General features: G+C 67.3%; 57 protein-coding genes. 23 read left to right on the forward strand and 34 right to left on the reverse strand.

All coding sequences use genetic code 11. The annotated features are described in order from the left end of the window. The 5 genes from GPA27_RS15190 to GPA27_RS15210 form a co-directional block, all read left to right on the forward strand. Positions 1-505, forward strand: a 505-nt coding sequence (locus GPA27_RS15190) for a c(7)-type cytochrome triheme domain-containing protein (RefSeq protein WP_169141421.1), incomplete at its 5' end; no start/stop codon positions are given. Between the two features lie 42 nt (positions 506-547). Then, positions 548-1,480: a hypothetical protein gene (locus tag GPA27_RS15195; protein ID WP_246261145.1), complete on the forward strand. Its 933-nt coding sequence runs from the start codon at positions 548-550 to the stop codon at positions 1,478-1,480. Between the two features lie 226 nt (positions 1,481-1,706). After that, positions 1,707-2,480, forward strand: a complete 774-nt coding sequence (gene ccsA / locus GPA27_RS15200) for a cytochrome c biogenesis protein CcsA (RefSeq protein WP_211165020.1) — start codon at positions 1,707-1,709, stop codon at positions 2,478-2,480. Continuing rightward, positions 2,477-2,683 (forward strand): heme exporter protein CcmD, encoded by a 207-nt coding sequence (gene ccmD / locus GPA27_RS15205; RefSeq protein WP_050414227.1) that lies wholly within the window; start codon positions 2,477-2,479, stop codon positions 2,681-2,683. Before ccsA ends, ccmD (GPA27_RS15205) begins: the two co-directional genes overlap by 4 nt. Beyond that, the gene (locus tag GPA27_RS15210) at positions 2,664-3,254 is read left to right on the forward strand and encodes a TlpA family protein disulfide reductase (RefSeq protein WP_246261147.1); all 591 of its coding nucleotides are present in this window, start codon (positions 2,664-2,666) and stop codon (positions 3,252-3,254) included. Before ccmD (GPA27_RS15205) ends, GPA27_RS15210 begins: the two co-directional genes overlap by 20 nt. A gap of 31 nt (positions 3,255-3,285) precedes the next feature. Here GPA27_RS15210 and GPA27_RS15215 read toward each other — a convergent pair whose 3' ends face one another. From GPA27_RS15215 to GPA27_RS15230, 4 genes are all read right to left on the reverse strand, one after another. After that, a complete protein-coding gene (locus tag GPA27_RS15215; RefSeq protein ID WP_169141422.1) occupies positions 3,286-4,707 on the reverse strand; it encodes a multicopper oxidase family protein in 1,422 nt (473 codons plus the stop codon). 35 nt (positions 4,708-4,742) lie between these two features. Next, the gene (locus GPA27_RS15220; protein WP_169141423.1) at positions 4,743-5,522 is read right to left on the reverse strand and encodes a type IV pili methyl-accepting chemotaxis transducer N-terminal domain-containing protein; all 780 of its coding nucleotides are present in this window, start codon (positions 5,520-5,522) and stop codon (positions 4,743-4,745) included. 15 nt (positions 5,523-5,537) lie between these two features. Beyond that, entirely contained in the window at positions 5,538-6,413 is an 876-nt protein-coding gene (locus GPA27_RS15225; protein ID WP_246261149.1) for a hypothetical protein, read from the reverse strand. 94 nt (positions 6,414-6,507) lie between these two features. After that, positions 6,508-7,035, reverse strand: a complete 528-nt coding sequence (locus GPA27_RS15230; protein WP_256222972.1) for a tetratricopeptide repeat protein — start codon at positions 7,033-7,035, stop codon at positions 6,508-6,510. Between the two features lie 259 nt (positions 7,036-7,294). Here GPA27_RS15230 and GPA27_RS15235 point away from each other — a divergent pair, with 259 nt between their 5' ends. The 6 genes from GPA27_RS15235 to GPA27_RS15260 all read left to right on the forward strand — a co-directional run bounded on the left by GPA27_RS15235 (position 7,295) and on the right by GPA27_RS15260 (position 13,636). Further along, a complete protein-coding gene (locus tag GPA27_RS15235; RefSeq protein ID WP_169141424.1) occupies positions 7,295-8,845 on the forward strand; it encodes a sensor histidine kinase in 1,551 nt (516 codons plus the stop codon). A 39-nt stretch (positions 8,846-8,884) separates the two neighbouring features. Next, a complete protein-coding gene (locus GPA27_RS15240) occupies positions 8,885-10,309 on the forward strand; it encodes a sigma-54-dependent transcriptional regulator (RefSeq protein ID WP_169141425.1) in 1,425 nt (474 codons plus the stop codon). 1 nt (position 10,310) lies between these two features. Beyond that, positions 10,311-10,964 (forward strand): tetratricopeptide repeat protein, encoded by a 654-nt coding sequence (locus GPA27_RS15245; protein ID WP_169141426.1) that lies wholly within the window; start codon positions 10,311-10,313, stop codon positions 10,962-10,964. Continuing rightward, positions 10,961-11,275, forward strand: a complete 315-nt coding sequence (locus tag GPA27_RS15250) for a c-type cytochrome (RefSeq protein ID WP_169141427.1) — start codon at positions 10,961-10,963, stop codon at positions 11,273-11,275. The genes GPA27_RS15245 and GPA27_RS15250 overlap by 4 nt, the downstream gene beginning before the upstream one ends. Continuing rightward, positions 11,272-12,351, forward strand: coding sequence for a ligand-binding sensor domain-containing protein (locus GPA27_RS15255; RefSeq protein ID WP_169141428.1), 1,080 nt, complete (start codon positions 11,272-11,274; stop codon positions 12,349-12,351). Before GPA27_RS15250 ends, GPA27_RS15255 begins: the two co-directional genes overlap by 4 nt. An 88-nt stretch (positions 12,352-12,439) precedes the next feature. Continuing rightward, positions 12,440-13,636: a ligand-binding sensor domain-containing protein gene (locus tag GPA27_RS15260; protein ID WP_169141429.1), complete on the forward strand. Its 1,197-nt coding sequence runs from the start codon at positions 12,440-12,442 to the stop codon at positions 13,634-13,636. A gap of 385 nt (positions 13,637-14,021) precedes the next feature. Here GPA27_RS15260 and ccmI read toward each other — a convergent pair whose 3' ends face one another. The 18 genes from ccmI to GPA27_RS15350 all read right to left on the reverse strand — a co-directional run bounded on the left by ccmI (position 14,022) and on the right by GPA27_RS15350 (position 30,179). Beyond that, positions 14,022-15,293 (reverse strand): c-type cytochrome biogenesis protein CcmI, encoded by a 1,272-nt coding sequence (gene ccmI, locus GPA27_RS15265; protein ID WP_169141430.1) that lies wholly within the window; start codon positions 15,291-15,293, stop codon positions 14,022-14,024. Next, positions 15,290-15,766 carry a cytochrome c-type biogenesis protein gene (locus GPA27_RS15270; RefSeq protein WP_169141478.1) on the reverse strand — a complete coding sequence of 159 codons (477 nt, stop codon included), beginning with the start codon at positions 15,764-15,766 and terminating at the stop codon, positions 15,290-15,292. The genes ccmI and GPA27_RS15270 overlap by 4 nt, the downstream gene beginning before the upstream one ends. A gap of 4 nt (positions 15,767-15,770) precedes the next feature. Beyond that, complete coding sequence (locus tag GPA27_RS15275) at positions 15,771-16,367, reverse strand: DsbE family thiol:disulfide interchange protein (protein WP_169141431.1); 597 nt, start codon at positions 16,365-16,367, stop codon at positions 15,771-15,773. A gap of 8 nt (positions 16,368-16,375) precedes the next feature. Continuing rightward, the gene (locus GPA27_RS15280) at positions 16,376-18,349 is read right to left on the reverse strand and encodes a heme lyase CcmF/NrfE family subunit (protein ID WP_169141432.1); all 1,974 of its coding nucleotides are present in this window, start codon (positions 18,347-18,349) and stop codon (positions 16,376-16,378) included. Continuing rightward, complete coding sequence (gene ccmE / locus GPA27_RS15285) at positions 18,346-18,792, reverse strand: cytochrome c maturation protein CcmE (protein ID WP_050414213.1); 447 nt, start codon at positions 18,790-18,792, stop codon at positions 18,346-18,348. Before ccmE ends, GPA27_RS15280 begins: the two co-directional genes overlap by 4 nt. Further along, positions 18,789-19,001 (reverse strand): heme exporter protein CcmD, encoded by a 213-nt coding sequence (gene ccmD, locus GPA27_RS15290; protein WP_169141433.1) that lies wholly within the window; start codon positions 18,999-19,001, stop codon positions 18,789-18,791. The genes ccmE and ccmD (GPA27_RS15290) overlap by 4 nt, the downstream gene beginning before the upstream one ends. Continuing rightward, positions 19,001-19,765: a heme ABC transporter permease CcmC gene (ccmC, locus tag GPA27_RS15295; RefSeq protein WP_169141434.1), complete on the reverse strand. Its 765-nt coding sequence runs from the start codon at positions 19,763-19,765 to the stop codon at positions 19,001-19,003. Before ccmC ends, ccmD (GPA27_RS15290) begins: the two co-directional genes overlap by 1 nt. An 8-nt stretch (positions 19,766-19,773) precedes the next feature. After that, a complete protein-coding gene (gene ccmB, locus GPA27_RS15300) occupies positions 19,774-20,451 on the reverse strand; it encodes a heme exporter protein CcmB (RefSeq protein WP_076603331.1) in 678 nt (225 codons plus the stop codon). After that, the gene (gene ccmA, locus GPA27_RS15305) at positions 20,448-21,074 is read right to left on the reverse strand and encodes a cytochrome c biogenesis heme-transporting ATPase CcmA (RefSeq protein ID WP_169141435.1); all 627 of its coding nucleotides are present in this window, start codon (positions 21,072-21,074) and stop codon (positions 20,448-20,450) included. The genes ccmB and ccmA overlap by 4 nt, the downstream gene beginning before the upstream one ends. A 113-nt stretch (positions 21,075-21,187) precedes the next feature. Beyond that, the gene (locus GPA27_RS15310; RefSeq protein ID WP_169141436.1) at positions 21,188-21,826 is read right to left on the reverse strand and encodes a NapC/NirT family cytochrome c; all 639 of its coding nucleotides are present in this window, start codon (positions 21,824-21,826) and stop codon (positions 21,188-21,190) included. A 30-nt stretch (positions 21,827-21,856) separates the two neighbouring features. Continuing rightward, positions 21,857-22,309: a nitrate reductase cytochrome c-type subunit gene (locus tag GPA27_RS15315; RefSeq protein WP_169141437.1), complete on the reverse strand. Its 453-nt coding sequence runs from the start codon at positions 22,307-22,309 to the stop codon at positions 21,857-21,859. Then, positions 22,306-23,190, reverse strand: a complete 885-nt coding sequence (gene napH, locus GPA27_RS15320) for a quinol dehydrogenase ferredoxin subunit NapH (RefSeq protein WP_169141438.1) — start codon at positions 23,188-23,190, stop codon at positions 22,306-22,308. The genes GPA27_RS15315 and napH overlap by 4 nt, the downstream gene beginning before the upstream one ends. Next, entirely contained in the window at positions 23,187-24,056 is an 870-nt protein-coding gene (gene napG, locus GPA27_RS15325) for a ferredoxin-type protein NapG (protein WP_169141439.1), read from the reverse strand. Before napG ends, napH begins: the two co-directional genes overlap by 4 nt. 28 nt (positions 24,057-24,084) lie before the next feature. Continuing rightward, entirely contained in the window at positions 24,085-26,637 is a 2,553-nt protein-coding gene (napA, locus tag GPA27_RS15330) for a nitrate reductase catalytic subunit NapA (RefSeq protein WP_169141440.1), read from the reverse strand. Between the two features lies 1 nt (position 26,638). Next, positions 26,639-26,962 (reverse strand): chaperone NapD, encoded by a 324-nt coding sequence (locus GPA27_RS15335; RefSeq protein ID WP_169141441.1) that lies wholly within the window; start codon positions 26,960-26,962, stop codon positions 26,639-26,641. Next, positions 26,959-27,459, reverse strand: a complete 501-nt coding sequence (napF, locus tag GPA27_RS15340) for a ferredoxin-type protein NapF (protein ID WP_169141442.1) — start codon at positions 27,457-27,459, stop codon at positions 26,959-26,961. Before napF ends, GPA27_RS15335 begins: the two co-directional genes overlap by 4 nt. Before the next feature lie 120 nt (positions 27,460-27,579). Beyond that, complete coding sequence (gene narL / locus GPA27_RS15345) at positions 27,580-28,233, reverse strand: two-component system response regulator NarL (protein ID WP_169141443.1); 654 nt, start codon at positions 28,231-28,233, stop codon at positions 27,580-27,582. Further along, positions 28,230-30,179 (reverse strand): ATP-binding protein, encoded by a 1,950-nt coding sequence (locus tag GPA27_RS15350; protein WP_169141444.1) that lies wholly within the window; start codon positions 30,177-30,179, stop codon positions 28,230-28,232. Before GPA27_RS15350 ends, narL begins: the two co-directional genes overlap by 4 nt. Before the next feature lie 219 nt (positions 30,180-30,398). On the opposite strand from GPA27_RS15350, the gene GPA27_RS15355 reads away from it, so the two are divergent. Next, positions 30,399-31,079 carry a Crp/Fnr family transcriptional regulator gene (locus tag GPA27_RS15355; RefSeq protein WP_169141445.1) on the forward strand — a complete coding sequence of 227 codons (681 nt, stop codon included), beginning with the start codon at positions 30,399-30,401 and terminating at the stop codon, positions 31,077-31,079. Between the two features lie 16 nt (positions 31,080-31,095). Here GPA27_RS15355 and GPA27_RS15360 read toward each other — a convergent pair whose 3' ends face one another. The 3 genes from GPA27_RS15360 to GPA27_RS15370 all read right to left on the reverse strand — a co-directional run bounded on the left by GPA27_RS15360 (position 31,096) and on the right by GPA27_RS15370 (position 33,450). Continuing rightward, positions 31,096-32,499 (reverse strand): exonuclease domain-containing protein, encoded by a 1,404-nt coding sequence (locus tag GPA27_RS15360; protein WP_169141479.1) that lies wholly within the window; start codon positions 32,497-32,499, stop codon positions 31,096-31,098. A 75-nt stretch (positions 32,500-32,574) separates the two neighbouring features. Then, positions 32,575-32,763 carry a DUF3460 family protein gene (locus GPA27_RS15365; protein WP_169141446.1) on the reverse strand — a complete coding sequence of 63 codons (189 nt, stop codon included), beginning with the start codon at positions 32,761-32,763 and terminating at the stop codon, positions 32,575-32,577. 87 nt (positions 32,764-32,850) lie between these two features. Next, complete coding sequence (locus tag GPA27_RS15370) at positions 32,851-33,450, reverse strand: LysE family translocator (protein WP_169141447.1); 600 nt, start codon at positions 33,448-33,450, stop codon at positions 32,851-32,853. 162 nt (positions 33,451-33,612) lie between these two features. Here GPA27_RS15370 and GPA27_RS15375 point away from each other — a divergent pair, with 162 nt between their 5' ends. Further along, the gene (locus GPA27_RS15375) at positions 33,613-35,046 is read left to right on the forward strand and encodes an aminotransferase-like domain-containing protein (RefSeq protein ID WP_169141448.1); all 1,434 of its coding nucleotides are present in this window, start codon (positions 33,613-33,615) and stop codon (positions 35,044-35,046) included. A 16-nt stretch (positions 35,047-35,062) separates the two neighbouring features. On the opposite strand, the gene GPA27_RS15380 is transcribed toward GPA27_RS15375, so the two are convergent. From GPA27_RS15380 to gmk, 4 genes are read right to left on the reverse strand one after another with little or no spacing between them, the layout of a single operon-like run. Then, positions 35,063-36,169 carry a CobW family GTP-binding protein gene (locus tag GPA27_RS15380; protein WP_169141449.1) on the reverse strand — a complete coding sequence of 369 codons (1,107 nt, stop codon included), beginning with the start codon at positions 36,167-36,169 and terminating at the stop codon, positions 35,063-35,065. Between the two features lie 7 nt (positions 36,170-36,176). Then, on the reverse strand, positions 36,177-38,381 hold the full coding sequence (locus GPA27_RS15385; protein WP_169141450.1) for a RelA/SpoT family protein: 2,205 nt from the start codon (positions 38,379-38,381) through the stop codon (positions 36,177-36,179). Between the two features lie 32 nt (positions 38,382-38,413). Further along, positions 38,414-38,629, reverse strand: coding sequence for a DNA-directed RNA polymerase subunit omega (gene rpoZ / locus GPA27_RS15390; protein ID WP_169141451.1), 216 nt, complete (start codon positions 38,627-38,629; stop codon positions 38,414-38,416). A 4-nt stretch (positions 38,630-38,633) separates the two neighbouring features. Next, complete coding sequence (gmk, locus tag GPA27_RS15395; protein WP_169141452.1) at positions 38,634-39,248, reverse strand: guanylate kinase; 615 nt, start codon at positions 39,246-39,248, stop codon at positions 38,634-38,636. Between the two features lie 224 nt (positions 39,249-39,472). Here gmk and GPA27_RS15400 point away from each other — a divergent pair, with 224 nt between their 5' ends. From GPA27_RS15400 to GPA27_RS15425, 6 genes are all read left to right on the forward strand, one after another. Continuing rightward, the gene (locus tag GPA27_RS15400; RefSeq protein ID WP_169141453.1) at positions 39,473-40,450 is read left to right on the forward strand and encodes a DUF2157 domain-containing protein; all 978 of its coding nucleotides are present in this window, start codon (positions 39,473-39,475) and stop codon (positions 40,448-40,450) included. Continuing rightward, the gene (locus tag GPA27_RS15405) at positions 40,447-41,508 is read left to right on the forward strand and encodes a DUF4401 domain-containing protein (protein ID WP_169141454.1); all 1,062 of its coding nucleotides are present in this window, start codon (positions 40,447-40,449) and stop codon (positions 41,506-41,508) included. The genes GPA27_RS15400 and GPA27_RS15405 overlap by 4 nt, the downstream gene beginning before the upstream one ends. Next, the gene (locus GPA27_RS15410; protein ID WP_169141455.1) at positions 41,505-41,999 is read left to right on the forward strand and encodes a GDYXXLXY domain-containing protein; all 495 of its coding nucleotides are present in this window, start codon (positions 41,505-41,507) and stop codon (positions 41,997-41,999) included. The genes GPA27_RS15405 and GPA27_RS15410 overlap by 4 nt, the downstream gene beginning before the upstream one ends. 27 nt (positions 42,000-42,026) lie before the next feature. Next, on the forward strand, positions 42,027-43,106 hold the full coding sequence (locus GPA27_RS15415; protein ID WP_169141456.1) for an extracellular catalytic domain type 2 short-chain-length polyhydroxyalkanoate depolymerase: 1,080 nt from the start codon (positions 42,027-42,029) through the stop codon (positions 43,104-43,106). A gap of 5 nt (positions 43,107-43,111) precedes the next feature. Further along, a complete protein-coding gene (locus GPA27_RS15420; protein ID WP_169141457.1) occupies positions 43,112-44,128 on the forward strand; it encodes a DnaJ C-terminal domain-containing protein in 1,017 nt (338 codons plus the stop codon). A 74-nt stretch (positions 44,129-44,202) separates the two neighbouring features. Next, entirely contained in the window at positions 44,203-44,865 is a 663-nt protein-coding gene (locus tag GPA27_RS15425) for a DsbA family oxidoreductase (protein WP_169141458.1), read from the forward strand. 17 nt (positions 44,866-44,882) lie between these two features. On the opposite strand, the gene GPA27_RS15430 is transcribed toward GPA27_RS15425, so the two are convergent. After that, a complete protein-coding gene (locus GPA27_RS15430) occupies positions 44,883-45,545 on the reverse strand; it encodes a c(7)-type cytochrome triheme domain-containing protein (protein WP_211165021.1) in 663 nt (220 codons plus the stop codon). Between the two features lie 334 nt (positions 45,546-45,879). On the opposite strand from GPA27_RS15430, the gene GPA27_RS15435 reads away from it, so the two are divergent. Beyond that, positions 45,880-46,365: a CreA family protein gene (locus GPA27_RS15435; protein WP_169141459.1), complete on the forward strand. Its 486-nt coding sequence runs from the start codon at positions 45,880-45,882 to the stop codon at positions 46,363-46,365. 78 nt (positions 46,366-46,443) lie between these two features. Here GPA27_RS15435 and GPA27_RS15440 read toward each other — a convergent pair whose 3' ends face one another. After that, positions 46,444-47,154 carry a hypothetical protein gene (locus GPA27_RS15440; protein WP_256222975.1) on the reverse strand — a complete coding sequence of 237 codons (711 nt, stop codon included), beginning with the start codon at positions 47,152-47,154 and terminating at the stop codon, positions 46,444-46,446. Positions 47,155-47,516: 362 nt separating this feature from the next. Between GPA27_RS15440 and GPA27_RS15445 the strand changes: the two genes are divergently transcribed. The 3 genes from GPA27_RS15445 to GPA27_RS15455 are packed head-to-tail and all read left to right on the forward strand — an operon-like array spanning position 47,517 to position 50,131. After that, positions 47,517-48,074, forward strand: a complete 558-nt coding sequence (locus GPA27_RS15445; RefSeq protein ID WP_169141460.1) for a TlpA family protein disulfide reductase — start codon at positions 47,517-47,519, stop codon at positions 48,072-48,074. Between the two features lie 19 nt (positions 48,075-48,093). After that, on the forward strand, positions 48,094-49,203 hold the full coding sequence (locus GPA27_RS15450) for a transglutaminase-like domain-containing protein (protein ID WP_169141461.1): 1,110 nt from the start codon (positions 48,094-48,096) through the stop codon (positions 49,201-49,203). 58 nt (positions 49,204-49,261) lie between these two features. After that, positions 49,262-50,131, forward strand: a complete 870-nt coding sequence (locus tag GPA27_RS15455; RefSeq protein WP_169141462.1) for an alpha/beta fold hydrolase — start codon at positions 49,262-49,264, stop codon at positions 50,129-50,131. Here the strand turns inward: GPA27_RS15455 and GPA27_RS15460 are convergent, their stop codons facing one another. From GPA27_RS15460 to GPA27_RS15470, 3 genes are all read right to left on the reverse strand, one after another. Beyond that, positions 50,132-52,012 carry an MFS transporter gene (locus GPA27_RS15460; protein WP_169141463.1) on the reverse strand — a complete coding sequence of 627 codons (1,881 nt, stop codon included), beginning with the start codon at positions 52,010-52,012 and terminating at the stop codon, positions 50,132-50,134. 44 nt (positions 52,013-52,056) lie between these two features. Beyond that, a complete protein-coding gene (aas, locus tag GPA27_RS15465; protein ID WP_169141464.1) occupies positions 52,057-54,210 on the reverse strand; it encodes a bifunctional acyl-ACP--phospholipid O-acyltransferase/long-chain-fatty-acid--ACP ligase in 2,154 nt (717 codons plus the stop codon). Positions 54,211-54,275: 65 nt separating this feature from the next. Beyond that, positions 54,276-55,043 (reverse strand): helix-turn-helix domain-containing protein, encoded by a 768-nt coding sequence (locus tag GPA27_RS15470; RefSeq protein WP_169141465.1) that lies wholly within the window; start codon positions 55,041-55,043, stop codon positions 54,276-54,278. Between the last annotated feature and the right edge of the window lie 380 nt (positions 55,044-55,423).

Raw genomic sequence — 55,423 nt, forward strand, 5'->3', positions numbered from 1 at the left:
CGTCAACCGCTTCAACCGCCTGCTCAAGCCGGCCAATCAGCGCAACCTGCCGCCGTCGCAGGACGGCATCCACGACCCCGCCAGCGAAGGCACCGCAGCGCTGATGCCGCCGCTGTCCGCCTTTGAGACGCTTCCCCGCAGCAACGCGGGCAACCGTGTCAATTGGGTCAAGGCCCTCGAAGACCGCGCGATCAATCCGCGCTGGGACCGTGTGGATGCAAACGCAGTGCCGGTCGTGATGGATCTGAACATCGTCCGCGAAGTCAAAGGATCGATGCCGGACGTCGTCTACCCGCACAAGCAGCACACCGAGTGGCTTGACTGCTCCAACTGCCACCCCGCAATCTTCATCCCGCAAAAGGGCGCCAACCAGATCAGCATGGCGGCCATCCTTCTCGGGCAGAAGTGCGGCGTGTGCCATGGCAAGGTAGCGTTCCCGGTGTCCGAGTGCCGTCTGTGCCACTCGAAGAAGAAGGACGGCCCGGTCGCCCGCACGGGTCAGTAAGTCGTATTTGCAGTCAACAACATGCATGCCCTGGAGTCCGCAATGATGAAACCAAACTTCCGTAATGCGATTCCTGGGCATGCTGCGCTTGCACTGGTACTGACGCTCGCCTCCGGCGGCGCGCCGATGGCGCAGACCGAGCCCGTACCGCCGGGCAGCGCTTCGACCCGACTCCAGGCCAACGAGCCCGACCGAGCCCAACTCGAGCGTCGCTTCGAATCGGTTGGCACGCTGATCGAGAAATCCACTGCTGCGCGCCAGATCGAATCCAGCGGTGAGGCCGCCGCCATCGAGAAGCGCCAAGCGGCGAAGGATCAGTACTCGCAAGCGAAGGGCGCCTTCGACGCGGGCGATCTCACAAAGGCTTCCAGCCTGCTCTCGGCGGCGAGCAAGACGATGTTTGAAGCGGCACGGCTTGCCGCGCCGGAAAGCGTCACCGGAAAGAAAGTCGAAACGGATTACAAGAACAAGCTCGAGAGTGTCCGCGCCCTGCTTTCCGCGCAGCAGCGAATTGCGTCGGAAAAGGGTAACAAGGAATCGCAGGAAAGCAGCCGCCAAGTCGAGGCCCTCATCGCCGACGCGGAGCGCAAGGCCGCAGCCGGCCAATATGCGAGCGGCCGGACGATTCTTGAACAGGCATACCTCCTTGCGAAGGCATCGGTCAGCTCGATGCGATCCGGCGACACACTGGTACGTTCGCTCAACTTCGCATCAAAGGAAGAGGAATACCACTACGAGATCGACCGCAACGAGACGCACAAGATGCTCGTAAAGGTATTGCTCGAGGAAAAGCTGGCCGGAGCCCCGATGAGCCCGCGCGTCACGGAATTCCTCACGAGCGCCGGATCGCTCCGCGGCGAGGCCGAAGCGGCCGCATCGCGCAAGGACTTCGAGGCAGGCATCAAGTTGCTCGAACAATCGACCAGCGAACTCGTCAAAGCGATCCGCAGCGCCGGCATCTATATCCCCGGCTAAGCCTTTCCTTGCCGCGCTCAAGCATGTTTCCGGAGCCGGCACGCCCCTGATGCGGTCCCGAAAGGGCGGAATTCCTGAAATCAGGAACGCCGTCCGCCCACCGCCCTGACTCCGCACCTTGGAACGCAGCAGCTTGCGGGCCTGCACCCGACTTCCCGCGACTGCAGGCCGGCATGCCGATTGCTAGCTCACTAATACAACCCCGCCAGCGACCACGCACGACAAGATGCCCGCACTCAGCAGCACCCTCAACTCGGACGAATCGCCGCCTTTGGCCGCATGGTCGGAAGCGACCCCGCAGCGCGGGTACGTTCATGCGGGACGGCTATTCCCTTGGTTTGCCTGCGCTGCGGCAGTGCTCTGCTCGATTGGCCTGTTCGTCGGTCTGGCCGTCGCCCAGACGGATCCTCATCAGCACGAGCATTACCGCATCGCTTTCATACATACCCCATCACTCTGGCTGTCCGTCGCGATCTACTTCGTTACCGCGGGCACGGCGGGCTATGGTCTCTTTCGCCGCCAGCGCTTCGTCTCGATGATCGCTTCGGCACTCGCTCCGACGGGAGCGCTATTCGCGTTCCTCGCGCTATGGACTGGATCCCTCTGGGGCAAACCGATCTGGGGTGCGTGGTGGGTATGGGAGGCGCGCCTGACTGCGGAACTGCTGGTGCTCTTCCTCTTTCTCGGCTACGTTGCGTTGCAGGAGGGCATCGATGACACACGCCGCGCCGACCGCGCCAGCGGCCTCCTGGCCTTGGTCGGAGCATTCGGAATGCCCCTGCTCTACTTCGCCGTCTTTCGCTGGAGCGCAATGTACGGCAACGCGCCGCAAGGCCTTGCGGCGCCGGATAGTCCGGCCATCGCAGCGGGCATACTCCTGATGACCCTGGGACTGCTCGCGTACGCCGTTGCGGCGACGCTCGCCCGCCTGCGCAATGTGATACTCAAGCGCGAACGCAACAGCGAGTGGGTTGTACAGAACTTCGGGGCGCAACCATGAACTGGGGCAGCTGGAGCGAATTCTGGGCGATGGGCGGCGACGGCCTGTACGTCTGGAGCGCCTATCTTGTCGCGGTCGTTGTCATCTTCACGGAAATTGCAGTCATCGCATTGACGCGTCGTTCCATCCTTGAGCATCTTGGCCGTTATGCCAAAATTGCGAGAAAGGAAAGGAAACCACGCAATGAGGACTCGAGATTCTGATCAAGCATCGCCGCCCGCCAACACCGCTGCGACGGCACGGCAAGCACTCTTTCGCTGCATCTTCGCTGCCCTTGCAGGCATTGCGCTTCTGATTCAGCCTGCGGCACCTGGATGGGCCGGGGAAACGCCGACCTCCATGCCGGCGCTGCAACTCACCGGCCTCGAAGGTGGAACCATTAGCAGTCAGGATTGGCTGAAAGGCCGTCCAGCCGTGGTTAACCTGTGGGCGACCTGGTGCGCGCCCTGCCGCACCGAAATGCCCTCGCTGCAGCGACTCGAAGCCCTTCTCGCCCCCGATGGCATTCGTGTTCTCGCGCTGTCCGTCGATAGCGACCACAACCTCGTGCGCGAGTTTATCCTCAAGTACGGCATCACCCTGCCGGTGAGCATTGCGAATTCACCGAGCCAGGCGATGGCCGCAGTGGGGGCTGTTGCGCTCCCCCAGACCCTGTACGTCGGGGCAGACGGCCGCATCCTGGGTAGTCACCTCGGACAGCGGGACTGGGCCGATCCGATGACTGTGCGCGACGTGCGCAGCCGCTTCGCCGTGAAGACGCCAACCAAACCCTAGCCCGCGCACTCTGCCGACCACCACGCGTGCATTACGCGACCCGGATCGTCCCCATCATGCCGCCTGCGGCATGATCGAGAATGTGGCAGTGGTACATCCAGTCGCCCGGATTGTCAGCGACAAACGCGACGTCGAGCGTCTGGCGCGGCCCCATGATGACCGTATCGCGCCAGACCGGCCGGGCTTCCTTGTGACCGTCGACGGCCACGACGCGGAAAAAATGACCGTGCAGGTGCATGGGGTGAACGAAGTCGGTCTCGTTGATCATGCGCAGAACAACGTGCTCGCCCCGCTGCAGATGCAGAAACGGCTCGTGCATCAGCGCGTGTTCATGCTGGGCCGTGTAATTCATCGTCCACGCCAGTCCATGCCGCTCCATCAGCTCATGGGTGCGGACCGGCTTGCCATCGACGATACCCATCGTCGGGACGCCCCGCATCCCGCCCTGGAACATGATGTAGTGCTCGGTCGCCTTCGCGAGGTCGGGTTCCGGCAAGCGATTGGGCGCCAGCCGCATCGGGGCGCCCAGCGGCTGGCGGCGCAAGGGGCGCGCATCGCCATAGACCAGCGACGCGATCGGCCCCGCGCTGCGGCGGTGGGTATCGTTCATGAGGAAGCGGCTACCGGGGGCCTGCATGCAATCGACCACCAGATCTGCCCGCATTCCCGGTCCGAGGACCAGACGCTCGACCGCATGCGGCTCGACCGCCTGCCCGTCATAGGCGATCACGTTCATTGCGTGACCGTGCAATTCGAGCTGGAAGATCCGGGCCGCTGCCGCATTGATCAGCCGCAGGCGAATGCGCTCGCCGCTTCTGACTTCGAGCACATTTCCAGCTCCGGCCGCCCTGCCATTGAGCAGAACCTCGTTGCCGACCCTCCCATCGTTTGCGATATCCAGGACGCGGCCGAAATCCTCGATCTGCAGACCATCGTCGCCGATCCGCACGTCCGACAGCAGCCAGACGAGTTCGCGATCGACCTCGATCGGCCGCTCCTCCTCGACGATCAACGCGCCGTAGAGTCCGCGCGGCACCTGTTCAAAGCTTGACTGATGCGGGTGGTACCAGAAGGTGCCTGAATCCGGGAGCGCGAACTCGTAGACGAATTCCTCGCCCGGCTTCACCGGATTTTGCGTGACATAGGGAACACCATCCATGGCGTTCGGGACGCGGATTCCATGCCAGTGCACTGCGGATTCGGCCTCCAGCGCGTTCTGGAAGGTCAGGCGCACCGTCTCGCCCTTGCGATACCGCAGCAGTGGCCCGGGCACGCTTCCGTTGAAGCCCCAGAAATTCGTCCGCGGCGCACCCGCGCGGATCGGCTGATCCACCGGCACGGCACGCAACATCGCGGTTCGCTGAGCGGCAGCCATGCCACGCCGTGGCGCAAGTGCGATTACGCCGAGCGACGATGCGGCGGCTTTGATGAATTGGCGGCGCGAAATACCCATCGAGTCCCCCACGGACGAAATTGATCAGGTGCGGGTCAGCGCGATTCCGTGTGCTCGTACAGGCGAACGAGACGATCCGTCGCCGCGAGTATGGAGTCTGCCGCCTCCGCAACAACCAGCCGATAGGAGCCGGCCCCCTCCACCGACAGGGCGGTGCGCAGCCACTCCCATTGCAGGGCGATTTCCGAGAGTTCGGCACGCATGTCCGCGGTATTGTCCGGCAGCGCAGCGAGAGTGGTCAGGCCGCGCGCGAACTCGTCGGCGGCAGAATCCATCTCGCGGCGGCTTGCCGCCGTATCCGCTCCCCACGAGTACAGCATGTAGGCCTTCACGACACGTTGCGAGAGCATGCGCAGGCGTCCCGCCTGATTGACCCTGCGCGCCCCTGCGCTGTCGGACGCCGCTTCCAGGGTACGGACAAGCTGGTCCGCGCTCTCAAGGACATCAAGGCTGCGCCGGGATGCGAGCAGCGCGCGCGTCCTGTCGGCGGGATCGACGACCGCGGCACGCAGCGCCGACCAGTCCCGTCTCACGCGCTCTATCGACGACGCAGTCGGCGGGACGACGGCCGCAAGCGACTGCATGCGCTCCAGATTGCGCTCAAAGCGCGTGATCGAATCCTGCAGCTGCTCCAGCGCAACGGCGGGCACGACTTCGAGGCCCAGCTGCACGTAGGACTTGGCCAGGCGTTGCGACAGCATCCGGAGCTCGCCGGCGGCGTTGATGTCGCCCGAGGATACAACCGACTGCCCAGCGGCGTGCGCGGCCCCAAATGTCATCAACGCCCAGAGGAGAACGAACAGTTTCCGCATCATTCAGCGCTCCTCGCGTCAGAACACCGGTACGCCCATCGATTGCAAGGCTCGAATCAACTGGGCGGAGGCCTGCTCCATGAGCTTGACCGCTTCCGCGTGCTGACCTGCCTTCGCCTGTTCGTCGGCCTGTGCGCCGAGCCTGCGCCCTTCCTCGACAAAGCCATCGACCAGACGCCGCTTGTCGCCGGCGGCCCGCCCCTCGGCAACCATCATGTCGACCATGATCTCGTTGCTTGCGAAGCGCTTTTTCTCGTATGCATACTCATCGGCAGGCGTGTCGAACTTCAGCGACAGCAAGACCTCCTGGCCCGCCCGCAGGCGCGACAACTCCTCGACGGCAAGCTTGTAGGCTTCGGCCATCTTCTTCCCGGCCTCGCCGACGCGCCCCGCTTCGGCGAGTTTCTTCGACTCGGTCGTCAGGCCATCGACGCGCCCGAGCAATGCCTTGGCGGCAGCTCCTTTCTGGGCGTCCTTGGACAGCTCCTCGATCGAGCTACGGTACATCCCGACCTGGTCGCCGAGATCCTGCAGGTTCTTGCGCTGCGCGCTCTCGGGCAAGGCGCCTTCGCCCGGTGACATCCGGCGCGAGGCGCTCGACACGGATCGCAAGGCCTCGTCCGCCAGCTTGGCGGCGTCGTCGAAGCGGGTGTCGGCCAGCGCCTTGCGCGCCTCGTCGATCGCGCGCTTCCCCTGTTCGATGAGCCCCCGGGAGTCCGCTTCGCGCCCTTCCGCCGCGCCTTTCGCCGCCGGAGAGTTGATCAGCGTCTCGACCAGGCGGATCTTCTGCTCGACCAGCCGCCTCTTCTGATCGCTGCCGTCAGCCGGCGCCTGCGCCCCCACCGTCACGGCAAACACTGCGGCAACGACACCCGTCATCCAGCGCAATCTCATCGACCTCTCCGGTTCATGTGCGATGAAATCAATCGAAACCTTGCTCCACCTAGAACCGAAGCCCCCGGGATGTTCGCCGCCTGGAGCACCCAGCTCAGTGCCCCGCCCCCTTTGATCCGCCGAGGAAAGATCGCGCACCGGCGTGACCATGATCGGCTGCCGAGCGGATCCAGCGCATCGCCTCCTCCTGATCCTGAACCACGCCCTTGCCCGCGAGGAACAGCAGCCCCAGACCGTACTCCGCGTCGGCATGCCCCTTGCGTGCAGCTTCGAAGTACCAGCGCGCAGCCTCCTGGTCAGGATCTTGCACGGACTTGGGGAGTCTGTCACCGAACACGTACATGTTGCCGATGAAGTACATTGCATCGAGATTGCCCTGGTCCGCGCTGCGCCGGGCCCACAGCAGCGCCTTGTCCTCGTCCTCCGGCACACCGCGTCCGTAGAAGTACATGACGGCGAGCCTTTCCTGGGCTACGGCATTCCCGCCCTCGGCAAGCGGCGCGAGCTGTCCGGCGGCAACCTCGAACTGGCCGCCATCGTACTGGCGAAGAGCATCGTCGATGGGGGCGGCATGCACGGCTCCGGCCAGCAAAAACATGCAAAAGGAAAGACGACGCAACATGAAAAACCTTCTCCCTATCAAGTCAGTTCTGTTTCCGGGAGCCGCCACGGCATGGTCCCGGCGCATTTGCGAACCCGCACGCAATAACCGTACCGTCCCGGGCCATTGCGAACGTATCATCGATCCTGCGCTCTTATTTTTCGCTTCTCCCGCGTGGCGCGATCGTGCGGGCAATCGCGCCATCTGAGAAAATGCATGAGTGCGCGTCTAGTGTAGCCCGACAGTTCCGACGGAAGCGGTACGCGCCCAGAGAAATGAGATGAACACGACCTTCAGCACGGCCGACGGTCTCTACGAGATGCCCGACGACGAAACACGACCGCAAGATCACCTCGGGCGGCAGCCGCGCTCGCTCTCGCTCCGGGCGAAGGGAATCATCGCCTTCATCCTCATGGTCGCCTACTCGCTGCTGATCGGCGTATCGACCGAAACGCAGCGCCAGGGCCTGCTGCACGTAGTAGACGAACTCGAGATGGCCCACCGCACCGAAGCACAGCTCCTCGAGATCAACACCTCGATGGCGCGTACGCTGTTCTCCGTGAACATGTCCTTCTCGGACGACGACCTGGCATCGTCGGCAATACGCTCGATGATCGAGGTCGAAGCCAGCCTGTCCCTGCTCGAAGCGATACAGGACCGTCACCCGACCGTCCTGATGCTTGCCGGGAAGCTGCACGCTCTGGTGCGCGACCTCGCTCAGTCGCCGACGCTCAGCACCCTGGGTGTCGCACGTGCGACCCTGAACGAATTGATCATCGAACTCGACGGCGTGACGAAGAATGCGCACGCGCACCGGTTGAGGTTACTCGATCAGTACCGGGAAAATTACGATCGCATTACACTGAGCAGTTTGGCCATGCTCGTGATCGGACTGATCCTGCTGGGCGCGGTTACCGCCATATTCTTCAGCCGCCTGACGTGGGATATCCGCAAACTCGAGGCACATGCACACGGAATCGTGAATGGCAATCGCGATGAGCCCCTGCCCGTTACGCGCAATGACGAATTGGGGACGCTGATGCATGCGGTCAACCGCATGCAGCAGGATCTGCGCGAACGCGAACGCCATATTGAACGTGCGCGTCTCGAACAGTTCCATCGAGAGAAGATGGTGGCGGTCGGATCCCTCGCGGCTCAGCTCGCGCATGAGATCAACAATCCCATTGCGGCGATCACGGGCGTTGCAAGCGCCATGAACCAGGTCCAACAGTCACAGCAATGCCCCAATCACGGCGTGTCGTGCCACCCCGGACTGATCCTCGAACAGGCGAAGCGTATTTCGACGATCACGCGGCAGATTGCCGATTTCACGCGCCCACAGCCCAAACGCCCGGAGTTGCTCAACCTGAACGAGATCGTGAGCAATACCTGCGCGTTCGTCAGCTACGACCGGCGCTTCCGGCGCATTGCCATGACGACCGAACTCGACAGCGAAATGCCGGCCATACGGGCAATCGGCGATCACCTGACGCAGGTTCTGATGAACCTCCTGTTCAACGCCGCCGATGCCCTCGAGGAAATGGCTGCGGACCATCCCGCAAAGATTCTCGTGCGCACGCAGGCGCTCGAGCACGAGGCGCTGGTCGAAATTGCGGACAACGGCGCCGGTATCGACGCCGACACGCTCGGGAAGGTCTTCGACGAATACTTCACCACGAAACCGGCCGGCAAGGGAACCGGCCTCGGACTCGCCCTCAGCCGCGAGCTGATCGAGGACGCGGGCGGCACGCTGACGCTCGATTCCGAACCCGGCAAGGGCGCGACGGCGCGCATACGCCTGCCCCTGCGCCCGCACGAACGGGTAGCCTGACAACTGAACTGGGCAGCATCCACATCACAAGGGAATTCGATGCACATACTGGTCATCGACGACGAACGCGCAGTCCGGGAAATTCTCGCGGACGCCTGCCGGCAGGCGGGCTACTCGGTCGACGAAGCGCGCAACTGCACTGAGGCCGCATCCAAACTGGTCCGCGGAGACGTCGACCTGGCGCTTTGCGACATCAAGATGCCGGACGGCAACGGCGTCGATCTCATGCGATCGATCAAGGAGTCCGGCGTCGAAACCAACTTCATCATGGTCACCGCGTTCGCCTCGATGGAGTCCGCCGTCGAGGCCCTGCGCCTGGGCGCCTCGGACTATGTCACCAAGCCGTTCAACGTCGAGGAGATGCTGCACCGGGTGCAGCAGATCGCTGCCCTGCGCGGGCTGCGCGAAGAAAACCGCGTCCTGCGCAAGTTCGCCAAGGCGGACTCCGACAAGTTCCGCTTCACCTCGCCGTCGATGGCCGCGGTGGAGCGCCTCGCGGGCAAGGTGGCCCCCACCGACAGCACCGTGCTGATCACCGGCGAATCCGGCACCGGCAAGGGCGTGCTCGCACGCCTGATCCACGAACAGAGCCGCCGCAGCGAACATCTGTTCCTGCCGGTCAACTGCAGTGCGATTCCCGAAACGCTGATGGAGGCCGAGTTTTTCGGCCACACCAAGGGCGCGTTCACGGGCGCGGACAAGGCCCGCAAGGGCCTGTTCCTGCAGGCGGATCTCGGCACCCTGTTCCTCGACGAAGTCGGCGAACTGCCGATGCTGATGCAGACCAAGCTCCTGCACGCCATCGAGGAAAAGGAAATCCGCGCCGTCGGCAGCGAGCAGTCGCGCCGCGTCGACTGCCGGATCGTTGCCGCAACCAACCGTGACCTCAGCCAGATGGTCAAGGAGGGCACGTTCCGCGAGGATCTGTTCTTCCGGCTCAGCATGTTCCACATCCACATACCCCCGCTGCGCGAGCGCAAGGAAGACATCCGCGACCTGATCCGCTTCATCCTCGACCGCGCACGCGATCAGCGCGATGCGGCCACCTGCCTGACCGTCTCCGACGAGGTCGAGCGACTCCTCATCGGTTATCCATGGCCGGGGAACGTCCGCCAGATGGAGAACGTCATCAATCGCGCTTGCATTCTCGCCGAAGACAATTGCATCACGCTGGACGACCTACCGCCGGAGATCGCCCGCACCGTTCCGCCCGCACCGGCTCATGGCACACCCATTGCTACCCAGCGAAGCTTGCGCGATCAATTACGCGAGTTCGAGGCCAGCGTGATCTACCGGATGCTGGATGAAACCGGTAGCGACCGGCGTGCCGCCGCCCAGAAACTGGGCATCGGTCTGTCGAGTCTTTATCGCAAACTCGAGGAATTCGAGGCATTTGGAATTCACCGGAGTGAAAGCGGCACTTCCCATCCGGCCCGCGCCCAAAACTCCGAACAAGGAACCTAGCATGAAGCTTCCCGGAACCGAGAAAGCAGTTCCCGCTTTCAGCCATGCACTCATTGCATTGGTCTTGCTGGCAAGCAGCGTGGTGGCCCGCGCCGATGCTGAAACCGACTTTAAACGCGGGCGCGATGCGTACCGCTTGAACGACGTCGCGGGCGCAATGGAGCCGCTGAAGAAGGCGGCCGATGCCGGACACGGAGCCGCGCAGGCGCTCTACGGCTCTATCCTCGATAGCGCCGAACTGGACGATGAAGCCCTCCCGTATCTTCGGAAATCTGCCGAGCAGGGCGACGTGGATGGTGAGTACGGGCTCGCAAAGATGTACTTCACGGGCGAGGCTCCCCCTCCCGATCCGGCCGATGCGGGACGGCTCATGCGCTCGGCTGCGAGCAAGGGGCACAGGCTCGCGACGGTGACCTTGGCCCTTGGCTACGTTCGCGGAGACAAGCGCCTCGGCACCGACAATTCCGATTCCCCGGAAGCCCGCGAGGTGCTCCTCCAGGCCGCGGAACTCGGCGAACTCGATGCCATCAAGGCAGTCGCCCAAGGCTATCGCAGCGGCAAGTACGGATTTTCCGTCGATGGCGTAATGGCCGACCAATGGGATGCACGCGTTGCCGCGATTCTTGGAATAGGCAAGAAAGGAGCGCGCAAATGAAGTTCCTTAGCAGGATCGCCTCATCGGTGCTCGCTGCGGCAGTGCTTGTGCCTGGCACGTCGCTCGCCGCCAATGTCATCGCGGGCCAGCGCATTTACAGTCAGCACTGCATCGGGTGCCACGGCCCGGGCGGCCACAGCGCCTTGCCCAACGCCCCCCATTTCTCACGCGGCGAGCGCCTGATGCAGCCAGACATGATGTTGCTCGCAACGATCAAGGCAGGGAAAATGACCATGCCATCATTCAACGGCATTCTGAGGGACCAAGAAATCCTCGACGTAATTGCTTACCTACGGACACTTCAACGATGACCCTGAACCTGCAGCACGCGCGACATTCCCTCGCGGCGGTCGGAATCGCCCTCACCTGCATGACCGGATCCGCCTTCGCCCAGGCACCGGCGCCCGACTACCGGGTCCGCGAAACCTTCAATGTCGGCGACACCGTTTATGTGCGCGCACTGACCATCGAGAAAGGCACCAACACCATCTGGGTGGGCACATCCACCGGGGTGCATGAGATCGACCTCTCCACGCGCAAGCCGCGCAACACCTTCACGCGCGCCGACGGACTCGCAAACGAATACGTGTTTGCCGTGGGTATCGATTCGCAGGGTTACAAATGGTTCGGCACCAACGCCGGTGGAGCCTCGCGCTACAAGGACGGCAAATGGAAGACCTACTTCCCGATGCACGGCCTCGCCGACTACTGGATCTACTCCTATGCCAACGACAAGGATGGCAACCTCTGGATCGGCACCTGGGCGGGAGTGAACCACTACAACGTCAAGACCGGCGAATTCAAGAAATACGTCAAGGAACTCATCAACGAGTGGGTGTATGGCCTTGACGTCGACGCCAAGGGACGCGCGTGGTTCGCGACCGAAGGTGGCGTATCGATGTTCGACGGCAAGACCTGGAAGTCCTGGACGCACAAGGACGGTCTGGGCGCACCGAACGCGGAGCAACTCCCCGCATCGAGCAACACGGGTCTTGGCACGCGGTCGCGCCACGACCTGACGACGATGGAACACGGCCAGCCGACCTACAATCCTAACTACTCGTTTGCGATGCACATCGACCCGCAGGGCGATGCGTGGGTCGGCACGTGGGGTGGCGGGGTCGCGCGCTTCGACGGCAAGACCTGGAAGAACTACAACAGCAAGGACGGGCTGGTCGGCAACATCGTGTATTCGATCGCGCAGGACAAGCAAGGCGTGTTCTGGTTCGGCACCGACAAGGGCGTATCGCGCTTCGACGGCAAGAACTGGCGCTCCTTCACGACCAAGGAAGGTCTGCTCGACACGCACGTGTACACGATTGCGGCAGCCGACAACGGCGACGTCTGGGTCGGAACACGTCGCGGCGTGGCGGTCATCGGCAAGTAATAAACACTCACGGTCGGACGCGCTGGCGGACCGCTCTGCGGCTCCCGCCGGCCGGGCGACTACCGGAACTTATACTGGAGTCTTTCGCATGAGTTACAAAGTTGCAGCCGTCGCCGCCATCGTCGGCGCCGTCGCGATTGCCGGCGCCTATACGCTCGGCCAGCAGCAGGCCAAGGCCCCCGCACCCGTCGCGAGCGCCCCCGCCGGCGCCCAACCGGCCGCCGGTGGACAGGAGGTCCGCGAGGGGAAAGTTGGCGTCGACCCGAACGAGAAATTCACCCACTTCCGCGTCGGCAACAAGAACGTGAAGAAGATCTTTGCCGACAATGGCGTGATCTGGGTCGCGACTTCGGGCGGCGTCATCCGCTACGACACGCGCAGCGACGAGTACAAGATGTTCGACAACCAGAGCGGTCTGCTGTCGAACGGCATGTTCTATGTCGGTCGGGTACAGGGCAAGATCACCGTCGGCACCTACGGTGGCGGCATGTCGATGCTGGACGAAAAGACCGGCACGTGGGACACCTACAACATTCCCGAAGGATTGGGCGACGCCTTCGTGTATGACGTGGTCGAAACCCGTACGGGCGACATCTGGATCGCAACCTGGTCGGGCGTAAACCGCGTCCGCGGCGGCAAGCTCAAGGATCCGGCGGCATGGGAGCTCCACACCGTTGAAAGCACCAGCGGCGGCCTCCCGAACGACTGGGTGTACGGCCTCGCCGAAGGCAAGAACGGTGAAATGTGGCTCGCGACCGAAGGCGGCATGGCCCGCTTCATGGATGGCAAGTGGGAGAACTGGAACCACTCCCGGGGCGTCGGCGCGGACTACGACAAGGTCAAGCAGGACATCGCTTACAAGAGCGATCCCGCCAAGGAATCGCTGCACCACGCCCAACAGAAGCGCGAGATGGGTCTCGAGGGGATCGACCAGGCTTACAACCCGAACTACATCATTGCACTCGTCGTCGACGAGGACGGCACGGTGTGGTCCGGCACCTGGGGTGGCGGCCTGGCGCACTACGACGGTCAGAAATGGACGAACTACACCACTGTTGAAGGCTTGCCCGGCAATCACGTCTTCATGCTGCACCGCGACCAGCAGAATCGTCTGTGGATTGGCACGAACAACGGCCTGGCAGTCAAGGAAGGCGATCAGTTCCGCATCATGAAGTCGGCCGATGGCCTGTTCAACGACACGGTGTTCTCGATGACGACGACGAAGGAAGGCGACCTCTGGATCGGCAGCTACGGCGGTGTTGCCCATATCCGTCCGGCCATTTGAGCGCAGCGGCAGGATAGTTTCACAGCAGCACCCGGGCCGCCCCACTCAGTGGGGCGGCTTTTTTGCGCCCGGAGAATCAACACATCACCGCCGACGCCCGGCATGCGGTTCCTCTGTGCGGGTTCAGGCAGGTCTTCGACGCCCTCGCCGATCCATTCGATAAGCTTGAACCCGTCAGGCTGATCGCTACGGGCACGGCGGCTGGCGGGCGAAACGCACTATCCGCTGTGATCGCGGTTACTCACCCAGCCGTGACCGATCGGTGCCAATGAACGGCGCTGGGCGTGCGCAAGCGATACGCCTGTGCCTCGCACCAAACCAGGAACAAGAGAAAGGGGCGTGATGCCAGCGGCACCACGCCCCTCGATTGATGCAGGAGCGGCGCTTACTTGCGCACGCGGTCGATCACGACACTGACGCCCTGGGCGTCAGGCGAGGTCAGCACCGTCTGGCTTTCGAGGTCGCCGGCGGCAGCTGTCGCGCTACCGCCCTTCGACAGACGCGCACCGACGGCGATCTGCTCCGGAAGCGGACCCTGCGACATACGCTGTGCGTTGCTGAAATCGAAATCGACGGGCAGATCGCCGGCGCGCATGCGCAAGGCGGCAATCGGCATGCCGCCCTGCGGCGGACGCGCAAAGACGAACACGGTCGCATCGCTGCCGGCTTGTTGTGCGAGCTCGGGCGACAGGCTCAGTCGGCCGCGCAACGTGAGGGGGGCAGACGAGGCCTGAGCGCCCTCTTCCCGTGCCGCACCACCAATCCCCGCCACCTGAGCACCGGCGGGAGGATTCAGCTGGGCCATCCCTCCCTTGGTACGGGCCTCGTTGATGCTCGCGAGAATCGAGCTGTACGCACCGTCACCGGGCTGCATGGTGGCGAGGATCTTCTCCCATTGGGCGGACGCGGTCGCGTAGTCGTGACGGACGAAGGCGGACGTGCCGGACAGCGCCAGCGCCTTGACGTGATTCGGCGCCAGCTCGAGCGCGCGGGCGATGAGGCGGTCGGGATCGCCCTCGAACTTGCGACCGCCTGCGCCGGCCAGCAGGTCAGCCCAGTCGGCGAGGATGTCGGGATGATCCGGGATATTCCTGCCGATTCGGTTCCACGTCGCGACGGCACCCTGGAAGTTCTGCATCACGGCGAACGACCGGCCCAGCATCATCCAGCCCTGCACATCACCCGGCTCGCGTTCGAGCCGCTCGGCGAGCTGGGAGACCATCGCCTGCATCTGCTCGGGCGTGATCTGGTGGCCCGCTTCGGGCGCGGGTTTGGCGCTGGCAGGATCGAGTCCCTCGGGGGTGCCAAGGACGAGGTACACCGCCACCGCGAGAACCGGCACGGCGAAGACCACGCCGAGCGCCCAGCCACGGGCGGGGGCGGCATCGACGCCGGCCTCGGCTGTGCCGGCTTCGGTTAGCGCGCGCTGCTCGAGTTCTTCACGGGAACGCTTGTAGTCGGCCTCCGCGATGCGCCCCGCGGCGTGGTCGGCTTCGAGCTCGGCGAGCTGCTCGCGCAGCACGATCAGTACGGTACGCGCCTGTTCCTGACGTGCGGCATGTTCGCGCGCCTTCGCTCCCGTCCCCAGCATGGGCGGAATCACGAGCAGCAGGGCGCCGGCCACCAGCATGGTGGCCAGGATCAGGAAAACAGTCACGAGCGGGACTCCTGGGAAGGTTTGGCAGAGCCGTCAAGCAGGGCTGAGGCGCGGGCATGCTCTTCCGCGCTCAGCGGCGGCGGAACTTCGCGAACGCGCCTGCGCAGGCGCCAGGCGAGCCATCCGGCGCCGGCGACAAGCAGCAGCCCTGGTCCGAGCCAGAGCAGCAGGGTCGCGCCCTTGAACGGCGGCAGATAGAGGACGAAATCGCCATAGCGGGCTACGAGGTACTCGACGACGGCAGCTTCGTCCTTGCCCGCGAGGAACTGCTCGCGCACCTGGTTGCGCAGATCCACCGCCAGCGGGGCGTTGGATTCCGCGATCGACTGGTTCTGGCAGACGAGGCAACGCAGGTCGTGCGACAAGCGCATGACGCGTTCCTCGAGGACGGGGTCGTCGGAGACCGGAACGGCTTCGCCGGCCTGGCCGGCGACCGGAAGCAGAAGGGCCGCAACAAGCGCCAGGCGGCGCATCAGGTCAGCTCGCACGTTGCAACTCCGCGATCTTGGGAATCAGCACGTCGCGCAGCGATTCCGGGGTGATCGGGCCGATGTGCTTGTAGCGGATCACGCCCTGCTGGTCGATCAGGAAGGTTTCCGGAACGCCATAAACACCGTAGTCGATGCCGATGCGCCCGTCCAGATCCACTGCCGACACCATGTACGGATCGCCCCCGTGCTCGACGAGCCACTGGCGCGCGCGCTGACGCGCGGTGGCGAGTTCGGTCGCGGGATCGATGCCCTTCACGTCGAGCGCGCCGTCGCCGCGCACTTCCTTGTAGTTGAGACCGATGATGGGCACCGGACTGTTGCGGGCGAAATCGACCAGCACCGGATGCTCGTAGCGACACGAGATGCACCAGGACGCCCAGACGTTGAGGAGCCACACGCGCCCCTTGAGGTCTTCGGGCGAAATGGACTTGTCTTCGGCCTGCAGCTGCGGTACGCGGAACGCTGGCGCGGGTTTGCCGATCAGCGGCGACGGAACCTCGCGCGGGTTGAGCTTCAATCCATAACCGAGAAATCCCGCCAGCAGCAGGAAGATGAACAGGGGAACTAGGAACTTCGCTTTCATGGAACCTCTCAGGCAGCCTGGCGCGCCGCCCCCGCAGGGGCTTCGCGCTCGGCAAGACGGCGGTAGCGACGGTCTGCGGCGGCGAAGATGCCACCCAGCGCCATCAAGGTGCAACCGACCCAGATCCAGCTGATGAACGGACGGTAGAACAGGCCCACGACCCAGGCGCCGTCCTCGAGCTGGTCGCCGAGGTTCACGTACACGTCGCGGAGCGGGCCGATGTCGATCGACGCCTCGGTCATCGGCATGCCCTGCGCTTCATAGAAGCGCTTCTCCGGCGTCAGCGTCGCAAACTTGACGCCCCCGCGGCTGACGTCGATCGTCGCGCGCGCGGCAGCGTAGTTCGGTCCGGGAGCGTCCGCGACGCCGCGGAAGGTGAAGGTGTAGCCGGCCAGCTGTGCGGTGTCGCCGGACAGCATCTTCACCTGGATCTGGCTGTTGAGACTGCCAACCAGGGCGACGCCGATGATGAACACGCCGATCCCCAGGTGGGCGAACCACATGCCCCACCACGCTGCGGGAATGCCGCGCAGACGCGAACCCGTTCCCGCACCCTGACGGTCGGCGAGGCGCTGCCACAGGATCTGGACGCTGCCGATCAGCACCCACGCCGCAAGGGACAGCCCCAGGGCGGTGCGCCACGTGACGTGACCGATCGCGAAAGCGCCACCGATGCCGAGGACGACGCTCGCAACCAGGCCCGGGACGACCTTGCGCAGGACGCGGTTGCCGTCATCGCCTTTCCAGCGGACGAAGGGGCCGATCATCATCAGCACGATCACCGGGGTCATGAGCGGCACGAACACGGTTTCGAAGTACGGCGGCCCGACCGAGATCTTGCCGAGGTTCAGCGCGTCGATGAACAGCGGATACAGCGTGCCGAGCAGCACGGAGCCACAGGCGACGGACAGCAGGACGTTGTTGCCGAGCAGCGAGGCCTCGCGCGACACGAGGCCGAAGCTGCCGCCCCCGGCCAGGGTGGGCGCGCGCCACGCGAACAGCGTCAGCGAGACGCCGATCACGACGACCAGCAGCGCCAGCACGAAGAGGCCACGTGCGGGATCGGTGGCGAACGCGTGCACCGAGGTCAGCACGCCCGAGCGAACGAGGAAGGTGCCCATCAGCGACAGCGAGAACGCGCCGATGGCGAGGAGGACGGTCCAGCTGCGGAAGGCGCCGCGCTTTTCGGTGACGGCAAGCGAGTGCATCAGCGCCGTGCCCAGCAGCCACGGCATGAAGGATGCGTTCTCGACCGGATCCCAGAACCACCAGCCGCCCCAGCCGAGTTCGTAGTAGGCCCAGCCCGAGCCGATGGCGATGCCGGCGGTGAGGAACACCCACGCGACGGTCGTCCACGGGCGCGACCAGCGCGCCCAGGCGGCATCCATGCGGCCGGACAGCAGCGCGGCGATCGCGAAGGCGAAGGCGACCGAGAAGCCGACGTAGCCCATGTAGAGCAGCGGCGGATGGATGATCATGCCCGGATCCTGCAGCAGCGGATTGAGGTCGCGGCCTTCGGGTGCGCCGGGCAGGATGCGGTCGAACGGGTTGGACGTGACCAGCAGGAACAGCAGGAAGCCGCTGCTCACCAGACCGAGCACGCCGAGCACGCGCGCCATGAAGATCTCGGGCAGGTTGCGGCTGAACACCGTCACGGCGACGGTCCACAGCGCGAGCGACATCGACCACAGCAGCAGCGAGCCCTCGTGGTTGCCCCACACGCCGGTGATCCTGTAGATCAGCGGGGTTGCCGAGTGCGAATTGCTGGCGGCCAGTTGCAGGGAGAAATCGCTGTTGATGAAGGACCAGGTGAGACAGCCGAACGAAAACGCGATGAACAGGAACTGACCCTGCGCGGCGGTGCGACCGACGGACATCAGCGCGAGGCGGTTGCGGCTGGCGCCGACTAGCGGCACCACGCCCTGCACGAAGGCGAGGATCAGCGCGAGGATCAGGGAGAAATGGCCGAGTTCGGGAATCATTGCTTCACCGTCTTGGCGGTCTTCTGCGCTTGGTCAACCGCATGCTGCGCTTCGGGCGGCATGTAGTTCTCGTCGTGCTTCGCGAGCACTTCGGAGGCGGTGAACTGGCCGTCCGGTCCCATCTTGCCCTGTACGACCGCACCCTTGCCCTCGCTGAAGAGATCGGGCAGCGAGCCCTTGTAGGTCACGGGAATGACCTTCGCGGTGTCGGTAATCGCGAACTGCACGGTCAGGCCGTCGGCCGCGCGCTTGATCGAGCCGGGCTCGACCAGACCGCCGATGCGGAAGGTGCGCCCGCTCGGCGCCTTGCCTTCGGCGACTTCGGTGGGGGTATGGAAGAACACGAGGTTCTCCTGGAAGGCGGTGAGCACGAGCGCCACCGCCCCGATCAGCAGTGCGACGGCGCCGCCGAGCAGCATCAGCCGTTTGCTACGGGGTTTCATTCAACGATCTCCTCAAAAGCACGGCGCCCGCCCGCGCCGGCCACATTGGCCCGACGCAGGCGCAACAGGCGCCGTACGGTATCCCTACGACGACGCCCGACGAGGATCAGTTCCCCGATCACGAGCAGCAACATCACGCCGTAACTGCCCCACACGAAGGGGGCGAATCCACCCATGTCCCAGAAGGCGCTCCAGGATTCCCACTGCATCAGATCTTGCCCTCCAGCGCGTTCAGTTCGGCCGCGACCCACTCGGTATGACGCTCGCGCTCGAGGATCAGCGAACGCACGCGCCACAGCGTGACGGCGATGGTGTAGGCCCATGCGGCAAACGCCATCACCAGCATCCCGGTCAGCATGGTCGTGGCCATCGAAGGCGCCTTGTTGAGACTGACGGAAGCCCCCTGGTGCAGGGTGTTCCACCACTTCACCGAGAAATAGATGATCGGGACGTTGACCGCGCCGACGAGCGCGATGATCGCCCCTGCCTTGTCTGCGCGGCGCGGGTCTTCGATCGCCCGCGTCAGCGCCATGAATCCCAGATACAGGAAAAGGAGCAGCAATTGGGAAGTCAGGCGCGCGTCCCACACCCAGTAGGCGCCCCAGGTCGGCTTGCCCCACAGCGCGCCGGTCCACAGCGCGACGAAGCAGAACATGGCGCCGGTAGGCGCGAGCGCCTGCGACATGATGAAGGACAGGCGGGTGTTCATGACCAACCCGACGAAGGACCAGAAGGCCATGACCATGTAGATGAACATCGACATCCAGGCCGCCGCGACGTGGATGTAGATGACGCGATAGACCTCGCCCTGGACGGCATCGGTCGGCGCGACGAAGAACCCCAGCCACAGGCCGACCGCCGTGAGGATCGCGGCGACGCCTGCGAACCATGGGGCAAGCCGGCCAGCCAGAGGGTAGAACATCTGGGGAGCAGCGAACCGGAAAATGCTCTTGCTGCGTTCGGGTTTTTGCATGTCTTTCATCATTCAACCGCAATTCGGAGGGCCGCGGCACAGGCCAGCGGCGCCAGAGCCAGGGAACCCAACAGGCCGCCACCTAAAAGCAAAAGATGTGCCTGAGCGCCGGAACCGGACAGGTAAGCGTCGACCGCACCGGCGCCGAAGATCAGCACCGGCACGAACAAGGGCAGCACCAGGAGCGCGAGCAACATGCCGCCGCCGCGCAGGCCCAGCGTCAGCGCGGCGCCGACCGCACCCAGCAGCGCGAGGATCGGGGTTCCGAGCGCCAACGATAGGACCAGCACCCCCAACGCACCTTGCTCCACGTCAAACAGCAGGGCCAGCCCCGGCGCGACGATCACGAGCGGCAGGCCGGTGGCGATCCAGTGCGCGCAGATCTTGGCGACGACCCACAGGACGGTCGGCTCGGGCGTGAGCAGGAGTTGTTCGAGCGTGCCGTCGGCGTGATCCTGCGCGAACAGGCGATGCAGGGACAGCAGGGTGGACAGCAGCGCCGCCACCCACAGCACGCCCGGCGCGATGGCGCGCAACTGGTTGGGCTCGGCACCGACCCCGAAGGGGAAGAGGCACACGACGACGACGAAGAATGCGAGCGTGACGAGGACGTCGGCGCGACCGCGCCATGCAAGCAGAAGATCGCGGCCCAGGACCGCGGCGAAGGGACCCAGGGCGCGACTCAACAGGCTACCTCGGCAAGATCGAGCACCGTCGGGGCCTTGGCAAAGGGTGCATCCTGGTGTGTGGTGAGCACCACCATGCCGCCGGCGGCGCAATGTTCGGAAAGGGTGGCGGTCAGGTCGGCCACCGCAGCGACGTCGAGCGCCGTGAAAGGCTCATCCAGGATCCACAGCTTGCGGTCGGCCTCGAGGAACAGGCGGGCCAGCCCGACGCGCCGGCGCTGCCCCTGCGACAGGACGCGGGCGGGCAGGTCGAGCTGCTGGGCGAGACCGATGCGCACGAGGGCATCGATGCAGGCGTCCTCGTCGACCTTGTCGCCCCCCGAGGAGCACGCGAAACGCAGGTTTTCGAGCGGCGAGAGGAGATCGTTGAGCGCCGGCGCATGTCCGAGGTACAGCAGGGACCGATGGTAGCTTTCGCGGTCGCGATTGACGGGAACATCGTTCCAGCGGATTTCGCCGCTCTCGGGCATCGCGAGGCCACACAGGATGCGCAGCAGACTGGTCTTGCCGTATCCGTTCGGACCGGCAACGCGCAGCAGGTCCCCCGGAGCGACCCGCAGGGAAAGGCCACGGAACAGCGGGCGGTCACCCTTCACGCAGGCGAGATCATTAGCATAAAGCATGGGCGTGGATTTAACCACAGACGCGACCGATTCGGGAGATCCAGAAACGGGAAAACCGCGATTTCACCAGTGGATAGGTGAAATCGCGGCGGGACCGGCGAGGAGCGGGAACTTCAGTCCTGCTTGGGCGGAACCGGCGGGTGGAACACCTCGGGCGCGACGCTTTCGCGCGTGGCGCCGATGTCCTGCGCGATCGGCGGCAGGGAGTGCGCGATGCCCTTGTGGCAGTCGATGCAGGTCTTGCCCTCCGCGAGCCCGGCCTGGTGCGCCTTGTTGGAGCGGCGGCCCTGCACGGAGTAGTCAAAATACTCGTAGTTGTGGCAGTTGCGGCACTCCTGCGAGTTGTTCTTCTTCATGCGGCGCCATTCGTTCTGGGCAAGCTGGACGCGCTTGGCGTTGAACTTCTCGGGCGTATCGATCGAGCCGAGCAGGTGGTGGAAGACTTCGTTGGATGCCTGGATCTTGCGGATGATCTTGGGAATCCACTCCTTGGGCACATGGCAGTCCGGGCAGGTGGCGCGCACGCCGGTGCGGTTCTGGTAGTGGATGGTGTTGCGATACTCCTTGAAGACGTTTTCCTTCATCTCGTGACAGCCGATGCAGAAGGCTTCGCGGTTGGTGATTTCCAGCACCGTGTTGAAGCCGCCCCAGAAGATGATGCCGGCGACGAAGGCAATGCCGACGACGCCGAAGGCGAGGCGACGCACGCGCTGCCACAGGCTGCCCTTTGCGTTGTTGTTGTCCTGGGTCATGTTGGTTCCCTGTCCGTTAGGCGTCGAGGATCAGCGCAGGCCCTCGGCGCGTTTGAAGTTGTTGTCGACCAGCGGCTTGGCGTCGGTCTGGGGAATGTGACACTGCAGGCAGAAGTAGCGGCGCGGGGAGATGTTCGACAGTTCGCCGCCGTCGCGGTCCTTGAAGTGGGTGAGGCTGACCTTGGTCGCGTTGAACTCCTGGTAGCGGCTCCACGCGTGGCAGTCCATGCACTTGTTGAAATTCTTCGTGACTTCGTAGCCCTCGACCTTGTGCGGAATCAAGGGCGGCTGCTGCACGTAATCGCGCGATATGGCCGGCCCGTCGGGCCGGATGTGCGCCGCCGGCGTGACCGGCTCGGCCGCGTCGACCGGTGCGCCGCGCAGACTCTGCACCTGCTGGGCGAAGGCGGCCTGTCCGCCGAAGGTACCGAAACTCACGGCGGCAATGAGCGCCAGCGTCAGGTTACGGGTCTGTTTGTTCATGACTCGCTCCTATCAAATCGGGTCGTGATTCGAAAAACGTTCTTGCCGCATACATCGACGCAGCGGCCACAGTTGGTGCAGTTGCGGTCGAGGATGACGGGATGGTCCTGGCCGGCCGCCTTGAGGGCGGGACGGATGACCTGGGGTTCGGGGCAGACGGCGAAGCAGTCCATGCAGTCGTCGCAGGCGCTGCGGTGTGCGGCGCTGACACGGACCAGCGCGGCGCTGCCGAGCAGGCTGTAGCAGGCGCCCATCGGGCAGATGTGGCCGCACCAGCCGCGCGTGGCGATCAACACGTCGTAGAGGAAGACGCCGCCGACGATGCCCCATGCGAGGCCGAAGCCGAAGATGAGGCCGCGGTGCAGCATCGACACCGGATTGACCCATTCCCACGCGAGGCTCCCGGTCGCGAAGGCGGCGAGCAGCATGAAGCCGAGCAGCCAGTAGCGCGTGTCGCCCGAGGGGATCTTGCCACCCTTGAGACCGAGGCGCCGGCGCAGCCATGCGGCGGCGTCGGTGACGAGGTTCATCGGGCACACCCACGAGCAGAACACGCGCCCGCCGACGATGAGGTAGAAGGCGACGACAATGGCGGCGCCGATCAGGGCCTCCTTGTACGGGAGCGTTCCGGCCACGAGTGACTGCGCGAGCAGGAAGGGATCGGTGAGCGGCAGCACGTCGAGCGTGAGGCTGGACGAGAGGTTGCCCTTGACGACCCACAGCCCGAACCACGGGCCGGCGAGGAACAGCGCTAGGATGCCGAGCTGTGACACGCGGCGCAGGACGAGCCACTTGTGCGCACCCAGCCAGCCCTTGCTGGCGATCGCGTCGGCGCCGACGCGCGGGCGCACGGCTTTCGGCGTGGCGGCGACGGCGCTCATGGCTTCCACCCGGAGTCGAGGCCGCTGCCGGGCCGGGCCGGCGTGGCGGGCGCGGGTGCCGGGCCCTGCCCGGGCAATACGCGCGTGTCGCCGTAGGCCTTGCCTTCGAGGCCGCGCACCGGCAGTTCGATCTGCTCGCCGATCAGCGACTGGCCGGCGGCTTCCTTCTCTTCCCAGCCCTTGCGGTAGTGCTCGGCCTTCGAGCCCTGCGCGAGCTTGACCGGCAACACCTTGATCGCGGCTTCGCCCGGCAGCACGCAGGATTTCTCGCACTTGCCGCAGCCGGTGCAGTAGTCCGAATGCACGGTGGGCAGCAGCATCGCGTGGCGGTCGGAGCGGGGATTGTGCTGACGCTCGAGCGTGATCGCCTTGTCGATGACCGGACACACGCGGTAGCAGACGTCGCAGCGCAGGCCGAGGAAGTTGAGACAGGTCTCGTGGTCGATCAGCACCGCGAGGCCCATGCGTGCCTTGCCGATGTCGGTGAGGCTATGGTCGAGCGCACCGGTCGGGCACGCCGCGACGCACGGAATGTCCTCACACATCTCGCACGGGATCTGGCGTGCGGTGAAGTACGGGGTGCCGGTTGCGACGCCGTCGCCAAGCTCGGCGAGCTTCAGCGTGTCATAGGGGCAGTCGCGCACGCACAGGCCGCAACGCACGCAGGCGGCGAGGAAATCCGCCTCTGCGAGTGCGCCGGGCGGGCGCAGGGCGACCGCGGGCAGGGCGCTTGCCTGCTTCGCGTACAGGCCGACGCCGAGCGACAGCAGACAGGCGCCGCCCGCGACCCCCGCCGCTTCCCGGAGGAAGCGACGGCGGGGCGAGGGGCCTCCCTGGCCGACCGGCTTGTCCTGCATGTCACCCATGATCGCTGCTCCGAGCCCTGGTCCGCGGTCAGACCTTGAGCACCTTGACGGCGCACTTCTTGAAGTCCGTTTCCTTCGAGATCGGGCAGGTGGCGTCGAGCGTGAGCTTGTTCACCAGGCGCCCTTCGTCGAAGAACGGGATAAAGATGAGGCCGACGGGCGGCTTGTTGCGGCCGCGGGTTTCCAGGCGTGCAGTGATCTCGCCGCGACGCGAAACGACCTTGACCATCATGCCGCGCTGCAGGCCGCGCTTGGTGGCATCGTCCGGGTGCATGAAGATCTGGGCTTCGGGCACGGAGCGGTGCAGCTCGGGGACGCGGCGCGTCATCGTGCCGGTGTGCCAGTGCTCGAGCACGCGGCCCGTGCACAGCCACATGTCGTAATCCTTGTCCGGCATTTCCGGTGGATCCTGGTAGGGCAACGCGAAGATCACCGCCTTGCCGTCCTTGTGGCCGTAGAACCTCACGCCCTCGCCGGTCTTGACGTAGGGGTCGTAGCCTTCGCGGAAGCGCCACAGGGTTTCCTTGCCCTCGACGACCGGCCAGCGCAGGCCGCGCGCCTTGTGGTATACGGCGAAGTCGGCAAGGTCGTGGCCATGGCCGCGGCCGAACTGCGCGTATTCCTCGAACAGGCCCTTCTGCAGGTAGAAGCCGAGCTCCTTCGACTCGTCGTTCATGTAGCCGGGGATCGCGTGCGCGTTCGCCTTGTCGACGTCGGCGAGCGGGAACTTGTTGACGGTGCCGTTCTTGTAGAGGATGTCGAACAGGGTCTTGCCCTTGTACTCGGGCTTCTTGGCGATGAGCTCGGCGGGCCACACGTCCTCGACCTTGAAGCGCTTCGAGAATTCGAGGAGCTGCCACAGGTCGGACTTGGCCTGGCCCGGGGGCGCCACCTGCTGGCGCCAGAACTGGGTGCGGCGCTCGGCGTTGCCGAAGGCGCCTTCCTTCTCCGTCCACATCGCGGCGGGCAGGATCAGGTCGGCCGACAGCGCGGACACGGTCGGATAGCAGTCCGACACGACGATGAAGGCCTCGGGGTTGCGCCATCCGGGGTAGATCTCGCCGTTGATATTCGGGCCGGCCTGCATGTTGTTGGTCGTGCTGGTCCAGTAGCACTTGAGCTTGCCGTCCTTGAGCGCGCGGCTCTGGGCGACGGCGTGGTAGCCGATCTTTTCGGGGATGGTGCCGTCGGGCAGCTGCCAGATCTTCTCGGTGATCGCACGGTGCATCGGGTTGGTGACGACCATGTCGGCTGGCAGGCGGTGCGAGAAGGTGCCGACCTCGCGCGCGGTGCCGCAGGCGGAGGGCTGGCCGGTGAGCGAGAACGGGCTGTTGCCGGGCTCGGAGATCTTGCCCGTCAGCAGGTGCACGTTGTAGATCATGTTGTTCACCCACGTGCCGCGGGTGTGCTGATTGAAGCCCATGGTCCAGAACGACACGACCTTCTTGTTAGGGTCGGCGTAGAGCTTGGCCATGCGCTCGAGGCGGTCGACAGGGACGCCGGAGAGCTTCGACACTTTCTCGGCGGTGTACTCGGACACGAACTTGGCGAATTCCTCGAAGCTGATGTCGGTCGCCGCACCGGTGTTGCCCTTGGGCTTGCCGTCCGCGCCGGGATAGCCGTTGTTGGTGGCGTTGGCTTCGAGGGCATGGTTCGGGCGCAGGCCGAAACCGATGTCGGTCTCGCCTTTCTTGAAGTTGACCCGCGTCTTGACGAACTCGGTGTTAACTTTCTTGTTCTGGATGATGTAGTTGCAGATGTAGTTCAGGATCGCGAGATCGGTGTTCGGCACGAAGATCATGCCGTTGTCGGCGAGCTCGAAGGAGCGGTGCTCGAAGGTCGACAGCACATGCACCTCGCTGCCTTCCTTGGACAGGCGGCGGTCGGTGATGCGCGACCACAGGATGGGGTGCATTTCCGCCATGTTCGAGCCCCACAGCACGAAGCCGTCGGCGTTCTCGATGTCGTCGTAGCAGCCCATCGGCTCGTCGATGCCGAAGGTGCGCATGAAGCCCGCGACCGCGGAGGCCATGCAGTGGCGCGCATTGGGGTCGAGGTTGTTACTGCGCAGGCCGGCCTTGTGCAGTTTGGCGGCGGCGTAGCCTTCCCAGATTGTCCACTGGCCCGAGCCGAACATGCCGACGGAATCGTTGCCGTGCTGCTTGATCGCAGCTTTCCACTTCTCGGCCATGATGTCGAAGGCCTGATCCCACGAGACCGGGGCGAACTCGCCGTTCTTGTCGTACTTGCCGTTCTTCATGCGCAGCAGCGGCTTCGTGAGCCGGTCGTTGCCGTACATGATCTTCGACAGGAAGTAGCCCTTGATGCAGTTGATACCACGGTTCACGGGCGAATCAGGGTCGCCCTGGGTGGCGACGACGCGGCCGTTCTGCACGCCGACGAGCACCGAGCAGCCGACGCCGCAGAAGCGGCAGGCGGCCTTGTCCCAGCGCACCTTTGTGGAGGCGGCGCCGGCGGGCTGGGCCTGCGCCTCGGCCACTACCGGGATGCCGATGCCGGCGGTCGCCGCGGCGGCCGCGATGGCATTGGTCTTGATGAATTCGCGTCTATCCATGGTCATTTCAAGCCTCCTTGTCCTGAGCGCTGCCGATTCGGTCCACCGCGAGCGGCAGGCCCGGGATCGGTTCCGGGTGTTCCAATTCGTGTTCCAATCCTTCATCCGTGTATTCGTAGGCCAGCGTCACGCCGAGCACGTGCTGGGCCAGGTTGACGGCCAGCAGCGAGTCGGTCATTGCGTAGCCCTCGCCGTCCTCGACGGTGACGATGACGCGCCCGAGTTCGGCACTGGCGCCGTGCAGCTCGACGCCCGGAATCTTCAGCAGCGCGTCCTTCAGGGCGTCGATGTGCTCCGGGCTGACCCGCACGACGAGACTTGCGATCTTCATACAGACATCTCCACTTCATTCTTCATTGCGATGGCGCCGGTCGGACAGGGGGCCAGGCAGCCGCCGCAGCCGGTGCAGCGTGCGTCATCGAACAGGGGCTGCGCCACACCGCCGCGGCTGGGCCGGAAGCGGATCGCGGCTTCGCCGCACGCCTCGCCGCACACCCGGCACTCGACGCCGCGACGCGCGAGACAGGCGTCGTCGATCACCGCCTTGAGCTGCCACGGCGCTGCCGCGGCATCGGCCCGCCGCAGCGCCTCCGGCTTGCAGACGGCGACACAGTCACCGCAGAAGCTGCATTCGCCGCGGCTGAAGTCGACAACCGGATAGCCGCCGGGGGCAGCGACCAGGATCGCGGGCGGACATGCCTTCAGACAGTCGCCGCAGCGCGTGCATTGATCCTCGAACGCGCCATCGGCGATCGCCCAGGGCGGGCGCTGCATGTCGGGATCGGAACGGAAGCGGCCTCTGAGAAAACCGCGGCGTGAAGTCGACATGAGGCGAGCGCAATACCCTGAAACATCCATGGTTTTCATTGGACACGCGCCCGGATGGCCGAACCTTGATTGCCATCAAGATGAGAATGCATCTCATCTTTAGTCGATCGGGCAGCCCGATCAGCGTTCGCTGCGCATGTGTTCGACGGCCCAGACGGCCGCCTCGACACGCGATCGGAAATTGAGTTTGCGCAGCAGGTGCTTGACGTGCACCTTCACGGTGCCTTCGGCGATGTTGAGTTCGCGCGCGATCTGCTTGTTCGACAGACCGCCCGCGATGCACCCGAGGATGCCCTGCTCGCGCTCGGTGAGTCCGGCCGCCGACGCGCTCTCGGGGCGTTTTTCGTCGCGCAGGGCGGCGGCCAGCAGGTGCGTGAGCGCGTCGGAGACGACGATGCGCCCGGCCGCGGCGGCGCGCAGCGCCTCGACCATCTCCTCGGGTTCCATGTCCTTGAGCAGGTAACCGTCCGCGCCGGCGCGCAGCGCGGCGACCAGGTCGTCGGCAGCGTCGGAGACAGTGACCATCACGACGCGGGTGTCGAGATCGGCCTGTTTCACGAAGCGCAGCACTTCGAGTCCGGACATCTCCTTCATGTTGAGATCGAGCAGCAGCAGGTCGGGGCGCAGGTGCAGGATCTGGCGGATGCCTTCCTTGCCGTCCGCGGCTTCGGCCACGAGGTCGAAGCCGGGGACCGTGCGCAGCAGCTGGATCAGCCCCTTGCGGAACAGCGGGTGGTCGTCGACGATGATGATGCGTTGCGGAATTTCGCTCATTGGCCTTCCACTGCGGTGGGTATCCGGGTGCGAATCTGGGCTGGGTCCGGCGTGAAGCGGACGACGATGCGCGTGCCGCCGCCGGGGCGGACCTGCACTTCGAGCGAGCCGCCAAGACCGCGCGCCCGCTCGGCCATGATCGTAAGGCCGAAATGCTGCGCCGCGACCCGCGAGTCGGCGTCCACGCCGCAACCGTCGTCCTCGACGACGACGATGATCTCGTCGTCGGGCGCGGACGTGAGCGCGACGCGGATGCTGGTCGCCTGCGCATGGCGCACGGCATTCGACAAGGCCTCGCGGACGATGTGCAGGACGTGGATTTCCTGGTTCGGGTTGAGGTGCTCCCCCGCCAGATCGAGATCGAGCGCGATCGGCAAGCCGCTGCGCGAGGCGAACTCGGACACGGTATTGCCGAGCAGGCGTGCGAAGTCGCCCTCGATGCGCAGGCGGAAGGTGGCCAGCAGTTCGCGCAACTGGCGGTAGGCTACATTGATGCCTTCGCGCAGATCGGCGAGGATGGTCGCGGCGCCTTCGCGCGGCTGCGGCCCCGCCAACGCCGAGGACAGCAGGCTCACCTGGATCTTCATGAAGGACAGCGACTGCGCGAGCGAATCGTGCAGCTCGCGGGCAATGATCGAGCGCTCTTCCTGCAGCGCGAGGAGGCGGTCGCGCTCGCTCTGGCGCGAGATGCCGAGCGCGATGCCCATGTGGCGCGACACCGCCTCCAGCAGGTCGCATTCCCATTCCTCCAGGCGCTGGCCCGGCGGCAGCGCGAGACGCAACATGCCGTAGTGGCGCTCGGCATCGCGCAGCGGCACCATCAGCACGTCGACGTCGCCCTCGCGGTGGTAGCTCCACGGCGCCGCGCGTCCCGAACAGCGGGCGCAATTCCCGCCGCCCGCCTGGCGTTCCGCGCATTCGCCCATCGTCGACGCGATCGCCGCTGCCGGCCCGCCGTGCTTGGGCTCGATGCAGATGAAGCTCCCCCTGAGGCCCAGCGTCTGTTCGAGGTCCTGCAGCGTCTCGGAATAGGTCTCGCTGCTGGCGGGGGCGTGGTAGAGGCGCGCGATCACGTAGTACAGGAGTTCGAGCGCGCGGTTGCTGCGCGTGAGATCGGCGGTCTTCTTCTCGACGCGCGCCTCGAGCTCGCGGTAGGCGACGGACAGCTCGCCCGCCATCGCGTTGAAGGCGTCGCCGACCCGTCCCAATTCGTCGCGCCCGGTGTGGCGGCTGCGCGCGTCGAAGTCGCCTTGGGCGATGCGCGCCGCACAGCTGCGCAGGTCCGTCAGCGGCGCGAGCACGCGCCGGCGCAGCACGACGAGTGCCGCCGCGATGACGAATACGAGCAGCGCCAGTGCTGCGCCCAGCATCGCGCGGAGGTGGCCGATACGCGACTCGGCCTCGTGCTCCAGTACCGCGACCAGCGTGTTGACCTCCTCGGCGAAGGCATCGACATCCGCCAGCAGCGCGCGGTAGTGCTCCTTCGCGAGCGGATCTTCAGCTCGCGCTGCCGGAGCCTGCAGCAGCAGGGGCCGGATGCGCGCCATCCAGCCGGCTTCGACGCCGCGAAAGATCGACGCGAAGACGCCGCTCGGCTGGCGCTCCAGCACGCTGGCGATGACCGGACTGTCCAGTGCCGCGTCGAATTGGGCGACCGCGTCGCGGACCGCTTCCTCATCCGTAGCCCCCATCCCGCGCGCCACCGCGAGGCCTCCCGCCCGATGGACGAGCCGGCGCAGGCTTCCGGCGACGTTCACGGCGCTGGCGCTGCCCTGCACGGATTCGACGACGACCACCGACACGCCGATGCCGACCGCCCCGATCACGGCGACCGCGGAGAACGCCAGCAGAAGAAGCAGCAGCACGGCGCGGCCGACGATCATGCGCCACATGCGCAGCACCAGTCCGCGCAATCCGCGCCCCGGCGGGGCAACCGCTGGATTCATGGGAGATACCTCCATATACCCCGATCCGTGACCGGATATTACCCGGTCAGAAAAAGGCCATGAAAATCCGACACTTTCCTGTTACCACCAATACCTCTGAAGAGGTAGTCGGCAGCAAAGTTCGGCATATGCCACTAGGATCATCATGTTTTCTGCATCTACACTTGCGGAAGAATGTCGGTCCGACCCCGCATCATGACGCACAGGGAGCTTCCTGCCATGAACACGATCCAGGTCCAGACGGTTCAAATCCTCGCCCGCATCGATCCCTTCGATCGACTCGATACCGCCGCGCTGGGGCGACTCGTCCACGGCGTGCGCTCGCAGCGGGCATCGCGCGGCGAGATGCTCATGCATCGCGGTGCTGAACCCGGCGGCATGTACCTCGTGCTCGAAGGCGAAATCAAATTATTCCTGATCTCCAGCGCGGGAGCGGAAAAGGTCGTGCGGCTCGCCGGGCCGGGCGATACCTTCTGCGAAGAGAACATCTTCACCGACAGCTGTCAGAGCCTCGCGGCACAGGCCACGCGCAACAGCATCGTGCTGCACGTCCAGCGCAACGCGCTGCAGGCGGCGATGGCGGCGCAGCCGGCCTTCGCGATGGCGCTGATGGCGCGGCTTTCGGAACGCATGCGCGAACTGGTCGACGGGATGGAGCAATGCACCCAGCGCAGCAGCACGCAGCGCGTCGCGCACTATCTCGTGCAGCATGCCGGCAGCGACGACGGCGAGGTGCATCTTCCATGCGACAAACAGACGATCGCGTCGCAACTCAACCTGACGCCGGAAACCTTCTCGCGGGTGCTGAACCGGCTGCGACGCGACGGTTTCATCGTGCCGCGCGGACGTCGCGCGATCACCCTCACGAACCGCCTGCAGCTCGAGCGCATCGCCGCCTGACGGTGGGCCGGCCGCGTCAGGCGGCGAGCGGCGTCACGCGCTCGCGGTTTCCGTCCGCGGCAAGCCAGCGCACCAGAATGCGATAGATGTCGAGGTCGAAGCGGCGCGGCGGCAGCTCCGCGCGCAAGGCTTCCAGCGCCTGCGGACTGTCGGCGGAGCCCAGCAGGCACCAGCGGTCGAACATGTGCCAGGCCTCGCTGCCGCTGTGCGGACAGCGCTCCGCGACGATCACCGCGCCCGCCCACGGCCAGGGGCGCAGCTTCACCGCCCCGAGCGCGCCGAGCAGGCGCTCGTCGTGCGCCGCGGCGCTTTCCTTGCCCGCACACACGCCGGCGCAGCGTTTCGCCACATGCGCCGAACAAGGCCCTTCGTTGCCCCCTTCCAGCCCCAGGCGCCGCAGGCACAGCTGGTAGGCCTGCGCGAGTTCGCGCAGCAGGTTGTCGGCTTCCTTCTTCGTGCGGAAGGTGCCGTGCACGTCGCCCCATGCCGCCGGGTCGCTGCCGGCGAGCGGAACGCGCTGCAGGATCGGCGGGCGCTTGCGTCCCGGCACGTATTGCAGGCCGAAGACGTCCGCGCCACTCGCGGCGCGGTTGTACTGCGGACAGCGGCGGCGCAGGAGCTCCGCCTCGCGCAGCGTCGCGGTCAGTTCGCCGGCGCTCTCTTCCCAGTCGACGCGGCGCACGCGCTGCGCAAGCTCCGCATCCTTGCCCTTCACGCCGGGCGCGAAGTGTTCCATGACGCGCGCGCGCAGGCAGGCGCTGCGGCCGAGGTAGAGCAGCTGGTCGTTGTCGCCGTAGAGGTAATACAGGCCCGGCGACTCGGGCAGGCCTTCGAGCACGCCCTCAGGCAGCTCGACCACGCGCGCGGGGCGCTTCATCGCGCGCTCGACGGCGCGCGCGAGCACGTCGGGCGCGAAGGAGTCGGTCACGAGCCGGGCGAACTGCCACAGCACCTCGGTGTCGCCCATCGCGCGGTGGCGCGCACCGCAGGTGAAGCCGTGGCGCTCGATCAGCGCGTCGAGGCCGTGGCGGTGATGCTCGGGGTAGAGCGCGCGCGACAGCTTCACGGTGCATAGCACCGGCGCATCGAAGGTCTGCTCGATGCGCGCGAACTCGCTGCGGATGAAGCCGTAGTCGAAGCGCGCGTTGTGCGCGACGAACACGGCGCCGCCGAGCCGCGCACGCACCTCGTCGGCGACCGCCGCGAAGGTCGGCGCATCGGCCACCATCGCGTCAGTGATGCCGACCAGCCGCTGGATCAGCGGCGGGATCGGGCATTCGGGATTGACGAGGGTTTCCCAGCGCTCGACCAGCTCGCCGCGCTCGATGCGCAGCACGGCGATTTCCGTGACGCGGTCGCGCAGCGGATTCGCGCCGGTGGTTTCGACGTCGATCAGGACCAGTGAGTCAGGCAGCGACACGCAGGCGAGGGACAGGGCGGATTCCCGCAGGACAGGGCGCACGCGGCGCGGACGGACGCGTGCGCGGCGGACGAATCAGTGGTTAGTGTCGTAGTAGTAGCCCTTCACCGGCACGCTCGACTCGTCGTAGCGCGCCTGGGTCGCCACATCCTGCGGCTTGTCCCACCACAGGGCACGGCCCTTCTTCTGCTCTTCGAGTTCCTTCGGGTGCTTTTCCAGCCACTCGCGCATGAACTTGGTGTGCTCCGATTCGTACATCGCCATTTATTCTCTCCCGGTACAAGGCGACGCATTGTAGACGCCCCGGCCCGCGACCGCCAATGCGCGCACGTCAAACAGGATTCCTTCACGTCACTTCGACACCAGTTCGTCGATCAGGATCCACGCCGCGGTCGCCCCTAGCAGGGCGGCCATCGCCCAGTTGAACGCACGCAGCGCGACGGGGCTCTGCAGGAAGACGCCCATGCGGTCGCCGGCGAGCGCCCACAGCGCGATGCACGGCAGGTTCACGACGGCGCACCACCACGCGAGTTCCGCCGCTGCCTGCCAGCCGCTGCCGCGCGGCAGGAACAGGATCGCGACGTTGAGCACCATCATCCACGCCTTGGGATTGACCCACTGGAACAGCGCGGCGCCGAAGAAACCCAGCGGGCGGGCCTGGCCGCGCGAGGCTGGCTCGCCCGCGCGCGCCTGGCGCCACGCCAGCCACAGCAGGTAGGCGCAACCGGCGATCACGAGCGGCACCCGCAGCGCCTCGAGCCACACCATGATCCACGCCAGCAGGCTCGCGACGAGCACGACCTGCACACCGTGGCCGATGCTGACGCCGAGCATGTGCGGCAGCGTGCGGCGGAAGCCGAAATTGACGCCGCTCGCCGCGAGCATGAGGTTGTTCGGTCCGGGCGTGACGGACATCGTGACCACGTAGGTCATCAGGGGCAGATCGAACATGGCGCGTCCTCCGGGCTGAGCTTCACGCCATCAAGGATAGGGATTCGCGCACAACGGTTACAGCTTCAGTATTCGTCGTTTATACTGGATACAGTTATCGACAGATACCACTGTACCCGTCGCTTACGGCACAGACTGCAACCATCGCTCCCGGAGCCCCGCATGCTCGACGACAGCCAGCCGCTCTATCAGTCCCTCGCGCTGGAGCTGCGCCACGCGATGACGGACGGGCGCCTCGCGAGCGGCGAACGCCTGCCCTCGGTGCGCGAGGCGGCGAAGAGCCGCGGACTGAGCATCAACACCGTGCTCGCGGCCTACCGTCAGCTCGAGGCGCACGGCCTGATCGAGGCGCGGCCGCAGTCGGGCTATTTCGTGCGTTCGCGCCTGGCGACACCCGCAGCCCCGCGCTTCGCGCCCGCCAGCACGCTGGCGAAATCCGCGGAGGCCGAAGTCCTCGACCAGATCAGCCGCGTCGTCGCCGCGCAGGCGAATCCCGACACGATCGACCTCTCGCTCGCCTGCCCCAAGGGCAGCACCTTCTATCCCGGCGAACGCCTCGGCCGGCTCGTGTCGGACCTCGCACGGCGACGCCCGGAGCTGCTGTCCGACTACAGCCTGCCACCCGGATCGCTACTGCTGCGGCGCGAGATCTGCCGCCATGCGCAGGATCTGGCGATGACGCTGGCGCCCGAGGACATCATCCTCACCAACGGCTGCATGGAGGCGCTGCAGTTCGCGCTGCGCACGGTGACGCGCCCCGGCGACACGATCGCGCTGGAGTCGCCGACCTACTTCAACCTGATCCCGCTCGCCGAGCGCCTGGGGCTGAAGACCATCGAGGTGCCGACGCATCCCGACACCGGCATGTCGCTCGACGCGCTGGAATTGCTGCTGTCGGAAAAGCGCGTGCAGGCGGTCGTGGCCATGCCCAACGTGCACAACCCGCTCGGCACAAGCATGCCGGTCGAAGGCAAGCGGCGGCTGGCCGAACTCGCCAACGAGTATCGCGTGCCGGTGATCGAGGACGCGCTGTACGCCGAGTTGCAGTACGCGACGCCGCTACAGCCAGCCGCCAAGGCCTTCGACCGCGACGGCTGGGTGATCGTATGCGCGTCCTACACCAAGACGCTGGCGCCGGGCTTCCGCATCGGCTGGATGGAAGGCGGGCGCTTCCGGCGCGAACTCAACGACCTGAAGTTCTGCAGCTCGGTCGCGCAACCCGCGCTACTGTGCGAGGCGCTCGGCGTGTTCCTGGAAAGCGGCGGCTACGCGCAGCACCTGCGCCGCCTGCGGCGCACTTACGCCGGGCAGGTCGAACGCCTGCGCGGCCTGATCGACAGCGCCTTTCCCGCCGGCACGCAGGCCACGCGGCCGACCGGCGGCTTCCTGCTGTGGGTGCAGCTGCCCGCGGGCTGCGACTCGAACCGCCTGTTCGACACCGCGCTCGCGCGCGGCATCAGCATCACGCCCGGGCAGCTGTTCTCGCCCGGCGGGCGCTACACGCGGCACCTGCGGCTGTCGGGCTGCTATCCGTTCTCGGACCGCCACGTGCACGCGCTGATGACGCTCGGGGAGCTCGCGACGCGGCAGCTGTGAGGCGCACGCCGCTAAATCAGGCGGGAATCTGGCCGCAGAAGCTCGACAGGATGTTCACGACCTCGTCGCGCGGCAGGTCGCGCACGATGAAGACGAGGCGGCTCCGGCGGTCGTCGTAGGGCGGACCTTCGGGCCACGCGGGCAGGCTGCTGGTCGGATAGGCGACGTGCTGCACGCACTGCACGACACGCGGCAGCGGGTCGCCGGCGACGTTGAGCAGGCCCTTGATGCGCAGGATGCGCGCGCCATACACCTGCAGGATCAGGCCGAGGCCGTCGGAGAAGCCCAGCCAGTCGAGCGGCTCGTCGAAGCGCAGCACGTAGCTCGTGACGTGGTCGTCGTGGCGCGCGTCGTGCCCCGCCACCGCGGCGGTCGTCGCCCCCGGCCGGCGCCATGCCGGCGCCGCGGCCGCCTGCGCGCGCACGCGCTCGTCGCCGAGCCAGCGCGCGACGTCGGGGATCTTGCCCGCCGGGTCGTACAGGCCGCAGCCCGACACCGCCAACACCGGCACTTCGCCACGGAACACCTCGATCTGCTGCGCGCCCGGGTTCAGCGTCGCAAGCCGCGCCGCGAGCGCCGCGCGCTCGTCCGCGCCGGCGAGGTCGCACTTGGTCAGCAGCAGGCGGTCGGCCATCGCGACCTGGCGCACGGCCTCGCGGTGATGGTCGAGCTGGCCCTGTGCGTGCGTCGCGTCCACCGCGGTGATCACGCCGTCGCAGCGGTAGCGCTCGGCGATGAAGGGCTCCTGCATCAGCGTGTAGATGACCGGCGCCGGGTCGGCCAATCCGGTCGTCTCGACCAGCACGCGCTCGAGGCCGGGAATCTCGCGCCGCAGCGCGCGCATGAAGAGGTTCTTCAGCGCCTTCACGAGGTCGCCCTGCACGCTGCAGCACACGCAGCCGGAGTCGAGCACGATCAGCGTCTCGTCGACCTTGTCGACGAGATGGTGGTCGACGGCGACCTCGCCGAACTCGTTGATCAGCACCGCGGCGCGCGCCATCGCCGGGTCGCGCAGCAGGTGGTTGAGCAGCGTCGTCTTGCCGGCGCCGAGGAAGCCGGTCAGCAGCGTGACGGGGATGCGGCGGTCGCCGTCCTGCGCGGCCTCGGACTGCAGCTCGCCCATGTCGGTCTCAGGCGCGCGTGTCGCTCTTCATGCGGCCGATGCGCACGACCTCGGGCACGCGGCGCACGCCGCGCATCACGTGCGCGAGGTGCATGCGGTCGCGCACCTGCACGGTGAGGTTCATTGCCGTGTACAGGCCGCCCTGCTCGTTGTCCATCGACACGTTCTGGATGTTGCAGTCCTCGTCGGCGATCGCGCTGGCGACGCGCGCGAGCACGCCGCGCACGTTCTTGGTCAGGACGCGGATGGTGACGTCGAACAAACGTTCCTCGCCCGCCTCCCACTCGACATCCACCCAGCGCCCGCGGTCACCGCGCACTTTCGCGACCACCTGGCAGTCGTGCAGATGCACTTCCAGCCCCTGGCCCTTGCGGATCACGCCGATGATCGGGTCGCCCGGGATCGGCTGGCAGCAGCGCGCGAGCTGCACCGCGATGCCCTCGCTGCCGCGGATGAGGATCGCGCCGGCGGGTTTGGGCTTGATGACGTCCGGACGGCCGGATTCGAGGTCCTGCGCCTGCGCGAGGCGGCGCGCGACGATGACCGGCAGGCGCCGGCCCAGCCCGATGTCGGCGAAGACTTCCTTCTTCGAGCGCATGCTGCGGTCGCGCAGGAACCGCTCCCACGCAAAGGTGCTGATCTGGCCCAGCGTGAGGCCGTGGGGACGCAGTGCCTGGTTGAGCAGGCGCTCGCCCAGCGTCACCGATTCCTCCTGCTGCGCGCCCTTGAGGAAGTGGCGGATCTGCGCGCGCGCCTTGCCGGTGCGCACGTATGCGAGCCACGCCGGGTTGGGGTTGGCGTGCGCGGCGGTGATGATCTCGATCTGATCGCCGTTGCGCAGCTCGGTGCGCAGCGGCATCAGGTCGCCGTTGATGCGGCAGGCGACGCAGCGGTTGCCGATGTCGGTATGCACGGCGTAGGCGAAGTCGACCGGCGTGGAGCCCTTGAGCAGCGACAGGATGCGGCCCTTGGGCGTGAACACGTACACCTCGCCCGGGAACAGGTCGATCTTCACGTGCTCGAGGAATTCGGTCGCCTCGCCCGAGGTCGATTGCAGCTCCAGCAGCGACTGCAGCCACGAGTGCGTCTTCTGCTGCAACTCGGTGAGCGTCTTTTCGTCTTCCTTGTACAGCCAGTGCGACGCGACGCCGCTCTCGGCGATGTGGTGCATCTCGGCGGTACGGATCTGCACCTCGACCGGCGTGCCGAAGGGGCCGATCAGCGTCGTGTGCAGCGACTGGTAGCCGTTCGCCTTGGGGATGGCGATGTAGTCCTTGAACTTGCCCGGCACCGGCTTGTACATCGAGTGCAGCGCGCCGATCGCGAGATAGCAGCTCGGCACGTCGCGCACGATCACGCGGAAGCCGTAGATGTCGAGCACCTGCGAGAAGGACAGGTGCTTCTCGGCCATCTTGCGGTAAATCGAGAACAGGTGCTTCTCGCGCCCGCGCACCTCGGCGGCGAGGTTCCACTGCGGCAGCCGTTCCTCGATCGACTGCAGCACCTTGCCGACAACCTCGCGCCGGTTGCCACGCGCCGCCTTGATCGCGCGCGACAGCACGCGGTAGCGCATCGGGAACTTGTGTTCGAACGACAGTTCCTGCAGTTCGCGATAGAGGTTGTTGAGCCCCAGGCGATTGGCGATCGGCGCGTAGATCTCCAGCGTCTCGCTGGCGATGCGGCGGCGCTTGGCCGGGCGCACGCAGTGCAGCGTGCGCATGTTGTGCATGCGGTCGGCGAGCTTGACCAGGATCACGCGCAGGTCGCTCGCCATCGCCAGCAGCATCTTGCGGAAATTCTCCGCCTGCGCCTCTTCGTGCGAGCGGAACTCGATCTTGTCGAGCTTGGAGAGGCCATCGACGAGCTCGGCGGTGGTCTTGCCGAAGCGCTCGGCGATCTCCTGCTTGGAGATGTGGGTGTCCTCCATAACGTCATGGAGGAGCGCGGCCATCAGCGCCTGCGGGTCGAGGTGCCAGTCGGCGACGATGTCGGCGACCGCGACCGGATGCGAGATATAGGGATCGCCGCTGATGCGGAACTGGCCCTCGTGGGCGCTGGCGGCGAAATGGTAGGCCGCCTCGACGCGGCCGACGTCCTCCGCTTTCAGGTAGGTCGCGAGCTTCGCCTTGAGTTCGGCGAAGTCGAGCGCCAGCACGCTCGACGCGGGAGGACGGAAAGGTTCGGGGGCGGGAATCGCAGCGGCGGCTTCCATGACGGAACGACTCCCGGCTCCCCGCGCGGGGATCAGGCCTGCCCGCGGTTGAGGATTTCCAGGCCGACCTTGCCGGCGGCGATTTCACGCAGGGCGATCACGGTCGGCTTGTCCTTGTCGCTCTTGTCGATTTCGACCTGCGGGGCCGAGCCGATGGTGATCTGGCGCGCGCGATAGGTCGCGGCCAGGGTCAGCTGGAAGCGGTTGGGGATTCGTTTGAGGCAATCCTCGATGGTGACACGAGCCATTTTTTCAGTCCTGTTCAAGAAAATCGAAATACTGCTGGTGGCGCAGGCGCTGCCGGTCGTAGCGCAGCCGCGACGCGCGCACCACCGCGACGAGGTCGTCGATGGCGTTTTGCAGATCGTCGTTCAGTATAACGTAGTCGAATTCGGCCACATGCCGCATCTCGCCGCGCGCGCCCAGCAGGCGGCGGGCGATCACGTCCTCGCTGTCGGTGCCGCGGCCGCGCAGGCGCGACTCCAGCGCCTCGACCGAAGGCGGCAGCACGAACACGCCGACCGCGTCGGGAAAGCTGCGCCGCACCTGCTGCGCGCCCTGCCAGTCGATCTCGAGCAGGATGTCGCGTCCGGCGGCGATCTGCTCCTTCAACCAGACCCTGGAAGTCGCATAGTAGTTTCCGTGCACCTCGGCCCATTCGAGGAATTCGCCGCGGTCGCGCAGGGTGCGGAAGGTCTCGACGTCCACGAAGTGGTATTCGCGCCCGTCCTGCTCGCCGGGGCGCGGTGCGCGCGTGGTGTAGGACACCGACAGGTGCATCTGCGGATCGCGTTCGAGCAGTCCGCGCACGAGGGTCGTCTTGCCGGCGCCGGAGGGCGCAGTGATGATGATCAGGGTACCGGGCATATGTGCGCGCCGCATTGCGTGCATGCGGCGCCTCCGTGGTGTGCAGGTTGATCCGTTGCCGGCATGCGCCGGCCCGCATTCGGGCGGAGCTCCGATTGTGCCAGCCGGCACGCGGCGACGCCAAACCCGGCGCGGCGCCGCCACGGCGGCCGGGCGTTGCGCAATGCACGCACACGATCGCCGCGCCTGGTTAGAATGCATATCCCGCCACACCGGATACGCCAATGTCCTGGACACTCCCCGATCGCGGAATGCTGCTCGCGCTCGCCGAAGACGGCGCCCTGACGCCGCGGCAGCTCGAACAGGCCGCGGCCGTCGCGCCCCTCGCGCCCGTGCGCGACGAATGGCTGGCCGGTGCCGACCGCGTGCTCGCGGTCGCCGGCGCCATCCTGCTCGCGGCCGGCCTGATCTTCTTCTTCGCCTGGAACTGGGACGCGCTGCACCGCTTCGCCAAGCTCGGCATCGCCATCGCCGCGCTTGCCGCGTGCACGGGCACCGCGCTCGCGGCCCCGCCCTTCGGCACCGTCTGGCGTGCCGCGCTGCTCGCGGCCAGCCTTGCCACCGGCGCCCTGCTCGCGCTGATCGGGCAGACCTACCAGAGCGGCGCGGACATCTGGGAACTGTTCGTCGCGTGGGCCGCACTGATGACGCCCTTCGCGCTGCTCGCACGCTCGTCGGCGAGCTGGCTGCTGTGGCTCGTCGTCGCCAATGCGGGGCTGCTGCGCTACCTGTCGGAATCCTGGTGGTCGCGCTTCATCGGCGCGCTCGGCGAGGCGGAGTCACTACTCGCGATCGCCGCGTTCAACGCCGCCGTATTGCTCGCCTTCGAATTCGGCGGCCATCGGCTGCTCGCCGCGCCGCGCCGACACATCAACCGCGTCGCCGGCCTCGGCGTGCTCGCGCCGCTCGCGCTCGGCGCGGGCCTGAGCTGGTGGGACGCCGATTTTCGCGCCGCGGGGCTCGCCTTCGCCGTCGTCGCGATCGCCTTCGCGCATGCCTACCTCGCCCACCGGCGCGACGTGCCGATGCTCGCGCAGACCGCATTCGCGACGATCGCCGTCGCCACGTCTGCGGTGATCCGCGTGATGCCGCACGACGTCGGATTCCTCACGATCAACCTCATCGCGGCGTTCGTGATCGCGAGCACCGGCGTCGCCGGCGTGTGGCTGACCCGCCTCTACCGCGAAGGACGCAATCCATGAACGCCGCACCTTCCTCCCCGCTCCTCGAGCGCCTCGGCGCCGCCGGCATCATCGACGCCACGCAGCTCGCCGCCCTGCAGGATACGGCGCGGGTGCCGTGGTGGCTCGCGCTGCTGCTCGGCTTCGCGGCGTGGATCGCGGCCCTGATGATCATGTCGTCGTTCTTCGTTCCCCTCCTCGCCTTCGGCAACGGCCCCGTGGCGCGCGCCTTCGGCGGCATCGTGCTGGCCGCGGCGAGCCTCTTCCTGCTGCCCCGGCGCAAGCCCTTCACCGACCAGATGGGCCTGGCGTTCTCGCTCGCCGGCCAGGCGCTGTTCGTCTCCGCCTTCGCCGACCGCTTCTTCGACCTGCTCGAGGGCACCGACGTGCTCGCGCTCGCGGCGCTGGCCGCCGGCCTCGCGATGGCCGCCGTGCCCTCGTCCGGCGTGCACCGCAGCGCGTGCGTGCTGATCGCGCTGTCCAGCCTGGCGTGGCTGATCGGCCCCGGCACCGGGCTCGCGCTCTTCGGCATCGCGCTCGCCGGCGCCGCCGTGGCGCTGTGGCTCGCCCGTCCGGCGTGGTCCGCCCATCCGCGGGCGCCGCTGATCAAGGCGGCCGCCCATGCGCTGACGCTCGCCGCGTTGATCCTCGCCCCCTACGGCCATGCGCATTCGGCGCTGACGGTGCTCGAAGAGGCGCTCACCGGCTACCAGACCGGCTTCGTGCTGCCGGTCTATCGCATCGGCGCCGCGCTCGTGCTCCTCGCGACGACGGCATGGCTGTGCCGCGACGCCGCCGCGTTGCGCCTGCCGGCACTCGGCGGCGCGCTGCTCTTCGCTCTTGCCGCCCACCCCGCGCCCGGCCTGCTGGTGGCGGTCGCCGTGCTGCTCGCGGTCTTCCATGCCAGCCATCGCCCCTGGATCGCGATGACGCTGGTGTTCGCGACGCTCTACCTCGGCGAGCTCTACTACAGCCTGCAGGACACGCTGCTGATGAAATCCCTCGCACTGATCGCCAGCGGCGCGGTGCTGCTCGCATTGCGCACGCTGCTGCGCGCCCGCACGCGGAGGACGGCATGAACGCGAAATCCCTGCGCGCCGCGCTCGCCGCGGCCTTCGTGCTGGTGACGGCGGCGGCGCTGTACGCCGTGCGCGACAACGAGCGCACCCTCGCCGACGGGCGCGTCGTGCTGGTGCACCTCGCGCCGGTCGATCCGCGCTCGCTGATGCAGGGCGACTACATGGCGCTGCGCTACGCGATCGACAACGAGATCCTGCGCAGCGACGGCGAGGGCCACTATGCCCACCTCGCCGTCGACGCGGAAGGACGCGCGAGCCTGGTCGGGATCGGCGACCGCCTGCCGGACGATCCGGCGCTGGTCGCGATGAAGCTGCGTTCGCGCGACGGCCGCGAAACGATCGGACCGAACGCCTTCTTCTTCCAGGAAGGCCGTGCCGGCGACTTCAGCGCCGCGCAGTGGGGCGAGTTCCGCGTCGATGCGAACGGCAAGGCGCTACTCACGCACCTGCGCGGCGAAGACCTCGTGCGGCTCGGCGAGAACCGCCGCTGAGCGGCCGCTTCCGTTATCGTGCACGGCATGACACGGCCCCTCCGCTCCATCGCGCGCCTGCTCGCCGGCCTCGCCCTCGCCTCGCTCGCGGGCGCAACGCCGGCTGCCGACACGCCGGCGCTGCCGGCGCTCGGGGCCAGCCTCGCGCAGCTCACGGTCTCGGGCGTCTCGTCCGGCGGCTACATGGCGGTACAGTTCCAGGTTGCCCATTCCGCGCTGGTGACGGGCGCCGGCATCCTCGCCGCCGGCCCCTACGCGTGCGCGACCGGCAGCATGTGGCGCGCGCTCAACAACTGCATGAGCCCCGGCACCGGCGCGCGTACCCCGGGCGCCGAGCAGACGCTCGCGCGGGTGCGCGAGGAAGCCGAAGCGGGCAGCATCGACCCGCCCGCGGGCCTGCGCGACGACCGGGTGTGGGTGTTCAGCGGCGGCGCGGACCGCACCGTCGAGCGTCCCGTGGTGGAAGCGCTGCTCGATTTCTACCGGCGCGTGCTGCCCGGCGACGCGATCCGCTTCGTCGAGGTCGGCGAGGCCGGTCACGCGATGATGTCGGTCGCGGACCCGCAGCCGAACGCCTGCGAGACATCGGAACCGCCCTTCATCAACCGCTGCGGCGACCTCGACGCCGCGGGCGAGCTGCTCGCGCATCTGGTCGGGCCGCTCGCGCCGCGCAGTGCGGCTCCGGCCGGCGAGATGCTCGCCTTCGACCAGCGACCGTTCACGGGCGCCGCCCCGATCGAGCTGAGTCTCGCCGACCGTGGATATGCGTACGTGCCGGCCGCCTGCCGCGAAGGCGGCTGCCGCGTGCATGTGGTCTTCCATGGCTGCCGCCAGGGCGAGGCGCAGATCGGCCGCCGCTTCGTGGACGGCGCCGGCTACAATGAATGGGCCGACAGCAACCGGCTGATCGTGCTGTATCCGCAGGTCCGGCCGCGCAGCGGCTTCGCCTGGGGATCGCTGCGCTGGGTGTACAACCCGAAGGGCTGCTGGGACTGGTGGGGTTACGCGGACCCGGATTACGCGACTCGTAACGGCGGACAGATCAGGGCGGTGCGCGCGATGCTCGAGCGCCTCGCCGCCCCGCTGCCGCCCCGGCCGGAGCGCTGAACGACATGGATGCCCACGAGCTGCTCGGCCTCGCGCCGGGCGCCAGCGCGCATGAGATCAAGCGGTCCTTCCGCCGCCTGGCGATGCTGTGGCATCCCGACCGCAACCCCGACCCGCACGCGCTGGAGCACTTCAAGGCCCTGCGTGCCGCCTACGAACGCCTGCTCGCCGAACTGAATTCGCCCCCCCCGGACGGCGACGCGCCGGACGAGGACGACGGAGATGTCGAGGCCGGGGCCGCCACGCCGCGCGGCGCGGACCGCCGCCAGGACCTCACGCTGACGATCGAAGCGGCGTTCTTCGGCGGCGAACGCACGGTCGAGCTGGAAGGCGACGGCGAATGCGGCACCTGCGCCGGCAGCGGCGAGGAAGTCCTGCGCCACACGCGGCTGTGTGCGAGCTGCCACGGCACCGGCCGCATGCACGGCCGCCACGGGCTGGCCCCATGCAGGCACTGCGCCGGACGGGGCTATGTGAGCAAGCAGGCCTGCCCGAGCTGCCACGGCAGCGGCCGGCAGCGCACGCTGCGGCCGGTGATCGTGCACCTGCCCGCGGGCATGCTCGACGGCGAAGAAGTGCGCGTCGACAGCGCCGGCGACCCCTCGCCTGACCTGCCGCCCGGCGATCTGGTGCTGCGTATCCGGCTCCTGCCCCACGATCTGTACCGCCTCGAGGGCCGCAATCTGGTGCTGGAGCGCCCGGTCAGCGCGCTGCGCCTGCTGGCCGGCGGCGAGCTGGCGATTCCGTTGCCCGCCGGCACGCGCACCCTCAAGCTGGAGCCGGGCGCGGCGACGATGCGGACGCTGCGCGTCGCCGGTGCGGGCTTCCCGGGGCGCATGGGAAAGGCCGCGGGGGACCTGATCGTGCATCTGCAACCGCGGCTTCCCGAGGCCCCGGACGCCGCGATGCGCAGCCTGCTCGAGCAGCTCGACGCCCTCGCCGCGGCGAATCATTCCCGCCACCTGCCGGATGTGGCACTCTGGGAAGCACGCTGGCTCGGCGACCAGGCGGAAGAGCCCTGAAGCTCCCGCGCCCGCGGCGCCTGCACCACCTCCGGCCGGATGCCACGCCCGGCCCCTCACCTGACCCCTGATCCATGATTCTCGATATCGATTTCGTTTCCGACTTCGTCTGCCCCTGGTGCTTCCTCGGCAAGACGCGTCTCGCCCGCGCGCTCGAACAGGTCCGCGACAACCATCCCGAGCTCGAAGTGCGCGTGAACTGGCTGCCGTTCTTCCTCAATCCGGACACCCCTGCCGCGGGCGAGCCGTACCGGCCCTTCCTCGAGGCGAAATTCGGCGGACGCCGCGGTGCCGACGAGGTGCTCGCACGCGTCGTCGAGGCGGCCGCTCCGGACGGCCTGCAGTTCGCCTTCGACCGCATCGCGACGCGCCCCCACACGCTGCTCGCCCACCGCCTGACCTACCGCGCGCAGTCGCAGGGCCATACGGCAGCACAGATCAATGCCCTCGGCGAGGCCCTGTTCGCCGCGCACTTCCAGCAGGGGCGCGACATCGGCGACATCGCGACGCTGGTCGACATTGCCGTGGAGACGGCCGGCGATCGACGCGAGGACGTCGAGGCCTACCTGGAGGGCGACGAGGACGCCGCGACGGTCAAACGCATGGCGGCGCAATTGCAGAAGCAGGGGGTCAACGGCGTGCCCTTCTTCATCTTCAACCGCCGCCTCGCGGTCTCGGGCGCGCAGACGTCCGCGGCGCTGGGCGCGGCAGTGCTGCAGTCGATCCAGAACGCCTGAGCCGCGGCACGCCCCGCTCAGTGCGCGGGCGTGGGCGGCGCCGCCGCGGGGTGCACCGGCAGCACCTGCGGCGGCAGCGCCGGCGTGCCGTCCGGATTCACGCTGTGGCAGCGGTAGCAGTTGCGGTGCGTGATGAAGGCGACGCGGTCGTGGCACTTGCCGCAGAACTGGCCGCGGAAGATGTCCTCCATGCGGATCTGCGTGCTGCCGGCCTTTTCCGCGAACGGGTCGGGGTGGCAGTTCTTGCAGTCCAGCCACTCGGTATGCGCGCGGTGCGGGAAGCGCACGTTGGGCATCTGCTTGGTGTTGCGCAGGATCACGTCCAGGTCGAGCGGCGGCTCGCGGTCCTTGCCGTCGATGCGCTGGCGCGGCTTGATCAGCCCCTGGCGCAGCGCGTTCATCCAGTCGACCTTGCCGTCGCGGTCGCGCGGCAGGTCGCCCAGCGCCTCGTCGGCGCGCTGCAGGCGCTCGTAGGCCGGACTGGTGGGATCGTAGAACTCGTCGGTCGCGCGTTGCCGGCCGACCGCACGCGCAGCCGCTGCGGTCGTCGCGGCCGGCACCTCTTCCTCCGCAGGCGGCACTTCCACCGTCTTCAGGGCCGCGCCGGCATGCGGAACCCCCGCGTACAGGACGACCGCGACCAACAGGCCACCCAGACGACGCACGATATTTTTTCCCATCAGCTCAACATCCCCACCCAACTTCGCCCCACCCGACTACGGGTGATGCATGCAAGTTCGGCACCCGGCCGCGCGCCGCGCTGTCGCGCGGAGCGCATTCTGCCTCGTCCGCAGCCCAGCCGCCACCCTGCGGCTCGCCACGCTTGCGCCTTCGCGGCGGCCCGGCCACGCCGGCGCGTTCCCATAGTCGGCGACACGCGACAGTGGATTCCCGCAATCGGGAATGCAGGCGCTCTGCCGGCCGTCCGCTCTATACTCGATGCATGTCCCGGATGCAGCGACGGCGCATCCGGATGACACCCCGATCGTTGAACCGCATGGGAAACTGCCACGCATGAGAACCGCCCTGTACCGCCTCTTCACGACCACGCTGCTCGCCGTCGGCCTCGCCGCGGGCGGCGCGTGGGCCGAGCCGCTGGCCGAGGTGTCGACCGTCTGGAAGCTGATCGGCCCGAACCACAAGATCGTCGTCGAAGCCTACGACGACCCGATCGTCGAAGGCATCACCTGCTACGTATCGCGCGCCAAGACCGGCGGCCTGTCGGGCGCTTTCGGACTCGCCGAGGACGTCGCCGAGGCATCCATCGCCTGCCGCCAGGTGGGCCCGGTGCGCATCACGAAACCGCTGCCGCCCAAGGAGGAGGTGTTTTCGGAGCGCCAGTCCATCCTGTTCAAGCGCCTGCAGGTCGTGCGCATGGTCGACGTGAAGCGCAACGTGCTGGTGTATCTGACCTACTCGGACAAGATCATCGAGGGCAGCCCGCAGAACAGCGTCACGGCCGTCGCGGTCGATCGCGGCACGCCGATCCCGATGCGCTGAAACGACAAGGGGGCCGCGCTTGCGCGCGGGCCCCCTTGTCGCATGCCGCGACCTGCATGGGCAGGCCGCGGGTCCGGCTTACTTGTTCACGCGCACCGCGCTCGCAAACACGATCTGGTCGAACTTGCGGTTCAGCGAGGTGCTGGTGAAGTTCGTCATTACCATGCCGTCGCCCCAGCTCACCTTGTCGCCCGCCTGCGCCTGCGTGACCGGCGCGGCAACCCACACGATGTTGCCGTTCTGCTGCACTTCCAGATAGGTGTAGCCACCGCCGGTCAGAACGCTCTTGACCTCGCCGCTGCTGCCGGCGGGCGCTGCGGCCTGGGCTGCAGGCTGGGCGGCGCCCATCGGCGGATGCGCCCCGCCCGCGGTGCCGGCCATCGGCTGGGTGCCATGCGGTGCGACGCCGGTCGGCGCGGCGCCGGCGGGACCCCAGGCGTTCACGAACAGGATGCGATCGAAGGTGCGACCCAGCGACTTCGACGCGAAATTGGTCATCACGGCCGAATCGCCCCACTGCACGGTGTCGCCGACCTGCACCGAGATCTGGCCGCCGGCGATCCACACCTTCTCGCCGTTAGCCTGCTCGACTTCGGCATAGGAGTAGCCACCGCCCTGCAGCAGCTGCAGGATCTTGCCGGAATTCGGGGCCGCGGCGGACACGGCCGCGGGAACAGCCGGCGCTGCGGCCTGAGGCGCCGGACTGGCGGGCGCGGCAGCCTCTTCTTTCTTCGAACACGCGGCAAGGCCGACCGAGGCGGCCACAGCGACCAACAACCAGGGCTTCACAGGATTTTCTCCGTAAATGTCACGACCGACTGGCCGCGAAACTGTGAATTTTAGCACGCAAAAACCAGTCCACCAGAACCCGCAGCGGTGGCCACGACGCTGCCCGCTTCGGGCAAGGTCGTCCATCGCGACACTGCATCGGCGCCTGCCGCCGTCCCTGCGCCGTGCGATAATTCACATTCGGGCAATACGGACCGATCAGTGTATCGGTCGCCCGCAGGCAGTTGCGGTCTGGGTACCGCATCGTTCGTTCGACGGAGCGCCACGGCGTTCGCGTCTTGCAAATCCCGGCGGCTTCCGCACCGGGATGGATGTGGCGTCGCGTGCACGCACGCGGTCACGAGAGAATCGGGAGAGGATTCATGTTCGATCCGCATTGTGCCGGACGCCGGCGCGTGCTCGCCTCCATCGGGGGGCTGGTCGCGGCCGCCTTCGCGCCGCCGGCCTTGGCGCTGCCGGGCAATTCACGCACGCAGCTGCCCGGCGAGCGACTGGAAACGCTGGCACAGCTGCCGCCTGCGCCGCCGGCCCTGCGCCGGGCGCTGGAGCCTCTGCGCGGCAAGTCCGTGCTGGTCAATTTCTGGGCGACGTGGTGCGAGCCCTGCCGCACCGAGATGCCGGCGCTCGTCAGCCTCGCTGAATCGGAACCGGGCCTTGCGCTGGTGACGATCGCGGTCGCCGACCGCGCGGACGACGTACGCCGCTTCTTCGACGACCACCTCGTCGATCCCCCGCTCGTGAACGACCCGGAACAGGTCATCTCGCGCGCCTGGGACGTCCGCTACCTGCCCACGACCGTGCTGCTGGACGCCGCCCACCAGCCCCTGCTGCGCGCGCGCGGCGAACTCGATTGGCATCACGACAGCGTACGCGCGCGCATCCGCAGCGCGGCAACCGCCACCCGCCCGACCAGAACCTGAAGCGAAGAGACGATCGATCATGAACCGCAGAAACTTCCTCAAGACCTCGACGATTGCCGCCGGCCTCGCGCTGCCGACATGGAGCCGCGCAGCCGCCCCCGCCGCGCCCGCCTTCACGCCCCGCGCGGAGAACGGCTGGCGGGTGTTCGAACTCGTCACGCGCGTCGAACCCGTCGCCAGCGACGGCCCGACCCAGGTGTGGATCCCGCTGCCGGCCGTGGCGCAGACGGACTGGAGCCGTCCGATGGGCAACCTGTGGAGCGGCAACGCGACCGGCATGTACATCGCGACCGACCCGGTGTACGGCGCGGCGATGCTGCACGCGGTCTGGCCCGAGGCAAGCGCGGCGCCGGCGATCGAGATCGTCAGCCGCTGCGCGACGCGCGATCGCGCCGTCGACCTCGCCCACGGCGGCCGCATGCCCAGGCTGGCCGCCGCCGAACGCGCGCTGTACACCCGCGCGACGGCGATGCTGCCGACCGACGGCATCGTGCTCGACACCGCGCGCGAGATCACGCGCGGGGCAAAAAGCGACGAGGACAAGGCGCGCGCGATCTACGACTGGATCGTCACGAACACCTTCCGCAATCCGAAGACGCGCGGCTGCGGGCTCGGCGACATCCGCGCGATGCTGGAGACGGGCGACCTCTCCGGCAAGTGCGCCGACCTCAACGCGCTGTACGTCGGCCTCGCGCGCGCGGTGGGTGTGCCGGCGCGCGACGTGTATGGCGTCCGCGTCGCCGACTCGCGCTACGGCTACAAGAGCCTGGGCAAGAGCGGCGACGTGTCGAAGGCGCAGCACTGCCGCGCCGAGGTATGGCTGGAGCACGCCGGCTGGGTGCCGGTCGACCCCGCCGACGTGCGCAAGGTCGCACTCGAAGAGCCGCCCGGCGGACTGCCGCTGGCCGACCCCAAGGTCGTCGCCGCGCGCAATACGCTGTTCGGCGCGTGGGAGATGAACTGGCTCGCGTACAACTTCGGCCACGACATCCGCCTGCCCGGCAGCGACGGCCCCGAGGCCCCCTTCCTGATGTATCCGCAGGGCGAGAACCGCGACGGACGCTTCGACAGCCTGGACCCGGCGAACTTCCGCTACACGCTGACGTCGCGCGAGATCACCGCCGGCTGAGCCCGCTGCGATGACGCAGGCCCGGCACGTGACCGCCGGGCTTGCTATCATCGGCGGGATGAAAGCTTCCCACTGCGAGCAGCTCGACATCCGCGGGCTGCGCTACAACGTCCGCCACTGGGGCGCCGCGGACGCCCCGGCCGTATTCTTCCTGCACGGCTGGATGGATAACTCCGCGACCTTCCAGTTCCTCGTCGATGCGCTTGCGCACGAATGGCACGTGATCGCGCCCGACTGGCGCGGCTACGGCGCGAGCGAGTGGCTCGGCCGCCCGTACTGGTTCCCCGACTACTACGGCGACCTCGACGCACTGCTCGCGCACTTTTCCCCGGACCGCCCGGCACGCATCGTCGGACACAGCATGGGCGCGGCGATCTCGTCGACGTATGCGGGCGTGCGCCCCGAACGCGTCGCGCAGCTCGTGATGATGGACTTCCTCGGCCTCAGCGCCACGACCGAACAGGATGCGCCCGGGCAGCTCGCCGGCTGGCTCGACAGCCTGCGCAAGGAACAGCCGGTGCGCGGCTATCCCGATCACGACGCCTTCGCCCGCCGGCTGCAACTCGCCAATCCGCGACTGAGCGACGCGCGTGCGGACTTCCTCGCACGCAACGTCTCGCACACGCTGCCCGACGGCCGGGTGACGATGGCCGGCGACCCGTGGCACAAGGTGGCGGCGCCGGTGCGTTACCAAGCCGGCGACGTGATGGCCTCCTGGCGCGGCATCCGGGCGCCGGTGCTGATGCTGCTGGCCGACAAGGGCTACGTGGCCGAGCGCTTCGCCGACGCGCCCGCGGAGATCGAGCGCCGCCTCGCGTGTTTCGCGGACCTGCGGCGCGTGACGATCACCGATTCCGGCCACAACCTGCAGCACGACCAGCCGGAGCAGGTGGCGGTGGCGATCGAGGCCTTCCTCGCGCGCGACTGACTAGCGCATCTCGCCGCGCAGTCCGGCGATCGCCGCCTGCAGGCTTTCGGGCGTCGCCGCGTCGGGCGCGAAGGGAGTGCCGCCGACCAGCTCGATGCGGCTGAACAGCCCGCGGCGCAACGGCCGGCTCAGCGCGGGGCCGTCCTTGCGGCTGAAGCTGCTGCCCCACAGGCCGCGCAGCGCCACCGGCACGACCGGCACCGGGGTGCGCTCGACGATGCGGCGGATACCGGGGCGGAACGGCTTCAGCTCGCCGTCGTCGGTGATGCGCCCTTCCGGGAATATGCCTACCAGTTCGCCGGCTTCGAGCGCCCGCGCGACCTCTTCGAAGGCGCGCTCCATCATCGCCGCATCCTCCTTCGCCGGCGCGATCGGGATCGCCCGGCTGGAGCGGAACACGAAGGACAGGATCGGCCAGCGGAAGATTTGGTGATCCATGACGAAGCGGATCGGGCGGCGCGACGCGGCCGTGATCACCAGCGCATCGACGAAGCTGACGTGGTTGGCGACGATCAGCGCCGGCCCCTCTTCCGGGATGTGCTCGACGCCCTTCACGCGCAGGCGATAGACCGTGTGCACGAGCAGCCACACGATGAAGCGCACGAGGAATTCGGGCACCAGCGTGTAGATGTAGACCGCCACCGCGGCGTTGAGCACGGCGGTGATCAGGATCAGCTGCGGGATCGTGAAGCCGGCGGCGAGCAGGCCCGCGCCGAGCCCCGCGGCGACGACCATGAAGGCGGCGTTGAGGATGTTGTTGCCGGCGATGATGCGCGAGCGGTGCGCGGGTTCCGAGCGCGCCTGCACCAGCGCGTACAGCGGCACGATGAAGAAACCGCCGAACACGCCGATCATCACGAGGTCGAAGAGCGCGCGCCACGTCACCGGATCGGCCAGCACGGCCGCAAGCGGCAGGGCCTCGCCGGCGTGCGCGGCGACCGGACTGGTCCACCACAGGTCGAAGGCGAATATGGACAGGCCGATCGAGCCGAAGGGCACGAGGCCGATCTCGACGTGCTTGCCGGAGAGCTTCTCGCACAACAGGGAGCCGACGCCGATGCCGACCGAGAACAGCGCCAGCAGCAGCGTCACCGCATGCTCGTCGCCGCCCAGCACGTCCTTCGCGTAGCCGGGGAACTGCGACAGGAACAGCGCGCCGTAGAACCAGAACCACGAGATGCCGAGGATGGACAGGAACACGGTGCGATTGCCGCGCGTGAAGCCGATGTTGCGCCAGGTCTCGGTGAGCGGATTCCAGTTGATCCGCAGTGTCGGATCGGCCGCCGGCGCGACAGGAATCGCGCGGCTCGTCAGGTAGCCCGCCACCGCGACCGCCAGCACCGCCGCCGACAGCCATGCCGCGCCACCCGGCAGCGCGATCGTCACGCCGCCGGCGATCGTGCCGAGCAGGATCGCGATGAAGGTGCCGGCCTCGACCAGCGCGTTGCCGCCGACGAGTTCCTCCTCGCGCAGATACACCGGCAGCACCGCGTATTTCACGGGCCCGAAGATCGTCGAATGCAGGCCCATCAGGAACAGCGCGGCGAACAGCAGCGCCAGCGAGTCGAGCGCGAAGGCCACCGTCGCGAGCGCCATCACGCCGATCTCGAACAGCTTCACGAAGCGGATCAGGCGCGTCTTCTCGAACTTGTCGGCGAGCTGGCCGGAGGTCGCCGAGAACAGGAAGAAAGGCAGGATGAACAGCCCCGCGGCAAGGTTCACCAGCACCCCGGGCGGCAGCGTCGTGTAGCGCGCCGCCTGGAAGGTGATCAACACCACGAGCGCGTTCTTGTACAGGTTGTCGTTGAAGGCGCCGAGGAACTGGGTGAGGAAGAAGGGCAGGAAGCGCCGCTCGCCCATCAGCTTGAATTGCGAACTCATGTCGGGTCCGATGCGGAAATTGGCTGCAAGTATACGGGGCGGGCTCAGGCGGCCTGCGCCCAGTGTTTGAGCGTGACGTAATCGATCTTGCCGGTGCCCAGCAGCGGCAGCGCCTCGACCGGCACGATCTTGCGCGGCACCGCCAGCTCGGGCACACCGAAGTCGCGCGCCGCGGCGAGCAGGCGGTCGCGGGTGAGGCCGCGGTCGCTCGTGAACAGCACCAGCGCCTCGCCCTTCGCGGCGTCGGCCTGGGTGGAGGCGGCATGCTGGGCGGCCGGCACGGTCGCGGCGGCGAGCTTCTCGACCGCCTCCAGGCTCACCATCTCGCCGGCGATCTTCGCGAAGCGCTTGACCCGGCCGACGATGCGCACGAAGCCGTCGTCGTCGATATCGACGACGTCGCCGGTCTCGTACCAGCCCTCGCCCGCGCTCGACGCCGGCGGCTGCAGCACGCCCGGCTGGTCGACCTTGAGGTAGCCGCTCATCAGGTTGGGGCCGGACACGTGCAACATGCCGCCCTGCTCGATCCCCGGCACCCGCACGAGGTGCGCCTGCAGGCCGGGCAGGAACTGGCCGACGGTGCCGCTGCGGTAGGCCATCGGCGTGTTCACCGCCATCACCGGCGCCGTCTCGGTGGCGCCGTAGCCTTCGAAGATGCGGATGCCGAAGCGCTCGAACCACAGCTGGCGCACCGGCTCGGCGAGCTTCTCGGCGCCGGCGATGACGTAGCGCAGGCGGTAGAAGTCGTAGGGGTGGGCGAAGCGCGCGTAGTTCGCAAGGAAGGTGCTGGTGCCCAGCAGCACGCTGCAGCCGCGATCGTAGGCGAGCTCGGGGATCACGCGGTAGTGCAGCGGGCTGGGGTAGAGGAACACGTTCGCGCCGGAGAGCACCGGCAGCAGCCCGCCCGCGGTGAGGCCGAAGGAGTGGAACAGCGGCAGCGCGTTGAGGATCTTGTCGTCCACCGAGAAATCGACCACCGCGCGGATCTGCGCGATGTTCGCGAGCAGCGCGCGGTGCGACAGCACGACCCCTTTGGGCTTGCCCTCGGAGCCGGACGTGAACAGGATCACCGCCGCATCCTCGGGCGCGCCGATCGAGGTCGCCGCGCGCGGGAAACGGATCGCCCACAGCATCAGCCACAGCTTGTCGGCGAGGCCCATGCCGGCGCGCAGGTCTTCGAGATACACGACGCGCACGTCGGCACCCCAATCGGCGAGCGCCGCGAGCTTGTCGCCGAGCTTGGCCTGCTCGACGAAGGCGCGCGAGGTGAGGATAGTGCGGATCTGCGCCGCGGTGCACGCGGCCTGCATGCCGTCGGCACCGGCGGTGTAGTTGAGCATCGCGGGGGTGCGGCGAAACGCGCTCAGGCCGAAGACCAGCGCCAGGGTCGGCGCGAGGTTGGGCAGCAGGATGCCGACGTTCTCATTGGGCGCGGATTCCTTCGCGACGAGGCGGCCCAGCGCGAGCGCCATCTTGAGGAGGTCGCAGTAGGAATACTCCTCCTGCTTGAGGTCCTCGACCAGGCGACGCGAACGGCCGTGGATGGTCGCGACGTCGAGCAGCGCCTCGAACAGCGTCTGCTGCGGGCGGCTGGCGAAGATCATCTCCTGCATGATGCGGCGCATCGCGTCGCCGGCCTTGCGGCGACGCTCGCGCGCGGTCGGCGCGACCGGCACGTCGATGCGCGTGACCGGGTGGATCGTCAGCGTGAGCTGCGGCAGGAGCCGGCGCGGGAAGCGCCCGCCCATGCGGGAAAAATAGGTGCGCGCGGCGCCGTCGATCTTTACCGGCAGGATCGTCGCGCCGCTGCGCGCGGCGACGAAAGCGGGGCCGTCGTAGGTCTTCATCAGGCTGCCGGTGGTGGTGATGCGCCCTTCGGGGAAGATCACGACCGGACGGCCGGACTCGAGCAGGCGCACGACCTTCTTCATCGCCATCGGGCTCGTCGGATCGACGGCGAGATAATCGACCAGCGACAGCATCAGGCGGAACCAGCGGTTCCGGGCGACGCCGGTATGCACGACGAACACCGGGTCGAGCGGCAGGAAGAGGCCCAGCAGCAGGCCGTCGAGGAAGGATTCGTGGTTGGCGATCACGAGCAGGCGGGCGGCGTCGGACGGCGCGCCGCCGCTCACGCGCACACGGAACAGCAGGCGGGCAAGGGTGCGCAGCAGGGGTTTCAGGAGCGATCGGAGCATGGTCGGATATCGTCGTTCGGGTTTCGGGAATGCGGATCGGCGCGAGCGGGGCCAGTATGCAGACGTCAGCGCGCGGCCGCGTCGGGCCACGGCACGTCGGGGCGCTTCATGTCGCGGAAGGCCGCCATCAGCCACGAGCGCATGCCGATGACGATGGTGTAGGGGCGGCGGTCGGTGGGCGCGAGCTTCTGGTCGGCGATGTGCTGCTGCGCGAAGTCCTGGCCGACGCGCGCGAGGCGCTCGCGGAAGGAGTGCGCCAGCCCGCGCCCGATCTGGCCATGCACGACCATCAGCATCTCGGATTCGCCGTCGAAGCCGCCGGCGAAGTAGTCGTCGATCACCTCGCCGCGGAAGTACTCCATCACCGGTCCGTGCGGGCGCCAGCGGAAGCCCTTGGCGACCTTGAGATGGTAGCGGTTGCCGGGACGCAGGTCGATGATGCCCAGGCGGTCGAGCTGGGCGAGGTGTTTCACGACCTCGGCCTCGCCGAGCTGGTAGGTCGCGACGATCTGCTCGGCGCTCCAGTGGCTCAGGCAGCAGATCGCGACCAGCAGCAGCTTGCGGTCGCCGACAACGGCCTTCTCCTGCGCCAGCGACAGCTCTTCGAGCAGCGGCTCATTCTCGGCCACGCGGCGCGCGAGGTCGGCGAAATCCAGGTTCAGCGCACGGCAGATCGCGTCGATGCGCGACAGCGGCATGTCGCCGCTGGCGGAAAACATGCGCTTGACGCTGGATTCGGCCATGCCGAGGTGTTCGGCCAGCGCGGCATAGGTCAGGCCGGCGGCCTTCAGTTCGGTCTTCAGCGTGGCGACGAGGTCGGCGGTGGTGCTCATGGTCGGGGGTCGGTCCGGGAACTGGCGTCCAGATTATCCGCATGGCGTGAGCGGTGCGAGCGCATGTCATCAAGTATCGCATGACGATACCTCCGGCGCATCGCGACCGTACCCGATATCGCGTCGCGCTGCCGTGCGGGCGCGGGACCGGGCGGAATGCACCGGTTCGGGGTGGGCAGCCCGCGGCATTCCCCGTTTCGGGATCGATGCTCGGGCAAGCGGATCACGCCGCGCTGCGCCGGACCGCGCGCGGACGGCGCGCTTCGAGCGGAGAGCCGCGCCCCGAGCGGTTCTTCGCGGTCCGCTAAAGAAATTGCAAATCAGGCCGTTAGCACTAGTGTGGTCGCTTGTGGACGGCACGGCTGTTGCTTGATTACCAT

The sequence above is a fragment of the Aromatoleum toluolicum genome (assembly GCF_012911005.2).
Classification (GTDB): Bacteria; Pseudomonadota; Gammaproteobacteria; order Burkholderiales; family Rhodocyclaceae; genus Aromatoleum; species Aromatoleum toluolicum.

Coding starts and splice junctions, on each gene's coding strand:
- GPA27_RS15195 (WP_246261145.1), top strand. CDS start 548: ATGATGAAACCAAACTTCCGTAATGCGATTCCTGGGCATGCTGCGCTT.
- ccsA (WP_211165020.1), top strand. CDS start 1,707: ATGCCCGCACTCAGCAGCACCCTCAACTCGGACGAATCGCCGCCTTTG.
- ccmD (WP_050414227.1), top strand. CDS start 2,477: ATGAACTGGGGCAGCTGGAGCGAATTCTGGGCGATGGGCGGCGACGGC.
- GPA27_RS15210 (WP_246261147.1), top strand. CDS start 2,664: ATGAGGACTCGAGATTCTGATCAAGCATCGCCGCCCGCCAACACCGCT.
- GPA27_RS15215 (WP_169141422.1), bottom strand. CDS start 4,707: ATGGGTATTTCGCGCCGCCAATTCATCAAAGCCGCCGCATCGTCGCTC.
- GPA27_RS15220 (WP_169141423.1), bottom strand. CDS start 5,522: ATGATGCGGAAACTGTTCGTTCTCCTCTGGGCGTTGATGACATTTGGG.
- GPA27_RS15225 (WP_246261149.1), bottom strand. CDS start 6,413: ATGAGATTGCGCTGGATGACGGGTGTCGTTGCCGCAGTGTTTGCCGTG.
- GPA27_RS15230 (WP_256222972.1), bottom strand. CDS start 7,035: ATGTTGCGTCGTCTTTCCTTTTGCATGTTTTTGCTGGCCGGAGCCGTG.
- GPA27_RS15235 (WP_169141424.1), top strand. CDS start 7,295: ATGAACACGACCTTCAGCACGGCCGACGGTCTCTACGAGATGCCCGAC.
- GPA27_RS15240 (WP_169141425.1), top strand. CDS start 8,885: ATGCACATACTGGTCATCGACGACGAACGCGCAGTCCGGGAAATTCTC.
- GPA27_RS15245 (WP_169141426.1), top strand. CDS start 10,311: ATGAAGCTTCCCGGAACCGAGAAAGCAGTTCCCGCTTTCAGCCATGCA.
- GPA27_RS15250 (WP_169141427.1), top strand. CDS start 10,961: ATGAAGTTCCTTAGCAGGATCGCCTCATCGGTGCTCGCTGCGGCAGTG.
- GPA27_RS15255 (WP_169141428.1), top strand. CDS start 11,272: ATGACCCTGAACCTGCAGCACGCGCGACATTCCCTCGCGGCGGTCGGA.
- GPA27_RS15260 (WP_169141429.1), top strand. CDS start 12,440: ATGAGTTACAAAGTTGCAGCCGTCGCCGCCATCGTCGGCGCCGTCGCG.
- GPA27_RS15270 (WP_169141478.1), bottom strand. CDS start 15,766: ATGCGCCGCCTGGCGCTTGTTGCGGCCCTTCTGCTTCCGGTCGCCGGC.
- GPA27_RS15275 (WP_169141431.1), bottom strand. CDS start 16,367: ATGAAAGCGAAGTTCCTAGTTCCCCTGTTCATCTTCCTGCTGCTGGCG.
- GPA27_RS15280 (WP_169141432.1), bottom strand. CDS start 18,349: ATGATTCCCGAACTCGGCCATTTCTCCCTGATCCTCGCGCTGATCCTC.
- ccmE (WP_050414213.1), bottom strand. CDS start 18,792: ATGAAACCCCGTAGCAAACGGCTGATGCTGCTCGGCGGCGCCGTCGCA.
- ccmD (WP_169141433.1), bottom strand. CDS start 19,001: ATGCAGTGGGAATCCTGGAGCGCCTTCTGGGACATGGGTGGATTCGCC.
- ccmC (WP_169141434.1), bottom strand. CDS start 19,765: ATGCAAAAACCCGAACGCAGCAAGAGCATTTTCCGGTTCGCTGCTCCC.
- ccmA (WP_169141435.1), bottom strand. CDS start 21,074: ATGCTTTATGCTAATGATCTCGCCTGCGTGAAGGGTGACCGCCCGCTG.
- GPA27_RS15310 (WP_169141436.1), bottom strand. CDS start 21,826: ATGACCCAGGACAACAACAACGCAAAGGGCAGCCTGTGGCAGCGCGTG.
- GPA27_RS15315 (WP_169141437.1), bottom strand. CDS start 22,309: ATGAACAAACAGACCCGTAACCTGACGCTGGCGCTCATTGCCGCCGTG.
- napH (WP_169141438.1), bottom strand. CDS start 23,190: ATGAGCGCCGTCGCCGCCACGCCGAAAGCCGTGCGCCCGCGCGTCGGC.
- napG (WP_169141439.1), bottom strand. CDS start 24,056: ATGGGTGACATGCAGGACAAGCCGGTCGGCCAGGGAGGCCCCTCGCCC.
- napA (WP_169141440.1), bottom strand. CDS start 26,637: ATGACCATGGATAGACGCGAATTCATCAAGACCAATGCCATCGCGGCC.
- GPA27_RS15335 (WP_169141441.1), bottom strand. CDS start 26,962: ATGAAGATCGCAAGTCTCGTCGTGCGGGTCAGCCCGGAGCACATCGAC.
- napF (WP_169141442.1), bottom strand. CDS start 27,459: ATGTCGACTTCACGCCGCGGTTTTCTCAGAGGCCGCTTCCGTTCCGAT.
- narL (WP_169141443.1), bottom strand. CDS start 28,233: ATGAGCGAAATTCCGCAACGCATCATCATCGTCGACGACCACCCGCTG.
- GPA27_RS15350 (WP_169141444.1), bottom strand. CDS start 30,179: ATGAATCCAGCGGTTGCCCCGCCGGGGCGCGGATTGCGCGGACTGGTG.
- GPA27_RS15355 (WP_169141445.1), top strand. CDS start 30,399: ATGAACACGATCCAGGTCCAGACGGTTCAAATCCTCGCCCGCATCGAT.
- GPA27_RS15365 (WP_169141446.1), bottom strand. CDS start 32,763: ATGGCGATGTACGAATCGGAGCACACCAAGTTCATGCGCGAGTGGCTG.
- GPA27_RS15370 (WP_169141447.1), bottom strand. CDS start 33,450: ATGTTCGATCTGCCCCTGATGACCTACGTGGTCACGATGTCCGTCACG.
- GPA27_RS15375 (WP_169141448.1), top strand. CDS start 33,613: ATGCTCGACGACAGCCAGCCGCTCTATCAGTCCCTCGCGCTGGAGCTG.
- GPA27_RS15380 (WP_169141449.1), bottom strand. CDS start 36,169: ATGGGCGAGCTGCAGTCCGAGGCCGCGCAGGACGGCGACCGCCGCATC.
- GPA27_RS15385 (WP_169141450.1), bottom strand. CDS start 38,381: ATGGAAGCCGCCGCTGCGATTCCCGCCCCCGAACCTTTCCGTCCTCCC.
- rpoZ (WP_169141451.1), bottom strand. CDS start 38,629: ATGGCTCGTGTCACCATCGAGGATTGCCTCAAACGAATCCCCAACCGC.
- gmk (WP_169141452.1), bottom strand. CDS start 39,248: ATGCCCGGTACCCTGATCATCATCACTGCGCCCTCCGGCGCCGGCAAG.
- GPA27_RS15400 (WP_169141453.1), top strand. CDS start 39,473: ATGTCCTGGACACTCCCCGATCGCGGAATGCTGCTCGCGCTCGCCGAA.
- GPA27_RS15405 (WP_169141454.1), top strand. CDS start 40,447: ATGAACGCCGCACCTTCCTCCCCGCTCCTCGAGCGCCTCGGCGCCGCC.
- GPA27_RS15410 (WP_169141455.1), top strand. CDS start 41,505: ATGAACGCGAAATCCCTGCGCGCCGCGCTCGCCGCGGCCTTCGTGCTG.
- GPA27_RS15415 (WP_169141456.1), top strand. CDS start 42,027: ATGACACGGCCCCTCCGCTCCATCGCGCGCCTGCTCGCCGGCCTCGCC.
- GPA27_RS15420 (WP_169141457.1), top strand. CDS start 43,112: ATGGATGCCCACGAGCTGCTCGGCCTCGCGCCGGGCGCCAGCGCGCAT.
- GPA27_RS15425 (WP_169141458.1), top strand. CDS start 44,203: ATGATTCTCGATATCGATTTCGTTTCCGACTTCGTCTGCCCCTGGTGC.
- GPA27_RS15430 (WP_211165021.1), bottom strand. CDS start 45,545: ATGGGAAAAAATATCGTGCGTCGTCTGGGTGGCCTGTTGGTCGCGGTC.
- GPA27_RS15435 (WP_169141459.1), top strand. CDS start 45,880: ATGAGAACCGCCCTGTACCGCCTCTTCACGACCACGCTGCTCGCCGTC.
- GPA27_RS15445 (WP_169141460.1), top strand. CDS start 47,517: ATGTTCGATCCGCATTGTGCCGGACGCCGGCGCGTGCTCGCCTCCATC.
- GPA27_RS15450 (WP_169141461.1), top strand. CDS start 48,094: ATGAACCGCAGAAACTTCCTCAAGACCTCGACGATTGCCGCCGGCCTC.
- GPA27_RS15455 (WP_169141462.1), top strand. CDS start 49,262: ATGAAAGCTTCCCACTGCGAGCAGCTCGACATCCGCGGGCTGCGCTAC.
- GPA27_RS15460 (WP_169141463.1), bottom strand. CDS start 52,012: ATGAGTTCGCAATTCAAGCTGATGGGCGAGCGGCGCTTCCTGCCCTTC.
- aas (WP_169141464.1), bottom strand. CDS start 54,210: ATGCTCCGATCGCTCCTGAAACCCCTGCTGCGCACCCTTGCCCGCCTG.
- GPA27_RS15470 (WP_169141465.1), bottom strand. CDS start 55,043: ATGAGCACCACCGCCGACCTCGTCGCCACGCTGAAGACCGAACTGAAG.